Below are 53,460 nucleotides of genomic sequence, written 5' to 3' on the forward strand. Positions count from 1 at the left end.
GGCAGGTCCGGCGCGCGCGGGCGGCGCGGGCGTCACCGGCCGAGCCGGTACCCCAGCCCCGCCGCCGCGACGCCGACGACCACGCTGAGCGCGACGTTCGCCAGCGCCCGCCCCGCGCGGCCCTCCTCGACCAGCGCCACGGTCTCCCAGCTGAACGTGCTGAACGTGGTCAACCCGCCGCAGAAGCCGGTGCCGACCAGCGCCGCCACCGCGGGGGCGGACCCGGCCACCAGGCCCAGCACGAACGACCCCACCACGTTCACCAGCAGCGTCGCCCACGGGAACGAGCGCCGCAGCGCGCGACCGACCAGGTACCGCAGCACCGCCCCGACCGCCGCGCCGGCGAACACCAGCACCGGCGTCACGGCACGACCCGGCGGGTGAGCGCGGCGGCCGCGGCGGTCGCGGACAGGCCCAGCAGGACCGACGCCACGAGGTACGCCGCGGCCCGCCGGTCCCCCAGCTCCACGGCGTCGAGCGCGTAGGCCGAGAACGTCGTGAAGCCGCCCAGCACGCCCACGCCGAGGAACGGCCGGGCCAGCGGGTGCAGCCGGGGCGCCACCACCAGCAGCACCCCGATCAGCGCGCACCCGACCACGTTGACCAGGAGCACGCCCGCGACCCCCGGCACCGCCAGCCCCACGCCGTAGCGCGCCGCGCCGCCCAGCCCGCCGCCCAGGGCCACGGCGGCGACCACGCGGTTCTCAGTGGTCACGCAGGTGGTCCACCAGCCGGTCCAGGGCGGCCAGGGCGCGCACCACGTCGGCCCGCTCCCCCGGTTCGAGCTTGTCCAGCGCCGAGCCGATGCGCTTCTCGTGCGCGGCCTGCCACACGGCCAGCTGCTCGTGCCCCCGGGGCGTGACCGACAGGCGCGCGACGCGGCGGTCCGCCGGGTCGCCGCCCCGCTCGACGAGGCCGCTCTCGATGAGCTGGCCGACCAGCCCGCTGACCGTGTTGGGCGCGAGGCGCAGCTCCGAGGCCAGGTCGCCCACGCGCATCGGGGGCCGCTCGGCGAGGGTCTGGAGGAGTTCGACCCGGGCCATCGGCAGCGCGTCCCACGGCCATTCGGAGCGGATGCTGGTGCGCAGCGCCCGGCGGAGCCTGGTGACCACGTCGGTGAGCGTGCGGGCCTCGTCTGACATGGGCGAAGGGTACTGGCCGGCGACCCCCCGGCGGGTGGTCGCGACGCTCGCGGCGCCCCGGTGCCCGGCATGTGGGACGGCTCGCCGGGCGGCACGTCTTCCGGGCACCGGTCGTGGTCCTCGTCACTCCGATGGCCACACCGACGAGTGGTGTCTAGGCCGATCGGGGACAAGCGGTCTCACCCCCTGCCGACGCACGGATCATGTCAGTACTGTCGCCCCGCGGGGGCGAGGCGGATGGGTGAGGTGCGGTGGCTGATCGGCTGAGCTGGGTCCCTGACGACGTCGACACGGGGCTGCCCAGCGCCGCCCGGCTCTACGACTACCTGCTGGGCGGCGGCCACAACTTCGCCGCCGACCGGGCGTTGGCGGAGAGGTTCATCCTGGCCCAGCCCAACGCGCGCACGATCGCCCGGCTCAACCGGTCCTTCCTCCGGCGCGCGGTGCTGCACCTGGTCGACGCCGGCGTGCGGCAGTTCCTGGACCTGGGGTCCGGCATCCCGACCGTCGGCAACGTGCACGAGGTCGCCGGCCGGGCCGCGCCCGGGTCGCGCGTGGTCTACGTGGACTTCGAGGACGTCGCCGTCGCGCACAGCCGGATGATCCTGGAGCGCGAGGAGTCGGCCACGATCCTCCAGGAGGACATGACCGACCCGGAGGCGGTGCTGGCCGCCGCCCGCGGCACCGGCCTGCTGGACTTCGCCGAGCCGGTCGGAGTGCTGGCCGTGGGCGTGTTCCACTTCGTGCCGCCGGAGGCGGACCCGGCCGCCGTGGTCGCCGCCTACCGCGACGCGGTGGCGCCCGGCAGCCACCTGGCGCTCTCCCAGTTCACCTCGGACCTCCAGCCGGAGGAGATGGCCGGGGTGGTCGAGGTGATGAAGAAGAGCGCGAACCCGATGTACCCGCGCACCCACGCCGAGATCACCGCGCTGTTCGCGGGCTTCGACCTGGTCGAGCCCGGGGTGGTGCCGCTGCCGCGGTGGCGCCCGGAGGAGGGCGCCGCCGAGGAGGACGCCGAGCGGGCCGGGATCTTCGCCGGGGTGGGCCGCAAGGGGTGAGCGCCCGTGCCACCACCCCCTAGGACCCGCCGCAGGGAACTGGCCCGCGCGTGGATGCGCGCGATCTACCCGACCGCGTACGTGCCCCGGTCGCCGGTCGAGATCGAGCTGTACCTGCTCGACCTGGTGGACGTGGTCGTGGACGCGGTGCGGGCCGGGCCGTTCACGCCCGAACCGGTCGTCGCCGTCGGCCGCGGGCTGGTCGAGGCGCACTTCACCGGGCCGGACACGTTGCGGCGGACCACGGAGGTGCTCGGGCACGCCCTGCTGTTCAGCCCGGAGTTCGACGACGTGCCGGGGCTGGTGGAGCGGGCGGTCGCGATCCTGGGCGCGGTGGGCGCCGGCTTCGCCACCGCGATGCGGCTGGACGCGTTCGACCAGCAGGAGGAGGTCAAGCAGGCGCTGCTGCTGGCCAAGCGCCGGGCGGAGCGCGGGCTGCGGGTCAGCGAGGCGCGGTTCCGCGAGGTGTTCGACTCGTCCGGGTTCGGCATGGTGATCACCGACGCGCGCGGCACGTGCGTGGAGGTCAACGAGTCGATGGCCGAGATGGTCGACCGGGACCCGGACTGGTTCGCCGGGCGGCGGCTGGCCGAGCTGTTCCACCCCCGGGACGCGGAGCACCTGACCGTCGCGTACCGGTCGGTGGGCGAGGGCCGGGTGGAGCGGTTCCGGGAGCAGCGGCGGCTGCTGCGGGCGGACGGCGAGCCGGTGTGGGCGCACCTGGCCGTGTCGCTGCTGCGCGACGACGCCGGCGCGCCCGCCTACCAGGTGACGATGGTGGAGGACGTCAGCGAGCTGCACCTGCTCCAGAAGAACCTGGACTTCCAGCTGGTGCACGACTCGCTGACCGGCCTGGCGAACCGGCCGAGCTTCATCAGCCGGTTGGAGGCGCTGCACTCGCGCGGCGGGATCACCCTCTACCACCTGGACCTGGACGGTTTCTCGGTGGTCAACAACGGCCTGGGCCACGAGGTGGGCGACCGGCTGCTCAAGGAGGTGGCCCACCGGTTGGAGGCGGTGGTCGTCGGCGAGGAGGCGCTGGTCGCGCGGATGGGCGGCGACGAGTTCGCCGTGGTGGTGGTCGACTCGCCCACCACGCCGACCGTGCCCGACCTGGTGGAGCGGATCAACGAGGCGCTGGAGCGGCCGATGGACGGCGGCGTGGCGCTGTCGTGCGGCATCGGCGTGGTGGACCGGCCCCCGGCCGGCTGGGACGTGGCCGAGCTGCTGCGCGCCGCGAACGCCACGCTGCGCCGGGCCAAGGAGGCGGGCAAGCGGCAGTGGCTGCCCTACGACCGGCACGAGGACCAGCGGTCGCGGACCCGGATGGCGCGGGCGGCGCGGATGCCCGGCGCGCTGGCCGACGGTGAGCTGGAGGTCGAGCACCAGCCGGTGGTGGACCTGGCGACCGGGCGGGCGCTCGGGCACGTGGCGCGGCTGCGGTGGGACGACCTGGACCACGACGAGTGCGTGGAGCTGGCCGAGGCCAACGGGTTGTCGCTCGCGCTCGGCCAGTGGGCGCTGCGCGAGGCGGCGGGCGAGGTGACCGGCGTGCTGTTCTTCGAGCTGTCGCCCATGCAGTCGCGCGACGAGGACCTGGTCCGCGCGGTGAAGCGGACCCTGGACGAGACCGGCCTGCCCGCGTCGCGGCTGCGGATCTTCCTGGACACCAGGTCGATGTTCACCGAGACGGGGCAGGACAACGCGCGGGTGCTGCGCGACAGCGGCATCACCACCGGCCTGAGCCGCTTCAACGGCGGGCAGGCCGAGCTGTCGCTGCTGGCCGAGGTGCCGGTGGGCTCGCTGGTGCTCGACCCGTCGGTGGTGACCAGGCTGGCGGACCTGCCGCGGGGCTTCCTGCACGACGCGATCACCCGCATGGTGGAGCTGGTGCGGCGGTCCGGCGTGGCCGTGCTCGTGCCGGACGTGCGCGACCGGGAGCGGGCCGACTGGTGGGCGCGGGTCGAGGCGGACGCCGCGTTCGGCGACCACTTCGGACCGGCCGTGCCGGGCTACGAGCTGTAGCGCGGTCGGTTCCCGGCCCGGAACCGACCCGGCCGGGAACCGACCGCGCTACACCTGCTTCACCGCCGCCAGCAGCTTGGTCAGCGAGTCCTTCGCGTCACCGAACAGCAGGGTCGTCTTCGGGTTGTAGAGCAGGGTGTTGTCCACCCCGGCGAAGCCCGGCCGCATCGACCGCTTCATGAACACCACGGCCTTGGCCCGGTCCACGTCGAAGATGGGCATCCCGTAGATCGGGCTGCTCGGCTCGTCCCGCGCGCCGGGGTTGACCACGTCGTTCGCCCCCACCACCAGCACCACGTCGACGCTGCCGATGCCGGGGTTGACGTCGTCGAGCTCCTTGAGGTGCTCGTAGGGCACGTCGGCCTCGGCGAGCAGCACGTTCATGTGCCCCGGCATCCGGCCCGCGACGGGGTGGATGCCGTACGCCACGTCGATGCCGCGCTGCTCCAGCAGCTGCGCCAGCTCCCGCGCGGCGTGCTGGGCCTGGGCCACGGCCAGGCCGTAGCCGGGGACCACCAGCACCGAGTGGGCGTAGCCGAGCAGGATCGCGACGTCCTCGACGGTGCCCGACCGGACGGTGCGCTGCTCGCCGGTCGCCGCCGCGGTGGCGGTGGTCTTGAAGGCGCCGAACAGGATGTTGGTCAGCGGGCGGCCCATGGCCTGCGCCATCAGCCGGGTCAGGATCGTGCCGGACGCGCCGACGAGCGTGCCGGCGACGATCAGCAGGGTGTTGGCCAGCACATAGCCCGACGCGGCCACGGCCAGGCCGGTGAACGCGTTGAGCAGCGAGATCGCGATCGGCACGTCCGCGCCGCCGACCGGCAGCACGAACAGCACGCCCAGCGCCAGCCCGGCCACCGCGAGCAGCACCAGGAGCGTGCCGCTGCCGGTGAGCACGACGCCCAGCGCCAGCAGCGCGCTCGCCACCGCCGCCGCGACGCCGACCACCTGGCCGGCGGGCAGCAGCACGGGCCGCGTGGTCATGACCTCCTGGAGCTTGAGGAAGGTGACCACGCTGCCGGAGAAGCTGACCGAGCCGATCAGCACGGTGAGCACGGTGGCGACCTGGAACAGCACCGAGCCCTCGGCGACCTCCAGGAACTCGGTCAGCGCCACCAGCGCCGCCGCCGCGCCGCCGACGCCGTTGAACAGCGCCACCATCTGCGGGATGGCGGTCATCTTCACCGACCGCGCCGCCGGGATGCCGACCGCGACGCCGGCGGCGATCGCGACCAGGATGAGCAGTCCGTTGTGGACCGCGCCGTGGACGTAGGCGGTGACCACGGCCAGCGCCATGCCCGCCGCGCCGACCAGGTTGCCCGCGCGGGCGTACCTCGGCGTGCTCAGGCCCTTGAGCGCCAGCACGAAGCACAGGGCGGCGGCCAGGTAGGCGAGCTGGACCCAGGTCGGGCTCACCGCCGGTGCCCCTTGAACATCTCCAGCATCCGGTCGGTGACCACGAACCCGCCCACCACGTTGACCGTGGCCAGGAAGACCGCCGCCAGGCCGAGGGCGACCTCCAGGGCGTGCTCGGCGCGGCCGGTGATGAGGATCGCGCCGACCAGGATCACGCCGTGGATGGCGTTCGCGCCGGACATCAACGGGGTGTGCAGGATGGTGGACACCTTCGACACGACCTCGAAGCCCACGAACACGGCGAGCACGAAGATCGTCAGCAGGTCGATCACGACAGCTCCCTCCTCAGCTCGCCCCGGTGGGTCAGGCAGCAGCCGGCCAGCACCTCGTCGTCGAGGTCCGGCGCCACCCGGCCGTCGGCGGTCATCATCACCAGGAGGTTGGTGACGTTGCGGGCGTAGAGGCGGCTGGCGTGCACCGGCATGGTGCTGGGCATGTTCCGGGCGCCGACGACGAGCACCTCGCCGAGCCAGGTGTCCTCGCCCGGCTGGGACGCGGCGACGTTGCCGCCGGACTCGGCCGCCAGGTCGACCACCACCGAGCCGGGGGTCATCGCCTTGAGCATGTCGTTGGTGACCAGCACCGGGGCCGTCCGGCCGGGCACGGCGGCGGTGGTGATGACGATGTCGGAGGCCGCGACGCGCTCGGCGATCAGCTGCCGCTGGCGTTCCAGGAACTCCTCGGACTGGGCCTGCGCGTAGACGCCGCCCTGGGTCTCCAGGTCCAGTTCGAGGAACTTCGCGCCGAGGCTGCGGACCTCCTCCTTGGCCGCGGCGCGCACGTCGTACGCCTCGACCACCGCGCCGAGGCGGCGGGCGGTGGCGATGGCCTGGAGGCCGGCCACGCCCGCGCCGAGGATGAGCACCTTGGCGGGCGGGACCGTGCCCGCGGCGGTGGTGAACATGGGCAGGAACTTCGGCAGCCGCCGGGTCGCCTCGACCACGGCGCGGTAGCCCGCCACCAGGGCCTGCGACGACAGGGCGTCGGCCGACTGGGCCCTGGTCACCCGGGGCAGCAGGTCGAGGCTGAAGGAGGTGACCCCGTTGGCCCGGAGGACCTCGACCAGCTCCGGCTCGGCGTTGGGCTGGAGGAAGCTGATCGTGATGTCGCCCTCGCGCAGGCAGGCGGCCTGCTCGGGGGTCGGTGGTTGGACGGAGACCAGGACCTCGCACCGCCCGGCGGGGTGGTCTGGGACGACGTTCGCACCGGCTGCGCGGTAGGCGGCGTCCGAGGCGTGGGCGTGTCTGCCCGCTCCGGCTTGCACGTCCACCGTGAGTCCGGCACCGATCAGCGTGGTCACCGTTTCCGGCAAACCGGCTACGCGGCGCTCGGCGGGCCGCGACTCCGCGGGTACACCCACTCTCACGGTGATCACCGTAGACCGCCCGAGGTGATCTACGCCACAGTTGACCCTTCACTTCAACCGTATGTACGTCTTGTTGCGCCGAACGGTCAGTGGATGACCGGGCAGACGCCCCTGGTGTCGCCGGGGAAGAAGTTCGGCACCAGCTCGCGCCGGTCGTAGTAGCGGTGGAAGACGCCGGTGATGCCGCTGGACATGGGCGGCACGATCCAGGTCCAGTCGGCCGGGCACGACCGGCCCGCCGCCTCCTCCTTCTCCAGGTGCGCGAGGAACCGGTCGGACTCGGTGTGGTGGTCGGTGATGGTGACGCCCGCCCGCGCGAACGAGTGCAGCACCGCCCGGTTCAGCTCGACCAGGACCCGGTCCTTCCACAGCGTCCGCACGCTGGAGGTGTCCAGCCCCATCCGCCTGCCCAGGTACGGCAGCAGGTCGTACCGGTCGGCGTCGGCGAGGTTGCGCGCGCCGATCTCGGTGCCCATGTACCAGCCGTTGAACGGCGCGGCCGGGTAGTCGACCCCGCCGATGCGCAGGCGCATGTCGCTGATCACGGGCACCGCGTGCCAGCGCAGCCCCAGCCGGGCCAGCCACGGCAGCTCGGGGTGCTCGATCGGCACCTCCAGCACGGCCTCGCCGGGCAGCTCGACCAGGCAGGGGTCGGCGCCCTCGCGCGCCACGACCAGCGGCAGCACGTCGAACGGGCCGCGCCGGGCCGGCGGCCGCCACCCCAGCTCCAGCGCCTCCTCCGTCAGTCCCAGGTTGCGCCGGTCGCCCAGCACGCCGCCGTCCGAGCCGAGGTAGCCGGCGTAGCGGATCAGCTGCTCGTTGCGGATGCGCGGTCCCGGCCGGCCAGGCTCGTCCGGGGCGAAGACGCTGATCACCGGGCGCACCTTGCCGCCGTTGCCGGCGAGCTTGAGGTGCTCGACGCACTCGTCGGCCACCTCCTTGGGGTCGCGCAGGTCCCTCAGGTCGCGGACCCTCAGGCTGCGCCAGTACAGCCGGCCGATGCAGCGGGCGCTGTTGCGCCACGCGACGCGCGCGCCGAACACCAGCTCGTCCGCCGTGTGGCGGTACGTGCCGGTGGCGGCGACCTCGGCGTGCACCTCCGCGAGGCGGTGCTCGACGGGGCCGAGCTCCGGGTGCTCGCCGTGGTGCAGGCGGACGAAGTCCTCCGCCTCGGCCAGGTCGACGGACGGGGCGGCGGACGGGGCGTGCGGGGACATGGCTTCAGCCGGGCACGAGGGGACGGGGGCCATGGCGGGACACCGTAGTTGCCCCTGCACGCACCGTGCACCGCGGTGTTGGGCACCGGGGGTGGGCACCTCCCGCGTCGAGGGACACACGGTGCGTGCTTGATCGCGCGAAAGAGTGACCCATCCTGGGAAAACGAGTGATATTTGATTGTTATCCGAGCGAGGCTCAGCAGTTATTTGTGATGTAGGTCACCAGCGACGTGCCCCCTATCGGGTGACAGCTCGGGCGGGGTCCAGCCGGTGAACCGGGTCATGCCCCGCAGCCCGACCCCGGCGGGCACGGCGCGCATGACCGCGTTCCGCGCCTTCACCACCAACGGGTGACGAACCCGGTGCCCCACCCGGCCCACCAGGCGGGAGGCCCGAACGACGGCCTGCGTGCGCGGCCGGCGCTGCCGGTCGTACTCGGCCAGCGCGGTCGGCAGGTCGTGCCGCGCGCACATCGCGGCCAGCACCACCCCGTCCTCCACCGCGGTGCACGCGCCCTGGCCCAGGTAGGGCGTCATCGCGTGCGCGGCGTCGCCCAGCAGCGCCACCCGCCCGCGCACGTAGGTCGGGAGCGGCGTGGCCAGCTCGTGGATGTCGTGCCGCAGCACGGTCCCGGGCGGGGTCGCGTCCAGCAGCGCCGCGACCGGGTCGTGCCACCCGCCGACCAGCCGCCGGACCTCCGCCAGCTCGTCGGCGGCGCGGGCGCCCTCCGGCGCGGTGGTCGCCGCGTACCAGCACACCCGGCCGTCACCCAGCGGCAGCACGCCGAACTCCGCGCCCGGCCCCAGCGTCTGCCCGATCTCCAGGTCGCGCGGGAACCCCGCCCCGGTCACGCCGCGCCACCCCGTCGTGCCCGCGTAGACCGGTCCCGGGTGGTCGGGGAACAGCTCGCGCCGAATTCCGCTGCGCAGGCCGTCGGCGGCCACCACCAGGTCCGCGTCCACCTCCTCGACCGACCGCACCTCGGTCGCGGTGACCAGGCACTTCTCCGGCAGCGCGGAGCGCAGCACCCGGTGCAGGTCGGCCCGGTGCACGGCCACCACGCGGTCGGACCCGGCCCCGGCGACGCGCACCAGCGCCCGCCCCCCCGGGTCGCGGACCAGGCCCGCCACGCGCGGGGTGCCGATCCGCCGCACCTCGTCGGCCAGCCCCAGCCGCGCCAGGGCGCGCAGGGCGTTCGGCATCACCCCCACCCCCGCGCCGACCTCGCCGAACTCGGGCGCCCGCTCCAGCACGGTCACCTCCCACCCGACCGCGCGCAACGCCACCGCGGCGGTGATCCCACCGAGACCGCCACCCACCACGACCGCCTTCATCGCCCACCCCTTTCTACACCTGTAGATACCGGTACTCTACAGGTGTAGAAAGGGGACGCACCGTGACGGACCGCACGGCGGCACTGGCCGACGCCGCCATCCACCTCGTGGCGACCCGGGGGATGCGCGGCCTGACCCACCGCGCGGTGGACGCGGAGGCCGGCGTGCCGCTCGGCTCGACGTCCGCGTACTTCCGCACGCGGAAAGCCCTGGTGGAGGGCGTGGTGCGGCGGCTGGCGGAGCTGGAGGCGGCGGAGGTGGAGGCGGCGGGCCTGACCGCGCCCCGGGACCCCGACGAGCTGGCCGAGGGCGCCGCGCACGTCCTGGACCGGTGGATGAGCGCCACCCGTGAACGCACCCTGGCCCGCTACGCCTGCCTGCTGGAGGCCACCCACCACCCCGAGCTGCGCGACGTGCTGGCCCACGGCGAGGTGTCGCGCGCCCGGGCGCGGGCGGTGCTCACCGCGTGGGGCGCGCCCGAGCCCGAGCGGCAGAGCCGGGAGCTGGTGGCCTTCCTCGACGGCCTGCTGTTCGACCGGTTGGTGGGCGCGGGCGCCCTGCACGCGCCCGAGCCGGGGACGCCGGAGAGCCGGGCCGAGCTGACGCGGGCGGTGCGCTCGGCGCTGCGGGCCGTCCTCGGGCGCTGAAGCCCGGGCGCCCAAGCCCGGGCGTTGAAGCCCGGGGTGGGGGTGGCGCGCGTCGCCACCCCCGCCTACGCGGACCGCTCCGAGCTGCCCAGCCGGGGGAACGGGTCGGTGGAGAACACCACCTCGACCGGCACCTCGAAGTACTGGGCGAGGCGCAGCGCCAGGTACAGGCTCGGGCTGTACTCGCCGCGCTCCAGGTAACCCACCGTCTGGTAGTGGATGCCGAGGGCCTCGGAGAGCTGCCGGCGTGACACCCCGCGTTCCGCGCGCAGCATCGCGATCCGGTTGTAGACGCTCTCGCTCACACCAAAACCCCCCGGCTCAGGAGCCCCTCTGCAACGCCGCCTGGCGGCGCTGCTCCATGTCCGTGCCCGACTCCCGGCGGGCCATCCGCCGCAGGATCGTAGGCGCAAGCAGGAACCCGACCACCGCCCACGTCGCCAGCACCAGCGCCATCAGCGGCAGCCGCCAGGTCCCGCCCACCTCCGCGGCCGCGACGGCGTCGGGCAGCAGCGCCCACCTCGTGCCGTGCCCCACCCAGTACACGGGGAACACCTGCGCGACCCCCTGGAGCCACCCGGGCAGGGCGGTGATCGGGTAGAAGATGCCCGAGATCGCCGTGATGCCCATGATCGGCAGCATGGTGATCCCCATGGCGCCGCCGGGGCTCTTGGCGATCGAGCCGGCGACCGCGCCCCACGGCAGCGTGGCGGCCATGCCCAGCGCCAGCACCCCCGCCATGGCCAGCAGGCCGCCGATCCCCGCGTCGGCGATCACGTCCACCAGGAACAGCGCCGGCAGGACGACCACCGTCAGGCTGAACACGGTGTCCAGCGAGGTCTGCACGACCCGGCCCACCAGGTAGCCGACCATCCCGTTGGGCACGGCCTTGGCGCGCAGCAGCGTGCCGTCCTCGCGGTTCATCGACAGCGAGCCCGCGGGTCCCACGAGCCCGCTGAACGCCACCGACATGCCGATCATGCCCGGCAGCGTGAGCGAGGCGAGCGACATGCCCGTGCCCTCCACCTGCGAGTTCCGCTGGAACCACAGCACGGTCAGGAAGGCGATCGCGGAGAAGAGGTTGAACCCCTGGTCGGAGCTGCGCAGGCTGTGCTTGAACTCGCGCCACCCCCGGTCCAGGCCCAGTCGGGCCCCGTACAGCGTGGCGTTCACAGCGCGGCCACCTCCTCCTGCTCCGCCCGGCCGCCCTCGTGCCGCTGCACCAGGGCCATGTAGGTGTCCTCCAGGGTGCTGCGCCGCACCTCCAGCTCGGAGACGCCGCTCTCGTGCCGGCGGAACAGGTCGCGGACGAACGCGGTCGCGTCGTCGGTGGTGTGCACGTGCCGGCGGCCGTCGTGGGTCCAGATCACCTCGGACTTGCCCGCGACGTGGCGGCTGAGCTGGTCGGGGCTGCCGTTGGCGATGATCCGGCCGCCCGCGAGCACGAGGATGCGGTCCGCGAGCCGCTCCGCCTCGGCCAGGTCGTGCGTGGTGAGCAGGATCGTCATGCCCTCCAGGTCCGACAGCCGGTGCACCAGGTCGTGGAAGTCGCGGCGCGCGTGCGGGTCGAAGCCCGCGGTCGGCTCGTCGAGGAACAGCAGCTCGGGCCGGCCGACGATGCCGATCGCCACGTCCAGCCTGCGACGCTGGCCGCCGGACAGCTTGGCGACCTTCTTGTGCGCGTGCTCGGCCAGGCCGACGGTCCCGATCAGCTCGTCGGTGTCGAACGGGCGCGGCCGGTCGGGCGTGCCGTAGGGCCGGTAGTAGCGGCCGACGTGGTCCAACAGCTCGCGGACGCGCCAGCGCGAGTGGTCGCGCCACGACTGGAGCACCACGCCGAGCTTGGCGCGCCACATCTCGTCGCCCCGGCCGGGCTCCTCCCCCAGGACCCGGACGTGCCCCGTCGACGGCAGCCGGAAGCCCTCCAGGATCTCGATCGTGGTGGTCTTGCCCGCCCCGTTGGGCCCGAGCAGGGCCACCACCTCGCCGGGCGCCGCGCTGAAGGCGACGCCGCGCAGCACGTCCGTCGTGCCGTAGCGCATCCGCAGATCACGCACCTCGATGACCAAGGACCCTCACCTCCCCCTTGTCAGAGTTCTCCCGCGCTTTGTAGCACACCTGCTATCACTCGTACTACGGATATCTCCTTATGGCTTATTTACTTCACGAGTTCGTGAATTTTCTGTAGCTTGCGAAGGAGGTTCCTGAACGCACTGGGAGGTGTGCGGAATGACCGAAACCCTGACGACCGGCCTGCCCGTCGAGAGGCCCGACCCGTTCAACCCGCCCGCGGAGCTGGGCATCCTCCGCGAGGCGGAGCCGATCAGCAGGCTCCGGTTCCCGGACGGCCACCTCGGGTGGCTCGTGACGAACTACGCGCTGGCCCGGGAGGTGCACGCGGACCCGCGGTTCAGCAGCCGCAGCGAGCTGCACCACATCCTGCGGGAGGTGGGCGGCCAGGCCGTGCCGCAGCAGCCGCCCGCCCAGCCGGGCATGTTCATCGGGCAGGACGCGCCCGACCACACCCGCTACCGCAAGCTGCTGACCGGCCAGTTCACCGTGCGGCGGATGAACCAGCTGATGCCGCGCGTCGAGCAGATCGTGGCCGAGCACCTGGCGGGGCTGCGGGCGCACGGCTCGCCGGTGGACCTGGTGGAGCACTTCGCGCTGCCCGTGCCGTCGATGGTGATCTGCGAGCTGCTGGGGGTGCCCTACGAGGAGCGGGAGGGGTTCCAGCGCGACACGGGCGCGGCGCTGAGCCTGAACAGGCCGTTCGAGGAGATCAGGGCGGCGTTCGACCGGGTGCTGGAGTTCGTCGCGGACCTGGTGGCGCGCAAGCGCGCCGAGCCCGGTGACGACATGCTCAGCGGCCTGATCGCCACCGGCGAGCTCGACGACGAGGAGGTGGCCAACATGGGCCTGCTCCTCCTCATCGCCGGGCACGAGACGACCGCGAACATGCTGGGCCTGGGCACGTTCCTGCTGCTGACCAGGCCCGACCAGCTCCGGCTGCTGCGCGACGACCCGGCGTTGGTGGACAACGCGGTCGAGGAGCTGATGAGGTACCTGTCGATCATCCACTTCGGCACCACGCGCACGGCGCTGGAGGACGTGGGGATCGGCGGCGTGGTGGTCCGCGCGGGTGAGACGGTGTCGATCTCGGTGACCGCCGCGAACCGCGACCCCGAGCGCTTCGAGCGGCCCGACGAGTTCGACGTGACGCGGTCCGCCTCGGGGCACCTCGGGTTCGGGCACGGGGCGCACCAGTGCCTCGGGCAGCAGTTGGCGCGGATCGAGATGAGGGTGGGGTACGCGGCCCTGTTCCGGGAGTTCCCGGACCTGCGGCTGGCGGTGCCCGCGGCGGAGGTGAGGATGCGGACGGACATGGCGATCTACGGTGTGCACGAGCTGCCGGTGGCGTTCTCGTGAGGGTCGAGGTCGATCAGGAGCGGTGCGTGGGGTCGGGCATGTGCGCGCTGACCGACCCGGTCGTGTTCGACCAGGACGAGACCGACGGGACGGTGCTGCTGCTGGAGCCGTCGCCGACCGGCGCGCACGCGAAGGCGGCGCGGGAGGCCGAGCACCTGTGCCCGGCGGGGGCGATCAGGGTCGTCGGGTGACGGTTCGCCGCCGGGGCCAAGTGCCCCGGCGGCACGGCTCTGCACGCCGTGGCCCCCCTCAGAGCGCGAGGTGCAGCCGCAGCGCCTCGTCCAGCTGCTTGAGCACGGTGGGCGGCAGACCGCCGATGCGGGCGCGGAGCCTGGCCGCGGCGACCGTGCGCACCTGCTCGGCCTGCGCCTTGGAGTCCGTGCCCAGCCCGCAGTCCCTGGCGGGCAGCAGGACCTGGAACGGGTACACCTTCGCGGTGTTCGAGGTGATCGGCACGATCGTCACGACCCCTCGGCCGCCCCTCCCGGCGGCCCGGTTCGCCGCGTCGTTGCTCACGACCACGGCCGGGCGGATCTTGTTGGCCTCGGCGCCCCGCACGGGCTCCAGGTCCACCCAGTAGATGTCACCTCGCCGCATCGAGGACACCGTCCGGCGCGGTCACGTCCCACATGTCGGCTTCACCCTCCGCTTCCCACTCTTCCCACGCGCCGGCGTAGGCGTTCTCCAGCCCGGCCTCGCGCAACAGGGTGATCGCCTGGTGGATCACCGAGGACCGCGAGGCGCTGCGGTGTTGCCGCAGGTAGCGATCAACGAACTCTACGTCCTCCTCGGGGAGGCTCACACTGATTTTCACACCCCTGATGCTACCCACGTTCCTACCGCCCGAACACGGCCCCGACCGGACGCGGGTGCCGGCGGCGGGCGGCGGTGTGGAGTAGTACGAGAGGTGTCGAGGTGAAGGCAGCCACCGGGAGGACCCACGTGAAGCTCCGCTCAACCGCCCTGTTAGCCGGCGCGGCCCTGCTCGTCTCGTGCTCGCCCCAGCCCGGCAACGACAACGCCCTGACCACACCCGAACCGATCCCGGCCCCAGCCCCGGCCCCAACCGCCGCGCCCCTGACCGCCACGCCCCCGCCACTGCCGCCCGCCACCACAGCGGAAGCAGCACCGGCCACCCCGAAGACGTGCACCGTGCCGAACGTGGTCGGCCTGGTCCACCAGACCGCCCAGGACACCATGCAGGCCGCCGGCCTCTTCTTCCTCCACGAGGAGGACGCCACGGGCCAGGGCCGCCTGCTCGTGGTGGACCGCAACTGGACCACCACGGCCCAGAGCATCTCGGCGGGCGAGGTGGTCGACTGCGCCACCCGGATCGTCCTGTCGGCGAAGAAGATCGGCGAGTAGACCTGCGCCTCGGCATCCGCGAACGACCGCTGTGGATCATGCTTCGCGGCGGTCGAAGTCCACGATCATGAGCCTTCCCTCGCATCCTCCGTACAAACGCCGTACGCTGGACTCGTCGGCGGGGAAGACCGACGGAGAGGTGGGGACATGTCGATCAAGCAAGCTCGCTTGGACTTTCGGCTCGACCAGGCCCAGAAGGGACGGATCGAGAGAGCCGCGGAACTGAGCAAGAAGTCGACCAGTTCATTCGTCGTGGAGGCGGCCGTAGACGCCGCGGACAAGGTACTCGCCCGTGCGGATGTAACGATCATGCCAGCGGAGCAGTTCGACGCACTCATGTCCGCCCTTGACGCGGCAGACGAAGCTCCCGGCTTGGCAAAGCTCAAATCAGCTCATCGGGGGTATGTGCGCAAGTGACGGACTGGGCCTCTTCCGCGCTGGACGAACAGCACGAACTCGCCAATTTTGATTGCGGCGTGCCCGTACTGGACGATTGGCTGAGGAATCAAGCGGTCAACGCCGCCAAGCGCGGAACCGCGAAAACATATGTTTGGACGTCGATCGGAGGTGATCGCGTTGTCGCGTACTACGCGATCACACCCCACCAGGTCGCGAGAGAAGAGGTGTCGTCCAGCCTCGCAGGAGGACTGACCGGCCCGGTACCCGCATATCTCTTGGGGAAGCTGGCACTGGATCGCTCCCTACACGGCGGGGGACACGGCGCGGAGTTGCTCCACGATGCCCTCACCAGACTGGTCGAGGCAGCAGAAGTCGCATCCGGACGACTGATCGTGGTGGATGCCATCGACGACAAGGCCGCCGCCTTCTACCGCAAATATGATTTCAAGCCGGTAATCGGAAACTCACGACGACTGGTCATCAAGGTCGCAACGGTGCGAAAAGCCTTGGGACTTTAACACCACCTCGCAGACGAACGAACCGCCCACCCCTTACCACAACCACAGCGAAACCGTCCTGACTCATGGCGCAGAGCACGGGCGGCCTTCCCCTGCCGTCAACCGGGCAGCGGGAAGCTGAAGATCCATTAGACGCGACCGGTCACGCGGACGCCGTACGCGAACTCGATCGGCTGTCGTGCTCGCGAACACCGCCACGCTTGCGGCGCTCCGCCGCCGTGCCGTTGACGAGCAGGAGCATGTACAGATGACCCTCAGTGGATCTTGTTAAGCTCTGTTCCGCCTGGTAGAGCGAGTAGGGCGGGTGGGGTTCGAACCCACGACCTGACGGATTGTTGGCCGTCTCCCCCGTCGTCTGTCGACACCTGCCAGCAGACACCACCACCAGCGCGCTTAACGTCCGCGAATGACCACTGTGGATCGTGCTTCGTGGTCATCTGCCGTTGTTTTGTGGGGCAAAAGTGGGGCGTTGATCTTGTCTTGGATCACCAAGTTGAGGTGCCCTAGCGCCATCCCGTCGACCTGGCGCAGCCCGATCACGCTGCCGCCAGGGGGCAACCTGCCGCCGGTCGCGAGGGTACGCGCGAAAGCTTGCCCCCTGGCGGCAGCGTGATAGCCCTTCGGGAGGTCGTCGGGATGGCGCTCCGGCACCGAACGGACCGGCGGCCAACGACGCTCCCCCGCCATCCCGGAGACCTGCCCGTCCGGCGAGGACGCTTTGGCTGACCAGAGTCATACCTACGACTGACTCTTTCCACGATCGTCAATTTTTCTCTCAATCTCGCCGGTCGTGAATTTGACCATAGATTCCTCCCATTCCGGAGAGCTATCCGGCATTGCCCGCCTGCCTCGATCACGTCGCGGGATTCCGACATCACGGATAGCAGCATTGCGGAATTCGCGAGCTATTCTAGCCCCCAACGCAACCCCCCTATTCCATTCTTCTCGAACCCATCCTTCGTCAATCGCTTTCACCTGAACCCCCGTAATCACCACGATATAGTGATAGAATTTATGAGCAGCGTCTACAACCGCCTGAGAGGCCACCAGGTCGATCCGCGTTATCAGTCCGATCATTAGTGCATGCATCTCATGCTGGACATTTATGTACTCTCGATACTTCACGGTTTCGTCTTGACGGAAGGCCAGCGCGCCCACATTCCCGTAATGATGGTTAAATTTAGCCAGTGCATTGAGGTACTCGGAATACAGCTCTCGGCGTTCTTTATGCAGGGCTACGACGCGATCGGACCGATCCTTGAGAAACGCCCCTACCGCGACTCCTAGAAAACCCATGAAAGGAGCTAGGGCGATGGCCACTACTTGCAACCAAAACGGCACTGATGGTGCGGCGGCAGGCTGTGCAAGCAGATGGTGTTCAATTCCGTGACTCATCGGCCCATCTTAGTGGTGTCGCGAACGATCGAGCGAATAGCCGGGTTTGCCGGGGTCGGTCGCGTCTTCGGCCGCCGGCGGGCCTGGGTGGCGGAGCCGGGCCCCGGGCCCTTGCCGAGCGGCCTCAAGCAGAGCGGCGCGAGCGGCCCCGGCAGGGGCCGCCTTGATGAAGAAAAGAAACTCTGAACACGCCGGTGTGACCCTGTCGGGGGTGTTGCATGGACGCACACCGGACGGGGTAGCTTGGAGCTGTACAGAACTACCGTCAGTAGTGGAGGTGGCCCATGGGCAACGGTGCGACCCGCATGGGCTACCGGGAGATCGCTGACGAACTGCGCCAGGAGATCGACTCCGGTCAGCTCAAACCAGGCGAGAAGGTGCCGGGCGAGAACGACCTGATGACCAAGTACGGGGTGGAACAGCCGACCGCGCGTCGCGCGCTGGACGTCCTCAAGAACGAAGGGCTCGTGATCGCCAAGCGCGGCTCGGGTACCTACGTCCGGGAGTTCCGCCCCATCCGGCGAGTCTCCCCCGATCGCCTCAAGACCGTGGTGTGGGGTACCGGCCGCTCCATCTGGAGTGCAGACCTCGGCATCCGCCCCCTGGCGCAAGGCACCGAGGTGACCACAGAACCGGCGCCCTCGATCGTCGCGCATGTCCTCGGACTGGAAGAGGGAACTGCGGTCATTGTCCGCCGACGCACCTTCGCGGTGGAGGACAAGCCGGTCCAGATCGCCACGTCCTACTATCCGGCCTACCTTGTGGAGGGCTCGGCCATCACGCAGGCGAACACCGGGGAAGGCGGCTCGTACGCCCGGCTTGCTGAGCTGGGGCACAAGCCCATGCGCTTCCGGGAAGAGCTGCGGACCCGGATGCCCCGCGAGCACGAACGGCAGACGCTCGACCTCGCCCAGGGAACGCCGGTGGTCGAGATCGTTCGAACCGCTTACACCAACGAGGATCTGCCGGTTGAGGTCAACCTGATGGTGCTGGACGGCGCGTCCTACGTCTTGGAGTACAAGTTCTCGGCTGACGACTGAGGTCCGGCCTAGTTCAAGCATGTAGCCGCTCACCAGCATCGTTCGCCTTTGCAACCTCTGTACAGATAAGCCTTGCAGTTCGGTACAGAACTGTGGTTATCTGTAGTCAACAAGTTCTGTACAGAGGAGGTAATCATGCGCGACATCCCGGTGGTGCTGAGCGGGTGGCGGTTGATGGTGACGGAGGAGCCCGCGCTCAAGACGCGCGAGGTGGACGGCACCTCGGAGATCGTGACGGACCGGGACGGCGTGTCCCAGTTCGTGGTGTCGGTCTTCGCGAAGTCCAAGGGCCAGAAGGGCGAGGAGATCCGGGTGACGCTGTCGGCGGACCCGGGCGAGGGCTTCGACGAGGGCGCGCTCGTGGAGCTGATCGGCGCGACGGTGTCGCCGTACAGCTTCAAGAACGGCAGGGGTGAGACGGTCTCCGGTCTGGCGTGGCGTGCGGCCGGTCTGAAGCCGCTGGGCTGATCGACCCTTCTCGCTGTCCGGTTTCGAGAATCGGGCTCCTGTGGCCACGTGAACCGCTCCGGCAAGTCGGGGTAGGCGGTGATGCCGCACAGCAGAAGCATCCGTTTGTTCTTTGACAATTCCACAGTGGGCCGATCCATGCCTTTTTCCGGTGCCTTGACGCACCGGGGAATGACGTTGATCCCCGATCGTGAGTGCGTTCGGGGATCTTCGTGGTTCCCTCCGGAGAAGGGGTGGTCATGTGACGGGAATGGTCAGCGACTGGTTGAACTCACGTGCGATCAAGAAGTACGGGGAGTTCATCGGTGCGATGGACATGGTGGAGGAGGCGTTCCGCGCGGTCGACGCGGTGATCGAGCTGGTGGACGACGGCGCGGCCGAGGGCGGTGGTTGGACGACGCCGTCCCGGGACGAGCTGAAGGCGTTGCGGCGCAAGGCGTTCGAGGCGTTGGACGCTGTGCGGGTGAAGGCGAAGAAGCACGAGGGCGACCTGGTGTCGCGGGAGTGGGCGGTGTGATCGTGAGCTACCGCGTGGAGAGCGCCACGGACGAGTTGGAAGCCGCGATGTTGCACCTGCGGAAGACGTTGCGCGGGGTTCCGGTGGACGTTCCGGGGTTCAAGGCATCGTACGAGAAGGCGCGTAAGGCGACGGGTGAGTTGTTGGTGGCGCTCACCGACTCGAAGTCGAAGGTCCGCGCCGACTGAGGCGAATTCCCATTATTGGCGGGGCCGGTTCCGATGTGGTGTCGGGACCGGCCTTCGTCGTCTGCGAGGAGAGGAGGGGTGGTGTTGAGCTATTCGAACAGGAGGATGGGCGCGGAGTGGCGGGCGGCGTTGTGGGCGGCTCGTCACCCGGGCTTGGTGTTGACGCCGGGTGTGTTGTCGGCCTCGGCGGTGGAGTTCGGGCCGGTGCCGACCGGGGTGTTCCTGGGTGCGGCGGCTGCGGGTGTGGGGGCGTGGTACCGGGCGCACCCGGACAGCTTCGACGTGGTGGCCGCGCCGAGGTTGCGGGCGTTGCGGCGGCGTTGGTTGTCCCGCTACGCCGGGCGCCGGTGGCGGGACGTGCTGTTGGACTGCGAGTTGGCTCCGATGCACCGCAAGACGGGCCTGCCGAGGGTGCCGCGCGTGGTGCGGGTGCGGTCGTTCTCGCCCTCGGTGGACACGGTGTTCGTGCGGCTGGTGTCGGGGCAGACGGTGCGCCAGTGGGAGGCCAAGGCCGAGGAGTTGGCGGTCGCGCTCAACGCGGAGCGGGTCGGGGTGGAGAAGGTCAAGCCCCAGGTGCTCGGCGTGATCGTGCAGCGGCGCGAGTCGTTCACCGAGGTGATCGACGCCCCGGAGATGCCGTGGGATGCCGACGCGGTGGACCTGGGCGCGGTGTACCTGGGTGAGACCGAGTACGGGCAGGACTGGTGTGAGCCGCTGGCGGGTCAGCACTGGTTCGGCTCGGGTGCCACGGGCGCGGGCAAGGGCTCGTTGGTGTGGTCGGCGCTGCGGTCGGTCGCGCCGTTGATCCGTGACGGCCTGGTGCGGCTGTGGGTGCTGGACCCCAAGCGGATGGAGCTGGTCAAGTCCGAGCGGATCGCGCACCGTTACGCGGCCGAGCCTGATGACTGCCTGGCGGTGGTTGAGGAGTTCGTGGCCGATCTGGAGGCCACGGAGCGGCGGTTGGCGGCTGAGGGGCGGCGCAAGTTCGCGGTGTCGCGGGAGACCCCGTTGAACCTGCTGGTGCTCGACGAACTGGGCTCGCTGCTCGGGTGGGGTGATCACGCCCGTGCGATGCGCAAGCTGCTCTCGTACGTCGGCACCCAGGGGCGGGCGACCGGGCATTCGATGCTGGGGTTCGTCCAGGAGCCGACCAAGGACGTGGTGCCGGTCCGGGACCTGTTCACGGTGCGGATGTGCCTGCGGGTGACCTCGGCCGGTCACGTGGACATGACCTTGGGGGACGGGGCGCGGTTGCGCGGTGCGCTGGCCGACGAGATCCCCAACGACCCGGCGACGGCGGGCATCGGGTACGTGCTGCGGCAGAAGTCCCGTCTGCCGATGCGCGTGCGTGCGTCCTATGTGGACGACTCGGAGATCGATGAGCTGGTCGAGTTCGTGAGCACCGGCCGCTTGGGCGGCCTGAGGGTGGTGGCCTGAGGTGTGGCGCTTCGGATTCGTGATGTGGGCCGGGTGGCAGATGGTCCGGTGGGGCGCGGTGTGCGCGCTGGTGCTGTGGCTGGTCTACCTGTGGCAGGGCTTCAACGGCGCGTTCGTGCTCGCCGTGTTGACGGCGATCGGGGGCCTGGCGGGGCTGCGGGTGACGCTGCGCAGCCTGTACCAGCGCGAGTCGGCCGAGCGGCGGTGACCCTATGGCGCGCCGACAAATCTCCGGACAGCTCGACCTGTTCGCGGCCTCTGCCGACAAGCCTGAAACCGCCCCGCCGATGGAGCGGGGCAGGCCCTCCGGGTTCGGTGGCACCCCGGACCTGGTGGTGGAGGTGCTCGACGACATCCACGACGGCCGGATCGGTCGTCTGGACAGCAACGACCGGGTGGTGCGCCTGGACGGTGACGGCCACTGCCGCCACGCCGAGGACGACGTGACCGCCGTGGTGGAGTCGCTGGTCGACCAGCGCTACGCCGCCGATGGCGAGTTCACCACCCAACTGCACGGCGCGATCCGCAAGAACGTCAACACGGTCAAGCTGACCAACTCCGGCCACAAGATCCGCACCCGCTGGTTCCACCTGCGCGGGCTGCGGTGAGCCGCCTCGACCGCTTCACCTTCGAACTGCCGATAGGGAAGGAGGCATCACCGATGCCGGAGAACGAGAACCAGCCGAGGTTGCCGGACTGGACGAAGACCGATCCGCCGAACTGGATCAAGGCGGACGTGGACAAGATGCTGCGCATGGCCATCGCGGACCGGCTCTACACCCGTGGCGGTGACGGAACCGGCACGTGGGGATGGTTCCTGGACCACGGGGACCAGGCGCGGCCCGCCACCGGTGACCAGTCGGAGGCGATCTGGCTGTTGGAGGAGCACGGCTGCCTGAGCGCGGGACAGACGCGCGCGTTGAAGGACGAGTCCGGCGAACCGTTCAACGCCGAGCACATGGAGATCACGCCTGCCGGACGTGAGCTGTTCAACCGGCTCAGCCCGAAGAGGTAGAGCCGTGCAGGCTGACGACTCCGACGAGATCGACGTTCAGACTGGGGTCACCAGGCGGGTCGTGGGCCTGCGGCACCGGCTTGCCGAGTCCAAGCAGCTCCGGGGACTGGTGGACGATCCCGACCTGGTGGCGGTGCGGATCGAGTCGCAGCGGCGGCTGATCACGCGCGGCATGTGGTTCTTCCTCGCCCTCGGGCTCGGGTTCACCACCGCCGGGGTCCAGGACTTCCTGGCCGGTCACCGGCCGATCTCCGACCCGCTGTGGTGGGCGGCGTGGCTGGCCGAACCGATGCTGGCAGGGGTTCTGATCATGCTGCTGGTCTTCGAGTCCGAGGTCCTGCACCGGGGCGTACCGGTGGACAGCAAGTGGGTGGACTGGCTCAAGCGCATCCTGCTCGGCTCGACGCTGTTCATGAACGTCTACCCCACGGTCGCGGTGCGCCCCGGTGAGCGGTTCGAGGTCGGCAACCTGGCCATTCACGTGATGGTGCCGGTCGTGGTGTTCGGCGTGGCCGAGGTCATGCCGGTGATCCAGCAGCGGATGAACCAGGCGATCACCGACGCCTACCGGGCCGCCACCTCCGCCGCGCCGCAGACCTCGGCACCCGCCCCGGCGACTCCTCGGCCGGTCCAGGCCGCACTGGCCACCGGCACCCGGCTCAAGCTGCCGGACCCGATCCGCGAGGCGGTCAGGGCCAAAGCCGACCAGGTCGCCGCCGAGGGGCGTGCGCTGACCGCCGACGACGTGCGCCAGGCGGTGCGCGTGCCTGCCGACCTGGCCGACCGCATCGCCGCCGAACACGCGACCCACAACGGGCACGCCTTCGCCTGATCCACGGCAGGCATCCCTGACCTGCCCTCATGAGCGGGACACGGCTTCCTCCTCGGAGCCGTGTCCCCCTCCTCGTCCTGCTCGAAAGGAGGTACCGCGTGGTCTCCACGCTCGAAGAACGCATCGCCCACCGACTGCGGCGGGCCGACTACCGCGACTGGCGCGACAAGGTCACCGCCACCGGCGGCTGTGCCCAGCCCATCCGGATGACCGGTGGCTGGCAGGTACAGGACGCCGCGACGGGTGGCCTGCTGGACTGGCACGGCGGGGACGTGTTCATCCCCTGCGGCAACCGCCGCGAGTCGGTGTGCCCCTCGTGCTCGGACCGGTACGCGGCCGATGCCTACCACCTGATGCACGCGGGCCTGGCGGGCGGCTCCAAGGGCGTCCCGACCTCGGTCACGGAGAAGCCCCGGGTGTTCGCCACGCTGACCGCGCCGTCGTTCGGGCCGGTGCACAACCGACGCACCACCCACCGCGGCAAGGTTCTGCCGTGCGCGTGCGGCACCTGGCACCACCCGGCCGACCCCGCCATCGGCACCCCGCTCGACCCCGACGCCTACGACTACGTCGGGGCGGTGCTGTGGCAGGCCAACGCGGGCAAGCTGTGGCACCGGTTCGTGACCGCGCTCAAGCGCGAGCTGATGAAGGCGGTCGGGCTGCCGGTCCGCACGTTCAAGGACCACGCCCGGCTGTCCTACGCCAAGGTCGCGGAGTACCAGCGGCGCGGCCTGGTCCACTTCCACGCCGTGGTGCGTCTCGACGGACCCGAGGGACCCGCCGATCCCACCCCGGCGTGGGCCTCGGTGGAGCTGATCGAAGCCGCCATCACCGGCGCCGCTCGCACGGTCGCCCTGGACCAGGCGCTCCCGGACGGCACGGTGACCACGCTGCGGTGGGGCTCCCAGGTCGACGTGCGCCACATCCGTCCGGCCAGCGCCGCCGAGGTGGAGGAGGACGGCGAGATCAGCGAGACCCGGCTGGCCGGGTACGTCGCCAAGTACGCCACCAAGGGAACCGGCAAGAGCGAAGCCTCCGACCGGCCGATCCGCTCGCAACTCGACATCGATTACCTGCGGGTGCACGACCACCACCGACGCATGATCCAGACCGCGTGGGACCTCGGGGACCTGGAACACCTGGCCAGGCTCAACCTGCGCCGCTGGGCGCACATGCTGGCCTTCCGGGGCCACTTCCTGTCCAAGTCCCGGGCCTACTCGACCACCTTCAAGGCCATCCGGGGCGAACGGCGCGCGTTCCGCACGGCCGAGATGCTCGACCACCTCGGCCACGACCCCGGCGCGGTCCTGCTGGTCAACCACTGGGAGTACACGGGTACCGGCTACGCCGACGACGCGGAACGCGAACTGGCCCTGGCCATCGCGGAACGAACCCGTGAGCAGCGCAAACGCAAGTACGAACAGGAGGTAGCGGTATGAACAAGCTCTGGGGGATGCAGGAGGTGGCCGACTTCCTGGACGTCCCGATCAACACCCTCTACCAGTGGCGGACCAGGAAGTACGGTCCGCCGGGTAAGCGCGTCGGCAAGTACGTGCGGTTCGTGCCGGATCAGGTCAAGGCGTGGGTGGAGTCCCTGCCGGACGGGACGGCCTGATGCCCCGGCCCCCGCTGCCGCTGGGCACACACGGGAAGATCAGGACCTATCGCACCTCGACGGGGTGGCGGGCGACGGCGAAGTTCCGCGACTTCGACGGGGTCACGCGTCCTGTGGAGCGGTGGGGCAGGACCAAGACGGCGGCGGTCCAGGCGCTCAAGGAGGCGCTGAGGGACCGAACGCCTCCCACCGGGTCGGACGGCATCACGCCGGACATGCGGTTCGGGGAGGCTGCCGCGCTGTGGCTGGAAGAGTTCCAACGGGCCATCGACGCCGGTCGCCGCTCCCCTACCTCGAAGGAGACCTACGAGAACCGGCTGAACGGCCTGGTGCTCCCGGCCATCGGGGAACTGCGGGTGCGGGAGCTGACCGTGCCGCGACTGGGTCGGGTGGTGGCGGCGGCGCAGGACCGGCACAGCTCGTCGACGGCCAAGACGGTGCGGACGATCCTGTCCGGCGTCTGCGGCCTGGCGGTGCGGCACGGTGCGCTGGCGTCCAACCCGGTGCGGGACGTGGCTCCGCTGGAAGGGCGCAAGAGGCGGGCCCGCGCGCTCTCGTTGGAGGAGCTGACCGACCTGTTGGCCAAGCTCGACAGCGACGACGTGGCGGTGCGTCACGACCTGCCGGACCTGGCCCGCTGGTACGCGGGCACCGGGGAACGGACCGGTGAGGGCCTGGCGGTGCACTGGCACCACCTCGACCTCAACGCCGGGACGGTCGACTGGGGCGGCGGGCTGATCCGGGTCAGGGGGCAGGGACAGCGGATCAACTTCGGCAAGACGGACGTGTCCGAGCGGGCGTTGCCGTTGTCGGCCTGGCTGGTCGACGTGCTCCGGGAGCGGCGGGCCACGCTGGCGGAACGCTTCGGCGTCGATCAGGCGGACCTGCGGGGGCCGGTGTTCCCGAACTCGCTCGGCGGGCTGCGGGACAAGCACAACACCCTGGCCCGGTGGCGCGAGTTCCGGGAGCGGGCGGGCTACCCGTGGGTGACCTTCCGGACGTTCCGGCGGTCGGTGGCGACCATCCTCGACGAGGCCGGGTTGAGCGCTCGGCAGATCGCGGACCAGCTCGGCCACTCCAAGGTGTCGACCACCCAGGACGTCTACATGGCGCGCGGGGTCACCAGCCGGAGGGCGGCCGACGCCCTGGAGGCGGTTAAGGGGTTCCGGCGCGAAAAGTGAGGGTTTGGTGTGGTAACGATCATGAGCGGCCTGTCCGTCACCGCACCTGACCAGCCGAGATGGTAGGGCGGGTGGGGTTCGAACCCACGACCTGACGGATTATGAGTCCGCTGCTCTGACCGGCTGAGCTACCGCCCCCTGACGTGCGGTTCTGGAGGGTACAGATCAGCTTCCGGCGCGTCTCGGCAACCCGGCACGGCGTGACCAAGCTGTGCACTCCGGCCTACGGGGCCCCGATGTCGGACGGTCGGTAGCCGGTCGGGTAGTTCGGGTACGTGCGGTTCGGGCGGCTGGTCAGGCTGGGTTCCCGGCGTGGCGGGAGGAGGCGGACGGCGTGTGCCCGCAGGCGCAGGGCCTGACGCGCGGAGGCGGCCAGCCAGGGCGGTTGGCGCGGGAAGCCGAAGGCCGACAGCATCCGGTCGTCCAGCATGGCCAGGACCGCGCGGGTCGTCAGGGAACTCGGGATCGGGTGGTACCAGGAGCAGAACAGGTCGAGCGTGTACCGGCCGATGCGGCGGTTGCTGTCGCTGTAGGCGAAGTGCTCGGCCTCGTAGTCCCGCTTGAACTCCCGGAACGCCTCGTAGGTCCCCGGCACCTCCCCGATCCCCATCCGCGCCCCCACGGCCCGGTAGAAGTGGAACGCGGCCAGGCGCTCGTGGTCGGTCAGCGGCCGCCAGCCGTAGCGGGTGATCCACTCGATCGGGTCGAACACGAACGTGGACAGCACGTACCTCATGTCGTCGTCGGCGATCGGGTGGCGCCCGTGCAGGCGGTTGACCACGCGCAGCGCCTCCCGGCCCCGCGGCGAGTCGTACCCGTGCTCGACCAGCTCCGCCATGAGCAGCGCGGTGTCGTCGTAGCGCTGCTGGGGCCGCCGCTCGAACTCGCCGGTGCGGGCGAGCAGCGCCGAGATCGACGGCACGCAGTAGGTCCGGAACAGGGCGAACTCCAGCGCCCGCACGTAGTCCCACGGGAACTCCTGGCCCGACGAGATGCGCAGGATCTCCACGTGGTCCCGCTCGGGGTCCAGCGACGTGATGCGGCGGCGGAGGGCGAAGCGGTCCCAGCGGTCCGGGCGGTACGTCCTGTCCGGGGGCGAGGCGGGGGGCATGGGATCAGCTTGCCGGAAGAAACCTGCCCCGAAGGGGTGACGAACGGGCCGATCGGGGGTACCCCGGCCCCATGAGACGACAAAGCCCCAGGTCCGCCGGACCTGGGGCTGCCATCGCGCTCCCCCAACTGGATTCGAACCAGTAACCCTTCGATTAACAGTCGAATGCTCTGCCGTTGAGCTATGGGGGATTGTTCTGTTGTGCGCCTGGCCTCTGCGGCCTGACGGGACACAACTCTAGCGCATCCGGAACAGTGCTGGAGCACACCCCCCTCCCAACGGGATCAAGAGGGGCGTGACCAGGCACGATGGGAGGAGAAGACCTGATGAAGGGCATCCTGTTCGGCGCGGCGGTCGGCTACGTGCTCGGCGCGCGCGCCGGCCGTCACCGGTACGACCAGATCGCGCGGGTCTACCGCTCCCTGGCCGAGCACCCGGCGGTGCAGGGCGCGGCCGGGGTGGTGCGGGCCAAGGTGGGTGAGAAGACCGGTTTCGGTCGTCGGGTGACACGGACGACGTCGACGACGAACCCGAGCGCCAACGGTTACCACCGCGACCCGGTCATCCCGCGCACCAACTGAGGCCGCGCACCAACTGAGGCACCGACCGGAAGCCGGGAGAACGCCGCGGCCGCCCCCTCGGATCGACAGCGAGTCGACCGCGAGGGGGCGGCCGCGGCGTTCGGCGACGGTTGCGGCAGCCGGGAACGGCAGTCGGCGGGCGGGAACCGTCGCGGCGGACGGGGAGGTCACGGCGGACGGGGACGGCCGCGGCGGTCGGCGGCGCCCACCGCGGGCCGCCGGGCAGCACCGCTCAGAGCACCCGCGCCACCGCGAACACCCGGCGGAACGGGAACCACGTCGTGCCGTCCGCCCGCGGCGGGTAGACCTCCCGCAGGCGGGGCGCCAGCAGCGCCCGGAACTCCGCCCACCCCTCATCGTCCAGCGCGGCCCGGACGGGGCGCAGCGCCGTCCCGGTGATCCACTCCAGCACGGCGTCCTCCCCCTCCAACCGCTGGAGGTACGTCGTCTCCCACGCGTCCACCGCCGCCCCGGACAGCACCTCCGCGTACCCGGCGGGGTCCAGCACCGGCGACTCCCGCAGCAGCCCCCTCAGCGCGGGCCAGCGCCGCTCCACCAGGTCCCGGACGAGCCGGTGCGACGGCGCGGCGAAGTTCCCCGGCACCTGCACCGCCAGCCACGCGCCCGACGGCAGCGCGCGCACCCACCCGCGCAGCAGCTCCTCGTGCCCCGGCACCCACTGGAGCACCGCGTTGGTCACCACCACGTCGACGTCGGGCCCCGGCTCCCACGAGGCGACGTCGGCCACCCGCGCGTCCACGCCGCGCGCCCGCGCCTCCGCGACCATCTCCGGCGACGAGTCCAGCGCCTCCACCACCGCCGACGGCCAGCGCTCGGCCAGCTCCAGGGTCAGGTTGCCGGGCCCGCAGCCCAGGTCGACCACCCGGCGCGGCGAGGTCGCGCCCACGCGCGCCACCAGCTCGCGGAACGGTCGCGACCGGTGGTCGGCGAACGCCAGGTACCGGGCCGGGTCCCACATGCGCACCCCCGAGCAGTACGGACGTACTGCCAACGTACGCGGCTAGGGCTCTTCGCGCAGCGCGGCGATCTTGGCCGCCACCGACGCCGCGATCCCCCGCAGCTCCTCCACGTCCGAGTCCGGGTCCGGCCGCACCTGGAGCACCACGCCGTCGCGCCCGGCGACCTTGCGCTGGAGGAACCAGGCCCCCGGCGACTCGTGCCGGTGCCTCGACCTGATCGACCCCGTCACCCGCTCGTGCACGACCTGCGGCACCTTGCCCGGCGACGCCAGCGGGAACCGCTGCGGCACGAGGTCGCGCAGCACGACCGCCTCCCCCGCCGCGCCGTCCTCGACCGACTCCACCACCGACAGCACGTTCCCGCTCCAGGTCGCCTTGCTGACCAGGTGCCACCCGACCCGCCGCGGGCCGGCACCCTCCGCGCCCGGCAGCCACAGCCCGTGCGAGGTCGCGACCAGCCACGACGACCCCAGCGCCGCGGACGCCAGCACGTGCTCGTCCGCCACCAGCTCGCCGGTGAACCCCTCGGGCGCGCCCGAGCCGAACAATTTCCGCAGCAGTGCCCTCACAGTCCGCCCACCGCCTGTTCGCCCAACGCCTTGTGGTACTCCTCCAGTGCGACGAGGTCACCGAACAGGTGCCGGTACTCGTCGGGCTCCTCCAGCGGCGAGACCCGCCGCAACCGCGACTTGATGTCCGCGATCTGCTTGGCCACCAGCGACTTCTGCAGGCCCGCGAGCACGCCCTGCACGTACCGGTACTCGTCGTTGGTCTTCACCCGCAGCGGCTCGACGGACAGCTCCGTCAGCAGCGACCGCACCGCCTGGTGCGGGCAGCCCTGCGCCACCGCCTCGTAGTACTGCGGACCGGCCAGCCCCGCGGCCGCGCCGCCCGCCTTGCGGATGCCCTGGTGGACCTCCAGGTACGCCGGGTTGGTGAACGCCTCGTCGGGCACCGAGTCGTAGTACGGGCCGGCCATCTCCGGCAGCTGGAGGGCCGCCTTCACCGCCTCCCGCTCCATCAGCAGCGCCGGGTCGCGCGGGTTGGGCCGGACCGGGCCGTCCACGTCCACCGCCAGCGCGCCCTGGTCCGGGTCGACCGGGCGGCGGCGCGCGGGCGCGGGGGCCTTGCCGCCGGCGGTCTCCCGGACCCGCCGGACCACGGCGGCCTCGTCGTCCCAGCCCACCCACCACGCCAGGCGCGTGGCGTAGCCGTCGCGCTTGGCCCGGTCCTTGATCTGGGCCACGAACGGGACCATGGTCCTGAGCGCCTCGGCCCGGCCGTCCACCGAGTCCAGGTCGTAGTCCTTGAGCCGGGTGCGGATGGCGAACTCGAACAGCGGCGTGCGCCGGGCCACCAGGTCGCGCACCGCCACGTCGCCCTTGGCCTGCCGCAGCTCGCACGGGTCCATGCCGTCCGGCGCGACGGCGATGTAGGTCTGCGCGGTGAACTGCTGCTCGCCCTCGAACGCCTTGAGCGCCGCCTTCTGCCCCGCCGAGTCGCCGTCGAAGGTGAAGATCACCTCGCCGTTGAGCGAGTCGTCGATGAGCAGCCGCCGCAGCACGTTCATGTGGTCGGCGCCGAACGCCGTGCCGCAGGACGCGACCGCGGTGGGCACGCCCGCCAGGTGCATGGCCATCACGTCGGTGTAGCCCTCGACCACCACGGCCTGCCGCCGCTTGGCGATCTCCCGCTTGGCCTGGTCCAGCCCGAACAGCACGTGCGACTTCTTGTAGATCATGCTCTCGCTGGTGTTCAGGTACTTGGCCTGGATCTGGTCGTCCTCGAAGATCCGGCGCGCGCCGAACCCGACCACGTCGCCGCCGAGGTCCCGGATCGGCCACAGCAGCCGCCGGTGGAACCGGTCGATCGGCCCCTGGCGGCCCTCCTTGCTCAGCTGGGCCTTGATCAGCTCGGTCAGCTCGAACCCGCGGCCGAGCAGGTGCTTGGTGAGGCGGTCCCAGCCGGCGGGCGCGAAGCCGCAGCCGAACTGGCGGGCGGCGTTCTCGTCGAAGCCGCGCTGCGCCAGGAACTCGCGCGCGGGCATGGCGTCCGGCGTGGCGAGCTGCTCGGCGTAGAACTCGGCGGCGGCCCGGTGGGCCTCGATGAGCCTGCTGCGGGTGCCGCGGTCGCGCTGGACCGTCGCGCCGCCGCCCTCGTAGGTGAGCTGGATGCCCGCCCGGTCGGCCAGCCGCTCGACCGCCTCGACGAACCCGAGGTGCTCGATCTTCATCACGAACGCGATGACGTCGCCGCCCTCGCCGCACCCGAAGCAGTGGAAGGTGCCGTGCGAGGGGCGGACGTTGAACGACGGCGACTTCTCGTCGTGGAACGGGCACAGGCCCTTCAGCGCGCCGCCGCCGGCCCCGCGCAGCGACACGTGGTCGCCCACGACGTCGTCGATCCGGCTCCGGTCACGGACCAGCGCGATGTCGCTCTCCCGGATGCGTCCTGCCACAGCAGCCGAGTCTAGTGCTGGTTGACTGGGGACCATGACCGCCGCCGAGCAGACCCTGGCCGCCACGTTCACCGGTCACCGCTCGCACCTGGTCGGGGTCGCCTACCGGCTCACCGGCAGCGTCGCGGACGCCGAGGACGCGGTGCAGGAGGCGTGGCTGCGGCTGGCCGGGCTCGACGAGGGGGCCCGCGCCGGGATCCGGGACCTGCGGGCCTGGCTGACCACGGTGGTGGGCCGGATCTGCCTGGACCGGCTGCGGTCGGCGGCCGTGCGGCGCGAGCGGTACGTGGGGCAGTGGCTGCCCGAGCCGCTGGTCACCTCCGGCCCGGACGACCCGCTGGACGCGGTGGTGCGCGACGACGGCGTGCGGATGGCGGCGCTGGTGGTGCTGGACCGGCTCACGCCCGAGCAGCGGGTGGCGCTGGTGCTGCACGACGCGTTCGGCGTGCCGTTCGCGGAGATCGGCGAGGTGCTCGGCGTCACGGTCGACGCGGCCCGCCAGCACGCCTCGCGCGGCAGGCGGGCGGCGGCCGCGGCCGAGCCGCCGCCCCGGGTGGCCCTGGAGGAGCAGCGCGAGGTGCTGGAGCGGTTCCTCGCGGCGCTGGCCGCCGGCGACGTGAACGCGGTCGTCGGCCTGCTGCACCCGGACGCGGTGGTCGTGGGCGACGGCGGCGGCAAGGCGCGGACCGTGCTCAACGTCGTCGGCGGCCGCGAGAAGGTGGCGCGCCTCCTGCTCGGCCTGCTGCGCAAGTACGGCGGGCACCTGCCGTGGGGCCGGCCGGTGCTGGTGAACGGCGACCCCGGGCTGCTGATCACCGCGCCGCCGGACGCGGAGGCGGACCTGGGGCCGCACGTGGCGGCGTTCGCGGTGCGCGACGGGCTGGTCGTCGGGGTCTACGACATCGCCAACCCCGACAAGCTGCGCCACGTGCCCCTCGGCCTCGGCTAGGTCGGCTCGACCACCCCGCCGCGGGGGAACGTGCCGGCTACGGCCTGGCCACCTGGGCGAGGAAGTAGACCGCGCCGGTCACCGCGTGCCGGACCAGCAGCAGGTACGGGCGGTCGACGCGGACCACGCGGGCGGGCTCGTCCGGGATGAACGAGGTCATCCGCATGACCACGGCGGTCGCCGCGGCGCCCTCGAAGCCCTGCTCGTCCAGCCGCAGCACGGCCTCGTGGACCACGTCGTCCACCCGCAGCCGCGGGTCGGGGCTCAGGCCGCTCAGGTCGGCCTCGCGGGTGAACACGGTGCGCACGCCCACCGCGCGCAGCGCGTCGGCCAGGGAGGTGTTCACGTCCAGGTCGAGCCTGGGCAGGTGCAGCTCGACGCGGTCGTGGTCCAGGGCCTCCAGCACCTCGGGCACGCCGTCCGTGGCGCCCAGCTCGTCGTCGGGCAGCAGCACGACCGCCTCCACGCCGCCGCGCGCGGGCACGCCCACGGCCTCCCACCCGGCGCGCCGGGCGTAGCGCATCGCGCCCGTGCGGCGCATGGTCGGCACCTCGCCCGCGCCCCGGAACGGCTGGTCGGAGGTGTCGTGCCCGGGGAACTCCTCGGTCCAGGCGCACCTCAGGTACAGCGCGTTGACCAGGGTGGCCGCGGTGTCGGGCTTGATCGTGCCGGGGGCGAGCAGCTCGGGGATCAGCCGGTGGGTCGTGTCGGCCACGTCGGCGTTGATCAGCTCGCGCGCGCCCTCCGGGTCGCGGCTGAACGGCGCGGAGCGGGCCTTGGCGCCGGGCCAGTCCGCCAGCCCGGCCAGGAAACCGTCCTCCAGCGGCAGCTCGTCGGCGGCCCACAGGGTGTTGGCCACGGCGAACTCGGCCTCGCCGTCGACCAGCGAGGTCCTCACCAGCTCGGCGTGGTCCTCGCCGAGCAGGTCCAGCAGCTCGGCCCGGGTGTCGCCGCGGGCGGCCCGCGCGGTCAGGCCGAGGGCACTGGCCACCGAGTACGGGGACCAGCAGGCGTTCCGCGCGCGATCGGGCGCTACGGCGTCGTGCAGGGTGAGGGCGAACGTCAGGTGCGCTCGATCCGGCACTGGGTCTCCTCGATCGGGGTCGGGTCCTGCGGGAGCGGTCGCTCCCCCGCGCCGCCGTCCGGTCCGAGCGGTCGGGGCCGGCGTGGTTCGCGCACCCCGGCGGAGCGGTCGTCGGGGCCGTCGTCCGGCCCTGGCCCTGGCGACGCGCACCGCTGTGCGCGACCGTCGTCCGCTCATGGGTCCGAGTGTGCCACCGATCAGCGCGGTCCGGGGTTCGCCAGCGCCCGGCGCCACGCCACCGCCTGGGCGTCGGTCAGGGTGGCGACCTGGTCGATCACCACCCGCAGCCGCCGCGCGTCGTCGGCCGCGGCGGCCCACGCGGGGTGGAACGCGGGGTCGAGCGAGTCCGGCGCGCGGCGCAGCAGCAGGTCCACCAGCTCGGCGACCAGCTCGCGCTGGCGGGCCTGCACGGCCAGCCGGGCCGGGTCGCTCATCACGTACCGCACCGCGACCGCCTTGAGCAGCGCCACCTCGGCCTGCGCGCGCGGCGGCACCACCAGGTCGGCCCGGTAGCGGGACAGCGGGCCGTCGCCGTGCTCGCGGCGGGTGCCGCCGACCGCGGCCGAGGCGAACCGGCCGACCAGCTCGCTGGTCAGGCGCTTGAGGGCGACCTGGGCGCGCAGCGAGCCGTCGTACTCGGCCAGCTCGGCGATGACCGGCAGCCGGATCAGCTCGGTCGCGGCGGCCTCCAGGGTGGAGACCGGCTCGGCGCAGAAGTGCTTGGCGGCCAGCCCGGCGATCGCGGCCCGCTCGGTCGGGTCGCCCAGCGCGGCCAGCCGGATGCGGTGGGCCAGCACGCCGTCCTCCACGTCGTGCACGGAGTAGGCCACGTCGTCGGCCCAGTCCATGACCTGGGCCTCCAGGCACCGCCGGTGGTCGGGCGCGCCCTCGCGGAGCCAGCCGAACACCGGCAGGTCGTCCGCGTAGGCGCCGAACTTCGCCACGCCGGGGCGCCGCGGCCACGGGTACTTGGTGGCGGCGTCCAGGCACGCGCGGGTCAGGTTGAGGCCGTGCTCGGTCTTGGGCTCCAGGCGGGTCAGGATGCGCAGGGTCTGGGCGTTGCCCTCGAAACCGCCGCACGGGCCGGCCAGCTCGTTGAGCGCGCGTTCCCCGTTGTGCCCGAAGGGCGGGTGGCCGATGTCGTGCGCGAGGCCCGCGGTGTCCACCACGTCGGGGTCGCAGCCCAGCTCCTCGCCGATGCCGCGCCCGATCTGGGCCACCTCCAGCGAGTGGGTGAGCCGGGTGCGCGGCACCCCGGTCACCTCGGCGCCCTCGCCGGGGCCGACGACCTGCGTCTTGCCCGCCAGCCGCCGCAGGGCCGCCGAGTGCAGCACCCGCGCCCGGTCCCGGGAGAACGGCGAGCGGCGCTCCGGGCGGGCACCCGGCAGCACGGCCTGCTTGGGCTCCTCCTCGACCAGCCTCGCCGCGTCGTGTCCGGTGTAGCCCTGGCGCATCCGTCCAGCCTAGGCGAGCGGCCGGCGGGAGGGCCGCCGGGCGAGCGGGTGCCCGGGTGCGCCGGGCCGGGTGGGCGGAGCGGTCGGAGCCGTCGGAGCGGTCAGAGCGAGATGCCGTCGAACGCGCCCGCCGGCGCCTTCATCAGGTGGTAGTACAGCAGGCCGCCGGTCTCGCGGCGGATGTAGTAGAGCTGGGTGGCGCGGGTCTGCACGTTCGGGCCGCTGCGGGTGGGCGAGGTCCAGGCGTCCAGCCCCTCGTCCTCGGCCATGGTGCGGGCGCGCAGCGAGTGCCACGGGTCGCTCACGATCACGGCGGTGCGCAGCGACTTCTCCCGCGCGGCGGCGGCCACGGCGCGGATGCTGCCCAGCGTGTCCGTGCCCTCCCCGACCTCCAGGATGCGGTCGGTCGGGACGTCGTGGGCCTCCAGCCAGAGCCGGCCCGCCTCGCCCTCGGTGTAGTTGTCGCCCGGCTGCCGCCCGCCCGTGGTGGCGATGTAGCCGACCACGCCCTGGGCGTACAGGCGCCGGGCGTGCTCCAGGCGCGCCTCCAGGACGTCGGAGGGCACCCCGTTGTACTGGGCGGCGCCGAGCACCACGGCCATGTCGGCGTGGGTGCGGTCGTCGTCGCGGGCCACCTGCCACACGCGGAAGGCGGTGCCGCCGACGACGAGGAACCCGACGACCAGGGTGCCGAGGACGATGCGGGTCGCCAGCCGGCGGAGCCACGGCAGGAACGTCACGTGGTCGATGATTCCACACGCGCTCCCCGGCCCCCGCTGCCAGGATCGCGCCCATGGCAGCAGACCAGCCCACGATCGTGGCCACGTCCGGCGGTTTCCGCGCGGGCCGCCGCACGCACCTGGAGTTCCACCGGCTCGTCCACCACGCCGTCGACCTGTCCGGCGCGCACGGCCGCAAGCCCCGGCTCTGCTACGTCGGCACCGCGTCGGGCGACCAGCGGTGGTGGCACGCGGACGTCGACGAGGCCGGCCGGCTGGCCGGGTGGGAGGTGTCGCAGCTCAACCTGTTCACCATGCCGCCGACCGACGACCTCGCGGGCTGGGTCGGCGAGCACGACGTGGTGTGGGTGGGCGGCGGCTCGGTGGCGAACCTGCTGGCCGTGTGGGAGGTGCACGACCTGGGTGGCGCGTTGCGGGCGGCGTGGCGCGACGGGGTCGTGCTGGGCGGGGTGTCGGCGGGGTCGATCTGCTGGTTCGTCGGCGGCGCCACGGACTCGTTCGGCCCGGAGCTGCGCGTGGTGACCAACGGCCTGGCGTTCCTGCCCTACGGCAACGGCGTGCACTACGACAGCGAGGCCCTGCGGCGGCCGACGATCCACGCGGCGGTCGCGTCGGGCGTGCTGCCGGAGACGCACTGCACCGACGACGGCGCGGGGCTCGTCTACCTCGGGACGGAGTTGGCGGAGGCGGTGTCCGAGCGGGCCTCGGGCGGGGCCTACGTGGTGGTGCGCGACGAGTCTTCAGGAACCCCACAGGAGGAACCGCTCGACATCAGGCGGTTGTGAAACGGACCTTGGACGTGTGGGAAGACGTCGGTGGGTGGTCGTGTCGGCGCTGGTGGGCGTGGTGGTGGGCTGCGGCACGGGGACGCCGGCCACCTCGCCGCCGTCGACCCCCTCGGCGGTCGAGACCCCGCACCCGGCCGCGCCCCGGGCCACCGCCCCGGACCCGCCGGACCTCCCGGACCTCCCGGGGGCGGTGGCGCGGGCGGTCGAGGCCGCGGGCGGGATCGACCTCGGGCTGACCGTGGTGGACCTCGACACCGGGGCGGGCCACGACGCCGACGTGCCGTTCCGCTCGGCGTCGCTGAGCAAGCTGCTGGTGGCCGTCGACCTGCTGCTGTCGGGCGAGGTGCCGCAGGAGGACGTGCGGCGGCTGGAGCGCGCGCTCGGCCTCAGCGACGACGAGGCCATGAACGCCCTGTGGACCCTGCACGACGGCATGGGCGCGATCCGGCGGGTGGTCGAGCGGGTCGGCCTGACCGCCGCGGGCGCGCCCGCGGACGCCACCCAGTGGGGCGACGTGGAGATGTCGGCCGCCGACGTCGCGCGGCTCTACCGGTTCGTGCTGACCGAACTGCCCGAGGACGACCGGGACTTCGTCGTGGACGCGCTGTCCGGGGCGGGGGAGATCGCCGCGGACGGCTTCGACCAGGCGTACGGCCTGATGGCGCCGGGTACGAACGCCTACGCCAAGCAGGGCTGGATGTGGTACCCGCCGGCGGACCTGTACCTGCACACCGCGGGGGTGGCGGGGGGCCGGTACGTGGTGGTGGCGCTGTCGCGCCAGTCCGGGGTGGCCGAGCGGGAGGCGAAGGACCGGCTGACCGGGGTGACGGGCGCGCTGCTGTCGGCGCTGTCGCGGGCGGGGTGAGGCGTCAGCAGCGGCACGCGCCGCTCTCGGTGACCGCCATGTCGCAGGAGTCGCAGTAGCGCGGCCTCGGGCGCTCGACCGCGGTCCCGGGCACGTACGACCAGGTGCTCACCGACGTGGTGACCGGGCGGTGGGGCTCCGGAAGCGCCGGCCTCGGCGGCAGGGGCGTCCTGACGGGTCGGGCGGCGGAGCGCCTGCCCGCCCGCCGGCGCCCGGTCCGGGGAGCCTGCGGGTTCGGCCGGTTCATCACCTCCGCCACGTGGGCCCGCGTCACGCCCTGGTGGCCGTTCCGGGCGAGGGCCAGGGCGCAGTCCCTGTAGCTGCGGCCGGAGTTGGCGCGCAGCCACGCCCGGACGGCGTCCTCCACCGAACGACCGCCGCCGCGCCGGGGCCCGGCCTCGGTCTTGCCCGCGCTGGTCTTGGCCTTGCCCGTCCCGCTCTTGGTCTTGCCCGCGCCGGTCGACGCCTTCTTGCCCGTGCGGGCCGCCGGACGCGGGGACTTGGGCGACTGGGGCACCCACTCCCGTTGCGGCTCCTCCCCGAACCCGTTGGGGGCGCGCGTGTCGTCGTCGCGCCAGTGGTGGCCGGGAACCACCCCGTCCCACGACGCGTGGTTGAGGTACCAGTCATCGATTCCGGTCACGGGACCTCCCGGGGTGCCGCTCGGCGTTGCCGTTGGGAGTTCCATCGCGGCCGGGGCGCTGTGCGCTACACCACTCCCCGGCGCGAGGGGCGGGCCCGCGCCGGGAGGGTGGTCAAAGCGGAAAACGGTCAAAGCGGAAAAGCGGTCAAGGCCGGAAAAGCGGTCAGGCCGGGAAGGCGGCCACTCAGTCCGCGGCCACCGGTTGGATCAGCTCCACGCCGTCGCGCCGGGCCGCCCACTGGTCGATCGCCTGACCGCACGCCTGGTCGAGGTGGCGGACACCGCTGAGGTCCACGCGCACGTGCCGCCCCTCCCCGTCCGGCAGGGCCTCCAGGGTCTCCAGCAGCCTGGGCAGCTTGAGGAACGTGGCGTTGCCGCGCACCGCGACGTGGTGGTGGTCCTCGCCGTGCTGGGTGACGGTGACCGACAGGCGGGACATGTCCCACGCCGTCTTCACCACCGCCGCCAGCAGGCCGACGAGCGTGCCGGTCAGCAGGTCCGTGAGCACGATCAGGCCCGCGGTGAGCACCAGCACGGCGGCCTCCGCGCGGTCGGTGCGGGCCAGCGCCAGCACCCGGTCGGGCGCGAGGAGCTTCCAGCCCGCCTGCACCAGCAGCGCCGCCAGCACGGCCAGCGGCACGTAGGCCAGCACCCCCGGCAGCAGCACGACGAACAGCAGCAGCCACGCGCCGTGCAGGACGCGGGACAGGCGGGTGCGGGCACCCGCCTCCACGTTGGCCGAGCTGCGCACGATCACCGCCGTCATCGGCAGCGCGCCGAGCGCGCCGCACAGGGTGTTGCCGACGCCCTGCGCCACCAGCTCGGTGTCGTACCTGGTCCGCGGCCCGTCGTGCATCCGGTCCACCGCCGCCGCGCTGAACAGGCTCTCCGCCGACGCCACGAGGGCGAACGTCAGCATCGCGCCCAGCACACCGGCGTCGAACAGCGAGAAGTCCACCAGCGCGACCACGTCGCCCAGGGAGCCGACCGAGATGCGCGGCAACGGGAACAGCAGCCCGACCGCGCTGGCGACCACGGCGGCCACCAGCATCCCGGGCACCGCCCTGAACCGGGTCCGCTTCCACAGCGAGGCGACGACGAGCGTGAGCACGCCGACGGCCACGCCGCCCAGGCCGGCCGGGGTGGTCAGCGCGGCCACCAGCAGGTCGGGCAGGCCGGAGATCTTCTCGCCGGTGGTCGCGGGCTGGTCCTGCCCGGCGAACGGGTAGAGCTGGCCGAGCACCAGCACCAGGCCGATGCCGGCGAGCATCCCCTGCACCACGGCGGGCGAGATGGCGCGGAACCAACGGCCCAGGCGCAGCAGGCCCAGGGCGACCTGGAGCAGGCCGGCACCCAGGACGATGAGGCCCAGCGCGCGCGGGCCGTGCGCCGCGACGGTGTCGGCGACCAGCACGGTCAGGCCCGCCGCCGGGCCGCTGACCTGCATGGTGCTGCCGGGCAGCAGGCCGACCACGAGGCCGCCCACCACGCCGGTGATGATGCCCAGCTCGGCGGGGACCCCGGAGGCGACGGCGATGCCCACGCACAGCGGGAGCGCCACCAGGAACACCACCAGCGAGGCGCCGACGTCGGGCCAGAAGGTCGTTCTCCACCCCGGTGGGGCGGATCGTGCGATGTGGGTGCTCACGCGAAGACTCCGAAGTCGTTCGGGCCGCTCACAGCGGCTGGAAGAGGTCGGCGCGGTGGGTGAGGACCTCGCCGGTCTCGATGTCGTAGAACCAGCCGTGCAGGCGCAGGGCCCCGGACTCGACGCGTTCGCGCACGAACGGGTAGTCGCGCAGCGCGGCCAGCTGGGCCAGGACGTGCCCCTGCCCCTCGGCGCGCAGGGCCGCGTCGGGCTCGGCGTACGGGCGGAAGCGGGCGTGGGAGCTCAGCCAGCGCCTCAGGTTGGGCAGGTGGTCGAGCGCGGCGCGGTCCGAGTTCAGGGCCCGGACGGCGCCGCAGTGCGAGTGGCCGCAGACCACGACCTCCGCCACGCCCAGCTGGACGACCGCGAACTCGATGGTCGCGATCTCGCCGGAGGCGGAGCCCTGGTCGTAGGCGGGGATGACGTTGCCCGCGGTGCGCAGCTCGAAGAGGCTGCCGGGCTCGGCGCCCGTGATGGCGGTGGTCACGATGCGTGAGTCGGCGCACGTGATGAACAGCGCGGTCGGCGATTGACCGCCGGCGAGCCTGCGACCCGTTTCCGGGGGCCTGCGCAGTGAATGCGTGCGTGCTTGCTGTTCCAGGTGTCGGAATTCCACGGGATTTCCCCACTCGTCGGTCGACGGAACTGCGATCGGCGGCGGAAAGCCGCCGATCAGTTCCGGAACACCTGGAGCGCGGCGGGTCTGGTCCAACTCCTGAGGTGCTCGGCGCGGCCGCGCTCGACGCGCGGGGAGCCGGGCGGGGCGGGCCGGCGGGCGATCGGTGAACCACCCCTACATGAAGGCGGTTTCATGTTCCTGGCCGGCGCAAACCGGGTCGACCAAGATCGCGTCTCGACCGACTGGCGCTGTTCGCGCGGGGGCTCCTCCTCGGTGACCGCGACCGTGCCGTGACCGACCGGGACCGCGGCGACCAGGGGGGCGGAACCGGTCGGCGAGGGGGTGAAGACGGCGACGAGCAGCAATGCGACCAGTGCGGTGACAACGCGCGCCATGACACCCCCTTGATGAAGTCGGCCCTGGATCAAGTGTCACAAAACGGGGTGACGCACCGGTTAATGATGAACCTTCTTGGGAAAGTTTTAAGACACGTTCACCCGAACGTCTGTGATCCAGGTCATCCAAAGGGTGATATATAACCGAGGGTAATCACCAGCGGAGGGCTGACAGGAGGAACGCCGCGCTCGCGGCGAGCGAGGCCAGGGCGCGGACGTGGTTCGCGGGCGCCCACTCGCGCAGGTACCGGGCCCAGTAGTCCGGCGTGGCCACCCGCGCCAGCTCGTCGTTGCGCGGGACGTGGAAGGCGATCGTGAGCCCGAGGCCGCCCAGGAGGTACAGCGCCGCGCCCGCCCACGCCCACGGGCCGCCCCCGACGGCGGCGACCCCCGAGAGGAGCGCGGTGCCGAGGAAGACGCCGAGGAACGCGGGGGTGAGCGCGGCGGCGTTGACGGCGCGCATGGCGGCGACGCCCTCGGCCGGGGTGGTCCGGCGCAGGCCGGGCAGGACCAGGGCGGAGAACGCGAAGAAGACGCCCGCCACCACGCCGCAGCCCAGGGCCGCGAGGATCGTCACCGTGGGGAACATGGCCACAGTCAAGCCACCCGGCGGGGCGTTCTCCATGGCTCGCGCGCTCGGGCGCATACGCGGCCGTCCACGCAGTCCGTCCCGGCAGGCCCGTCCCGGCAGGCCCGTCCCGGCAGGCCCTTCCCGGTGGGCCCTTCCCGGTGGGCCCTTCCCGGTGCCGGGTCGACCGCGGCGGTGAGCGCGGTCGCGCACCGCCGTGCCGCCTACGCTGGACCGCGTGGACGAGTTGGCGGCGCTGCTGGACGGCCCGCGGGCGCGCGGCGCGTTCGTCATCCGCTCCGTGCTCGACCCGCCGTGGTCGGTGCGGGTGGAGGACCGGGCCCCGCTGTCGGTCGTCGTGATGGTGCGCGGCGACGGCTGGGTGGTGCCCGACTCCGGCGCGCCGGTCCCCTTCCACGAGGGCGACGTCGTGGTGGTGCGCGGCCCCGGGCACTACACCGTCGCGGACGACCCGGGCACCGCGCCGCTGGCCGTGATCCACCCCGAGGAGCGCTCGACCACGCCGGAGGGCGACGAGCTGTGCGAGGTGTGGGACCAGGGCGTGCGCACGTGGGGCGCGAACCCCGACGGCGCCGTGGTGATGATCAGCGGCACGTACCGGTTCGACGGCGAGGTGGGCGGCCGGCTGCTGAGCGCGTTGCCGCACGTGGCCGTGGTGTCCGGGGACGCGCTGGTGCCGCTGCTGGCCGCGGAGGTCGCCAAGGACCTGCCGGGCCAGCAGGCGGTGCTCGACCGGCTGCTGGACCTGCTGCTGATCTCCGCGCTGCGCGCCCTCCTGGCGCGGGAGACCTCCTGGTACCGGGCGCACCTGGACCCCGCGGTCGGGCGGGCGCTGCGGCTGCTGCACGAGGCGCCCGCGCGGCCCTGGACCATCGCGGCCCTGGCCGGGGAGGTGGGCATGTCCCGGGCGGCGCTGGCCAGGCGGTTCACCGAACTCGTCGGCGAACCGCCGATGGCCCACCTGACCTCGTGGCGGCTGTCGCTGGCCGCCGACCTGCTGCGCGAGCCCGGCACCACGCTGGAGGCGGTGGCCCGCCGGGTCGGCTACGGCAGCGCCTTCGCGCTCAGCTCGGCGTTCAAGCGGGTCCGGGGCGAGCGCCCCAGCGCGTTCAGGCGCCGATGAGGCGGGCGGCCAGGTAGGACTCCAGCTGGTCCATGGCCACGCGTTCCTGGGACATGGTGTCGCGCTCCCGGACCGTCACGGCGTGGTCGGTCAGGGTGTCGAAGTCCACCGTCACGCAGAACGGCGTGCCGATCTCGTCCTGGCGCCGGTAGCGGCGGCCGATCGCGCCCGCGTCGTCGAACTCGACGTTCCAGTTCCGGCGCAGCGCGGTGGCCAGGTCGCGCGCCTTGGGCGAGAGGTCGGCGTTGCGCGACAGCGGCAGCACGGCCGCCTTCACCGGGGCCAGCCGGCGGTCCAGGCGCAGCACGACGCGCTTGTCCACGCCGCCCTTGGCGTTGGGCGCCTCGTCCTCGGTGTACGCCTCCAGCAGGAACGCCATCATCGGCCGGCCGACACCGGCCGCGGGCTCGATCACGAACGGGCGGTAGCGCGAGTTGGTGGCCTGGTCGAAGTAGGACAGGTCCACGCCCGAGTGGTTGGAGTGCGTGGTCAGGTCGAAGTCGGCGCGGTTGGCGATGCCCTCCAGCTCGCCCCACTCCTGCCCGCCGAACCGGAAGCGGTACTCGATGTCGACGGTGCGCTTCGAGTAGTGCGACAGCTTCTCCGCCGGGTGCTCGTACTGCCGCAGGTTCTCCTTGGACACGCCCAGGTCGGTGTACCAGCGGGTGCGCTCGTCGATCCAGTACTGGTGCCACTCCTCGTCGGTGCCCGGCTCGACGAAGAACTCCATCTCCATCTGCTCGAACTCGCGGGTCCGGAAGATGAAGTTGCCCGGCGTGATCTCGTTGCGGAAGCTCTTGCCGATCTGGCCGATGCCGAACGGCGGCTTGCGGCGCGAGGTGGTCTGCACGTTCAGGAAGTTGGTGAAGATGCCCTGCGCGGTCTCCGGGCGCAGGTAGTGCAGGCCCTCGTCGGTCTCCACCGGGCCGAGGTGGGTCTTGAGCAGGCCGTTGAACATCTTCGGCTCGGTGTACTGGCCGCGGGTGCCGCAGTTCGGGCACGGGACGTCGCCGACGTCGCCCTCGGCGACCTGCTTGCCGGTGCGCTCGGCGTACTCCTCGACGAGGGTGTCCTGGCGGAACCGCTTGTGGCAGGAGTTGCACTCGACCAGCGGGTCGACGAACGCCTCGACGTGGCCGGACGCGACCCACACCTCGCGCGGCAGGATCACCGACGAGTCCAGGCCGACGACGTCGTCACGACCGCGCACCACGGCGTTCCACCACTGGCGCTTGATGTTGTCCTTCAGCTCCACGCCGAGCGGGCCGTAGTCCCACGCCGACCTGGTGCCGCCGTAGATCTCGCCGCACGGGTAGACGAACCCCCGGCGCTTGCAGAGGCTGACGACGGTCTCGATGCGATCGGCTGCCACGGACACTCCATCGGGAATGCAGGAAGGGATGCGGGTACGGGGTCGTCAGGGTAGCCCTCGTCACCTCGCCCCCATCGGGGGACCGGGGCGGGGATCGCCTCGGCGCGGGGCGGTTCGGCGCGGGGTCGGTGCGGGCGGTTCGGCGCGGGGTCGGTGCGGCGCGCTGGTCCGCCGGGGCGGGTCCAGCACCGCGCGGGTTAACGCGGGTCCAGCGCCGCACCGGCTCAGCGCGGGGTGGCGGGACCGGCGGCCTCGCCCAGGCGCACGGTGCCCGCGTCCCGGGCCAGCAGGCTGGTCTCCCGGCGCACCGCGCCGCCGTCCGCGACCAGCAGCGGCTCGTAGGCGGCCGGCTCGTCGGCGATCGCCTCCGACAGCAGCGGCACCACGTGCTCGCGCACCTCGAACGGCGACAGGGCGCGGCGGTAGGCCACCACGGAGTCGAACTCGGCGGTCAGCACGTACCGGTCGGCCTCGTCGGTCGAGCGGGACAGCTGGGCCCGCCGGCAGCCGGGCTGGGCGGTCAGCAGCGCCAGCGCCCGGTCGACGCGCCCGGTGAACGCCTCGGCGGAGGCTTCGGGGACGGTGAAGCGGCACACGAGCAGCACGGTGCAAGGATGCCACGGTGGCTGGTGACTCCAAGCGGACCCTGATCCCCGGCTCCGGGCCGCTCGCCCGGGTGCCCGCCCCGGCGGTGTTCCTGCTGGTCCTCCTGCTGTTCGGGCTCGGTGTGTGGCTCCGGGGCGCGGTCGGCGCCGCGCTGCTGGGCGTGCTGGCGCTGGGCGGAGGGGTCCTGCTGGCGACGACCTGGCGGTTCCTGGACCCGCGCGGCCGCGTGCTGAGGGTCCTGGTCCTCGGGGTCGTGGTGTTCATCGCGGTGTCCGTGCTCTAGCGCCGTACTATTGGTGCTGAAAATCCATACCACCGGGAGGCACCGTGACCGTCGGAGTGCGGGGCGAGCACGTGCACTCCCCGGAGCGCGTCGTCCCGGCCCCCGCCCCGGCCCTGCCCGCGCGCACCCTGGCCGCCGCGGGCGAGCTGCTGCGCGCGCTGGCCGCGCCGGTGCGCATCGCGATCGTGCTCCAGCTGCGGGAGGCCGACCGGTGCGTCCACGAGCTGGTGGAGGCGCTGGGCGTGGCCCAACCGTTGATCAGCCAGCACCTGCGGGTGCTCAAGGCGGCGGGCGTGGTGCACGGCGAGCGGCACGGGCGCGAGGTCGTCTACCGGCTCGTCGACGAGCACCTCGCGCACATAGTGGTGGACGCGGTGACCCATGTCGACGAGGGTCCGCGTGGTATCAACGAGACCGACCGGACCACCCGGACGGAGGAGATGTGACCACTAGCGAGCGCCCGACCTCGGTGCCGGGGCTGCGTTCCACCAAGCAGCGGACCGCCGTGTCCAAGCTGCTGGACTCGCTCGGCGAGTTCCGCTCGGCCCAGGAGCTGCACGAAGAGCTGCGCAAGCGCGGCGAGGGCATCGGTCTGACCACGGTCTACCGCACGCTCCAGTCGCTGGCCGACGCCGGCGAGGTGGACGTGCTGCGCACCGACTCGGGCGAGGCGATCTACCGCCGCTGCTCGGCCCACCACCACCATCACCTGGTGTGCCGCAACTGCGGCCGCACCGTCGAGGTGGAGGGCCCGGCCGTGGAGAAGTGGGCCGACCGGGTCGCCGCCGAGAACGGGTTCGTCGAGGTCAGCCACACCGTGGAGATCTTCGGCACCTGCCGGGGGTGCAAGGAGAAGGCCGACCGGTCCTCCTAGGCGTCCCCCGGCTCAGCCCTCGTAGGGGTCCTCCGGCGCGGCGATCGGCACGACCCGCGTCACGGTGAACGTGGGCACGAACCGGCTCTCCTGGTTCGCCGAGCCGGGCACCACGCGCCCGACGGCCTCGATCCACTGGTCGTCGGGCAGCGTGCGGAGGTCGAGGCCCGCCATCCGCGCCTTGACCGGGCGGGCGTCCGCGGCGCAGCAGCCGATCATCAGCCGGGCGATGAACACGTCCGGGTCCTGGCGGACCACGAACCCGGTCAGCCGGACCGTGCGGTCGTCCAGCGAGCCGGAGTCGTCCCACGCGGTGCGGGTGACGAACTCGCCGATGGTCAGCGGGACGACCTCGTCGGGGGGCAGCGGGGCGAACCCGTCGGACGCCGCGGCCTCCTGCGCCGCGTTGACGCTGGAGCGGTTCACCGTGTCCGCGCCCAGCGCGGGCGGGCTGATCAGGAACACCGCGAGCACGGGCAGCAGCAGCATCCAGGGGCTGCGCGACGAGCCGTGGTCGTGCCCCACGTGCTCCTCGTGCGTCTCGTGCCCCTCGTGCTCCTCGTCCGGTTGCCGCGCGCCGCGGATGTCCCGGACGATCGAGACCGCCGCCAACCCGACCATGACCGTGCCGGTGGCGACCAGCCACGGCTGGAGCGACTCCTTGACGTAGCGCAGGTAGGTGCCGGTCAGCGCGAGCTTGAGCAGCGCGCCGCCGAGCAGCACCAGCAGGATGTTCTGGGTCTCGCGCCTCACAGGAACACCGCTCCCGCCGCCAGGGCGCACACGATCGCCACCACGAACGTGGCGGGGGCGAAGCGCGCCGCGAAGGACTTGCCGAACGCGCCCGCCTGGAGCGCGATGAGCTTGACGTCGACCGCCGGGCCGACCACCAGGAACACCAGCCGCGGCAGCAGCGGCAGCGCGGTCATCGAGACCGCCACGAACGCGTCGGCCTCGCTGCACAGCGCCAGCACGACCGCCAGCAGCGCCATCACCAGCACGGCCAGCACCAACTGCCCGCCCAGCGCCTCCAGCCAGGACTGCGGCACCAGCACGTTGAACGCCGCCGCGAACACGCCGCCGAGCACCAGGAACCCGCCCGCGTCGACCAGGTCGTGCCGCGCGGTCTCGGCGAACACCGCCCACCGGGACCTGCCGTCGCGGTCGGGCAGGCGGCGCAGCGCGCGTTCGGCGATCCACCCGGCCTTGCCGAACCGCGTCCAGAGCCAGCCCATGACCACCGCGGTCAGCAGGGACCCGGCGAACCGGGCGGGCACCATCGCCGGCGCGTCCCGGAACGCCACCGCCGTGGACACCAGCACGATCGGGTTCACCGCGGGCGCGGCCAGCAGGAACGTCAGCGCCACGGCCGGCGGCACGCCCTGCTGCATCAACCGCCGCGAGACCGGCACCGAGGCGCACTCGCAGCCCGGCAGCGCCACGCCCGCGACGCCCGCGACGGGCACGGCCAGCGCCGTGCGGCGGGGCAGCAGCCGCCGCAGCGCGCTCGCCGGCACGAACGCCGCGATCACGCCGCTGATCAGCACCCCGAGCACCAGGAACGGCATGGCCTGCACGCAGACCGCGACGAACACGGTGGAGGCGGTCCGCAGCACCGGCACGTCGAGCACGCCGACCAGCCAGTCCTGGAGCAGCAGCGCCAGGACCAGCAGCCCGCACAGCACCTCCAGGGAGGTGACCCGCCACCGGGGCGGGGTGCGGCGCGGGCGCGGCCCCCGGATTTCGCCAGTGATTGTCACTTTCGAAATGATGCCAGAACACCCCCTCGGCGCATCACCGCCTCCGCCCGGCCGGAGGGGAACCGCGCCGCCCCGGTCACGCCGCCCACCACGAGTGGAGGTGAGCGGGCCCGGTTCCCGTCGTGAGTTCCCCGGCCGGGCGGATCAGGTCGGGAACGGCCCGAACGCGGACGCCTGGGACACGCCGCCCACCAGCACGTTCGCCACGACGGTGGCGACCGAGCCGGCCATGAAGCAGCGCTGCCCGAGCAGCATGGGCGGGGGCGGGGAGCAGGTCCCGATGGCCGGCTGGTCCAGCTGCGCGGACCAGTGGGCGGGCTGGGCGGCGCACGAGATGGTGGTGCTACCCCAGCCGTTGGCGTGGTGGAGCACGAGCTGGAAGGCGGAGACGTCGATGGTGGCCGTGCCGGTGGTGGTGGCGCAGGTCGCGGTGCCGAAGACCTGGAGCTCGCCGTAGGGGTAGCCGGCGGTCTGGACGCCGGAGACGGTGATGCTCGCCGCCGCCAGGGCCGTGGGGGTGACGACGAAGGTGGCGGCGGCGATCATGGTCGCGCACAGGGCGGCGCGGGCTCCGGCTCTCACGACGGGCTCCTCTCGACGGCGGTCCGGGCACCGTAGCCCCGCGCCGCGCCGGACCGTCAGTTCCGATCGGGGGAACCGCCCCGATCAGTCCTCCGAGCGCAGCTCCTCGATGGTGGCCAGCACGTCCGCCGCCTCCTCCACCGGCAGCAGCGGCTCCACCACGGCCGTCACGCCGCGGCTGCCCGCCAGCACCTCCTCGGCCAGCTTCACCGCTTCCTCGCGCTCGTACGGCCCGCACACGAACGAGGCCCAGTCCTCACCCGCGGACGCCTCGAACGTCACCGCCCACGGCAGGCCGTCGACCTCGTCCTCGTCGTCCGGCTCGTACACCACCACACCGGCCATCAGGCACCCTCCCCAGCGCTCGCCAGCAGCTCGTTGCGCAGCTGCGAGGCGGTGGACACGACCAACATCAACAGCGTGCTCAGGGGCTCGGGCTTCAACCCCTCGGCGGGGAACGCGTACCGCAGCGTCACGTCCATCCCCCGCTCGGTGTGGACCACGCCCAGCGTGCCGAACAGGCCCTGGCCGGCGCGCTCGGCCGCCGACACCGCCAGGCTCGGGTCGCTGGGCAGGTCCCACGCCACCACGCAGGTCAGGCTCAGCACGGTCAGGCCCTCGGCCAGCCTCATCGCCTGCACCGCGCACGGCACCTCGCCGTGCCGGAAGCTCAGCGCGCCGTCGTCGTCCACGTGCACCTCGTGGAACATCTCCAGCGCCTCGCGGGCCGCGGTCAGCAGCCCGCCGGTCACCTCGGCGTCGTCGCTCACCGCGTTGTCGCCCACCGCGTCGTCACCCACCGCGTCGTCACTCACCGCGCACCCTCCACGTCGACACCCTCCACCTCGGGACCCTCCACATCCGGCCTGTCCACGGCGCCGCCGAAGCGGCGGTCCCGCCTGGCGTACGCCTCGCAGGCGCGCCACAGGTCCAGCCGGTCGAAGTCGGGCCACAGGATGTCCTGGAACACCAGCTCCGCGTACGCCGACTGCCACAGCAGGAAGTTCGACGTGCGCTGCTCCCCCGACGGCCGGATGAACAGGTCCACGTCCGGCATGTCCGGCTGGTACATGTGCCGGGACAGCGTGCGCTCGTCGACCTTCTCCGGGTTGATCTTGCCGGCCGCGGCCAACCGGGCGATCTCCCGGGCCGCGTCGCCGACCTCGGCGCGCCCGCCGTAGTTGATGCACATCGCCAGGTTCAGCACGTCGTTGCCCTTCGTGCGCTCCTCGGCGACCTCCAGCTCCTTGATCACGCTGCGCCACAACCTCGGCCGGCGGCCCGCCCAGCGCACCCGCACGCCCAGCTCGTCCAGCTCGTCGGTGCGGTGGTGGATCACGTCGCGGCTGAAGCCCATGAGGAAGCGCACCTCCTCGGGGCTGCGCCGCCAGTTCTCGGTGGAGAACGCGTACAGCGATATCCACTTCACGCCCAGCGCGATGGCGCCCTTGGCCACCTCGACCACCACGGCCTCGCCGCGCTTGTGCCCCTCGATCCGGGACAGCCCGCGCTGGTTGGCCCAGCGGCCGTTGCCGTCCATCACGATCGCGATGTGCCGGGGCACCAGGTCGGCCGGGATGTCGGGCGGCGTCGCGCCGGTGGGGTGCGGTTCCGGGGGTCGGGCGACGCGCTCGACGCGATCCGCCCGCCGTCGGCGAAGCATGGCTGTCCTCTCGGGGTGCTCAGGTGGGGACGGGCGAGCCTAACCCTCCACCGGCCGGGCCTTGCGCTCGACCAGGGGCAACGAGCGCAACTGCCGCTCCAGGTGCCACTGGAGGTGCGCGGCGACCAGACCGCCCGCGTCGCGGCGGGCGACGGCCGGGATCTCGTCCACCGCGTCCCAGCGGCCGTGCAGGAGCGCCGAGAGCAGGCGCAGCGTGTCACCCGACGGGGTGGCGCTGCCCGGTGGGCGGCACCGAGCGCACACCATGCCGCCGGCGTGCACGTTGAACGCCTTGTGCGGACCGGGGTCGCCGCAGCGGGCGCACTCGTCCACCGCGGGCGCCCAGCCCGCGAACGCCATCGCCCGCAGCAGGAACGCGTCGAGCACCAGCGCGGCGTCCCGCTCCCTCGCCGCCAGCGCCCGCAGCGCGCCCGTGACCAGCAGGTACAGCCGCAGGGCCGGTTCGCCCTCCTCGGCGGTGAGCCGGTCCGCGGTCTCCAGCACCGCGCACCCCGCCGTGTAGCGCGGGTAGTCGTCCACCAGGACGACGCCGAACGCGTCCACCGTCTGCACCTGGGTCACCACGTCCAGCGACCGGCCGGGGTAGAACTGCGCGTCCACGTGCGCGAACGGCTCCAGCCGCGCGCCGAACCGGGACGAGGTGCGCCGCACGCCCTTGGCGACCGCGCGCACCTTGCCGTGCCGCTGGGTGAGCAGGGTGATGATGCGGTCGGCCTCGCCGAGCTTCTGCACCCGCAGCACCACGCCGGTGTCCCGGTAGAGGTTGGCCACCTAGAACCCCAGTCGGCGCAACTGCTTCGGGTCGCGCTGCCAGTCCTTGGCGATCTTGATGTGCAGGTCCAGGTAGACGCGCGTGCCGAGCAGCTTCTCGATCTGGCGGCGGGAGTTGATGCCGACCTGCTTGAGCCGCTCGCCCCGGTGCCCCAGGATGATCGCCTTCTGGCTGGGGCGCTCCACGAACACGTTGGCGTGGATGTCCACCAGGTCGTCGCGGCCCTCGCGCGGCAGCATCTCCTCCACCACGACCGCGATCGAGTGCGGCAGCTCGTCGCGCACGCCCTCCAGCGCGGCCTCCCGGATCAGCTCCGCGACCAGGGTCTGCTCCGGCTCGTCGGTCAGCTCGCCGTCCGGGTACAGCGCGGGCCCCTCGGGCAGCTTGCCCACCAGCAGCTCCGCCAGGGTGTCCACCTGGTAGCCGTCCACCGCCGACACCGGGATCAGCTCGGCGAAACCCATCACGGCCTGGAGCGCGAGCAGCTGCTCGGCCACCTGCTGCGGGCCCACCAGGTCCGTCTTGGTGACGATGCCGAACACCGGGGTGCGCTTGGCGATCTTCTCCAGCTCGGCGGCGATGAACCGGTCGCCGGGACCGACCTTCTGGTCCGCCGGCACGCAGAACCCGACCACGTCCACCTCCGACCAGGTCTCCCGGACCAGGTCGTTGAGGCGCTGGCCGAGCAGGGTGCGCGGGCGGTGCAGGCCGGGCGTGTCCACGAGGATCAGCTGGCCGTCCTCGCGGTGCACGATGCCCCGGATGGTGTGCCGGGTGGTCTGCGGCTTGCTGGACGTGATCGCGACCTTGGTGCCGACCAGCGCGTTGGTCAACGTCGACTTGCCTGCGTTGGGGCGGCCGACGAAGCACGCGAACCCGGAGCGGTAACCATCCATCCCCCCATTGTCCCCGGTCCCGCCGACAGCGCCGTGCCCGCCCTCCCGCTCCCGCGCGCTTCGCCACCACGAAGCGTCCCGGCGGGCCGGGAACCGCTCCCCGCCCCGCCGACTCCGAGGTGGTGAACCACCCACCACCCCGGAGGCATCCCCGTGAAACGCCTGCTCCGCTCGCTGCTGTTACCCGTGCTCGTCACCTCCGCCCTGCTCGGCGGCGCGACCACGGCCACCGCCGCGCCCGCCACCGTCGGCAACACCGACGGCGACGGCCTCACCGTCCGCTCCCGCCCCACCAGCGCGAGCACCTCGCTCGGCCTGGTGTTCGACGGGCGGCGCGTCGACATCTCCTGCCAGGTCCGCGGCCAGTCGGTGACCAACACCCGCGGCTTCACCAGCGACCTGTGGGACCACGTGCCCGCCCTCGGCGGCTACCTCGCCGACGCCTACATGTCCACCGGCCACGACTACCGCATCCCCGGCGTGCCCGACTGCGGCGGCCAGGGCGGCTCGCCGGTGCCCGTCTCCCAGTTCCACGGCCAGCCCAACCAGGGCGAGGACTGCGGCCCCGCCAGCGTGGTGTCCGCCCTGCTCGCCGCGGGGGTGACCCCGCGCGGCTGGAACGCCTCCCGCCCCGTGACCGCGATCAACCAGGCCCGCGCCGACATGGGCTACGACCCGTCGTGGAACGACCCGAACAAGTTCGGCACCAACGAGGGCGACGTCAAGCGCGCCCTCGCCCGCAACGGCGTCACCGCCACCGTGGTCTTCAACGACCTCAACCGGACCCTCGCCCACGTGCGCGGCGGCCGGCCCGTCGTCCTCGCCGGCAACATGGTCAGCCTGCCCTGGTCCGGGCGCAACGTGCCGCACTTCCTGACCGTGGCCGGCTACGACGGCGCCTACCTCGTGCTCGACCCGGCGTCCCAGGCGATCGTCTACCGCGCCTCAGCCGCCACCCTCTCGGCCTACTACGACCACAACCTCGGCCGGGCCGGGGTGCTGCTCTAGACGGTCTCCACCAGCGCGCCGGAGGCGTCCGCCCGCAGGACGGGCGCACCGGCCGCCAGGTCCCGCACCGCCGCCACCGAGTCCGCGTCCACCGCGCCCGCCTCCGTCACCACGGCCGCCGCCTCCAGGCCCTCGGCGCCGCTGGACACCGCCGCCGCCACCGCCGCCTGCAACGCGGTCAGCGCCAGCGACGGCAGCGCCACCGTGGTCGCCGCGTACGTCCGCCCGTCGGTGTCGCGCACCGCCGCGCCCTCGGCCGCGCCCGTCCGCGCCCGCGCCGACCGCGCGAGCGTGATGATCTTCAGGTCCTCGGGGTCGAGCTCACTCACCGGGGGTCTCCTCGTCGCCTTCGTCCTCGCGCCCCTGCCGCACCAGCACCGTGGTGATGCGCATCCGCCCGCGCTCGTCCTTGCCGCCCTCGGCCCGCATCCGCAGGCCCGCGATCTCCGCCTCCGTGCCCGGCAGCGGCACCCGCCCCAGCCGCTGCGCCAGCAGCCCGCCGACCGTCTCCACCTCGTGGTCGTCCAGCTCCGTGCCGAACAGCGAGTCCAGGTCGTCCACCGGCAACCGCGCGCTCACCCGCACCGACCCGTCCGCCAGGTGCTCCACCGGCGGCCGGTCCTCCGTGTCGGACTCGTCGGTGATCTCCCCGACGATCTCCTCCAGGATGTCCTCGATCGTCAGCAGGCCCGCCGTGCCGCCGTACTCGTCCACCACCACCGCCAGGTGGTTGCGCGACAGCTGCATCTCCCGCAGCAGGTCCGCGATCGGCTTCGAGTCCGGGATGAACGAGGCGGGCTTCATCACGTCCGACACCAGCGTGCCGTTCGGGTTCTCCGCCAACGTCAGCCGCACCAGGTCCTTGAGGTTCACCACGCCCACGATGTCGTCGACGCTCTCCCCGATCACCGGCACCCGCGTGTACCCCGTGCGCAGCGACAGCGCCAGCGCCTGCCGGATCGACTTGACCGACTCGATCCACACGATCTCCGTGCGCGGCACCATCACCTCGCGCGCGATCGTGTCGCCCAGCTCGAAGACCGAGTGGATCATCTCCCGCTCGCCCTCGTCCACGACCCCGCGCTCCTGGGCCATGTCGACCAGCTCGCGCAGCTCCACCTCCGAGGAGAACGGACCCTCCCGGAAGCCCTTGCCCGGCGTGATCGCGTTGCCGACCAGGATCAGCAGCCTGCTCAGCGGCCCCAGCACCCGGCCCAGCACCCGGATCGGCCCCGCCGCGACCAGGCTCACCGCGTACGGGTGCTGCCGGCCGATCGTGCGCGGACCCACGCCCACCAGCACGTACGACACCACCAGCATGCTCAGCCCGGCCACCAGCACCGCCACCCAGCCGGTGTCCACCAGCCGGAAGCACACCACGGTCACCAGCACCGTCGCCGCCAGCTCGCAGCCCAGCCGCAGCAACAGCAGCAGGTTGACGTGCCGCGGCCGGTCGGCCAGCAGCGCGATCAGGGACCCGGTGCCCGACCGGCCCTGCCGCTGCAACGCCTCCACCCGCGCCCTCGACACCGTGCCCAGCGCCGCGTCCGCCGCGGCGAACACACCCGCGCCCAGCACCAGCACCACGGCCAGCACCAGCAGGCTGGTCGATCCCGCCATCCCCATCCCGGACCCGCCTCAGGCCGTCGGGCCGGGCCGGTCCGAGTCCTCCAGCCCCACCGCCCCGAGCAGCTTCGAGTCCGCTTCCCGCTGGGCCGACTGGCGCGCCGCCTCGGCCGTCGCGGTGCGGAAGTCACCCAGGATGCGGTTCTGCAACGTGAACATCTCCCGCTCCTCGGCGGGCTCGGCGTGGTCGTAGCCGAGCAGGTGCAGCACGCCGTGCACGGTCAGCAGGTGCAGCTCGTCCAGCAGGCTGTGCCCGGCCTTCTTGGCCTGGTCGTGGGCGAAGTCCGGGCACAGCACGATGTCGCCCAGCAGCGCCGGACCCAACCCCGCCGCGTCCGGCCGCCGGGCCGAGTCCAGCTCGTCCAT

The 53,460-nt window shown here is 72.4% G+C and carries 68 protein-coding genes and 2 tRNA genes (1 of these 70 only partly in view); 29 read left to right on the forward strand and 41 right to left on the reverse strand.

Annotated elements, in window-relative coordinates; genetic code table 11:
- Positions 1-32: 32 nt before the first annotated feature.
- From crcB to ACFP3R_RS14745, 3 genes are read right to left on the reverse strand one after another with little or no spacing between them, the layout of a single operon-like run.
- A complete protein-coding gene (gene crcB, locus ACFP3R_RS14735) occupies positions 33-365 on the reverse strand; it encodes a fluoride efflux transporter CrcB (protein WP_380636482.1) in 333 nt (110 codons plus the stop codon).
- Positions 362-715: a fluoride efflux transporter FluC gene (locus ACFP3R_RS14740; protein ID WP_380636484.1), complete on the reverse strand. Its 354-nt coding sequence runs from the start codon at positions 713-715 to the stop codon at positions 362-364. Before ACFP3R_RS14740 ends, crcB begins: the two co-directional genes overlap by 4 nt.
- Positions 705-1,142, reverse strand: a complete 438-nt coding sequence (locus ACFP3R_RS14745) for a MarR family winged helix-turn-helix transcriptional regulator (protein ID WP_380636487.1) — start codon at positions 1,140-1,142, stop codon at positions 705-707. The genes ACFP3R_RS14740 and ACFP3R_RS14745 overlap by 11 nt, the downstream gene beginning before the upstream one ends.
- Before the next feature lie 251 nt (positions 1,143-1,393).
- On the opposite strand from ACFP3R_RS14745, the gene ACFP3R_RS14750 reads away from it, so the two are divergent.
- The gene (locus ACFP3R_RS14750) at positions 1,394-2,200 is read left to right on the forward strand and encodes an SAM-dependent methyltransferase (RefSeq protein ID WP_380636490.1); all 807 of its coding nucleotides are present in this window, start codon (positions 1,394-1,396) and stop codon (positions 2,198-2,200) included.
- Between the two features lie 6 nt (positions 2,201-2,206).
- Positions 2,207-4,225 carry a diguanylate cyclase domain-containing protein gene (locus ACFP3R_RS14755; protein WP_380636493.1) on the forward strand — a complete coding sequence of 673 codons (2,019 nt, stop codon included), beginning with the start codon at positions 2,207-2,209 and terminating at the stop codon, positions 4,223-4,225.
- Between the two features lie 48 nt (positions 4,226-4,273).
- On the opposite strand, the gene ACFP3R_RS14760 is transcribed toward ACFP3R_RS14755, so the two are convergent.
- The 5 genes from ACFP3R_RS14760 to ACFP3R_RS14780 all read right to left on the reverse strand — a co-directional run bounded on the left by ACFP3R_RS14760 (position 4,274) and on the right by ACFP3R_RS14780 (position 9,558).
- A complete protein-coding gene (locus ACFP3R_RS14760) occupies positions 4,274-5,641 on the reverse strand; it encodes an NAD(P)(+) transhydrogenase (Re/Si-specific) subunit beta (RefSeq protein WP_380636497.1) in 1,368 nt (455 codons plus the stop codon).
- Entirely contained in the window at positions 5,638-5,913 is a 276-nt protein-coding gene (locus ACFP3R_RS14765) for an NAD(P) transhydrogenase subunit alpha part 2 (protein WP_380636500.1), read from the reverse strand. Before ACFP3R_RS14765 ends, ACFP3R_RS14760 begins: the two co-directional genes overlap by 4 nt.
- Positions 5,910-7,016 (reverse strand): Re/Si-specific NAD(P)(+) transhydrogenase subunit alpha, encoded by a 1,107-nt coding sequence (locus ACFP3R_RS14770; RefSeq protein ID WP_380636502.1) that lies wholly within the window; start codon positions 7,014-7,016, stop codon positions 5,910-5,912. Before ACFP3R_RS14770 ends, ACFP3R_RS14765 begins: the two co-directional genes overlap by 4 nt.
- A 77-nt stretch (positions 7,017-7,093) precedes the next feature.
- Complete coding sequence (locus ACFP3R_RS14775) at positions 7,094-8,257, reverse strand: nitric oxide synthase oxygenase (protein ID WP_380636504.1); 1,164 nt, start codon at positions 8,255-8,257, stop codon at positions 7,094-7,096.
- Positions 8,258-8,427: 170 nt separating this feature from the next.
- The gene (locus tag ACFP3R_RS14780; protein WP_380636506.1) at positions 8,428-9,558 is read right to left on the reverse strand and encodes an FAD-dependent monooxygenase; all 1,131 of its coding nucleotides are present in this window, start codon (positions 9,556-9,558) and stop codon (positions 8,428-8,430) included.
- A 62-nt stretch (positions 9,559-9,620) separates the two neighbouring features.
- Between ACFP3R_RS14780 and ACFP3R_RS14785 the strand changes: the two genes are divergently transcribed.
- Positions 9,621-10,205 (forward strand): TetR/AcrR family transcriptional regulator, encoded by a 585-nt coding sequence (locus ACFP3R_RS14785; protein WP_380636508.1) that lies wholly within the window; start codon positions 9,621-9,623, stop codon positions 10,203-10,205.
- 65 nt (positions 10,206-10,270) lie between these two features.
- On the opposite strand, the gene ACFP3R_RS14790 is transcribed toward ACFP3R_RS14785, so the two are convergent.
- The 3 genes from ACFP3R_RS14790 to ACFP3R_RS14800 are packed head-to-tail and all read right to left on the reverse strand — an operon-like array spanning position 10,271 to position 12,247.
- Positions 10,271-10,510 (reverse strand): helix-turn-helix transcriptional regulator, encoded by a 240-nt coding sequence (locus ACFP3R_RS14790; RefSeq protein ID WP_380636509.1) that lies wholly within the window; start codon positions 10,508-10,510, stop codon positions 10,271-10,273.
- Between the two features lie 16 nt (positions 10,511-10,526).
- Complete coding sequence (locus ACFP3R_RS14795) at positions 10,527-11,378, reverse strand: ABC transporter permease (protein ID WP_380636511.1); 852 nt, start codon at positions 11,376-11,378, stop codon at positions 10,527-10,529.
- Positions 11,375-12,247: an ABC transporter ATP-binding protein gene (locus ACFP3R_RS14800; RefSeq protein ID WP_380636937.1), complete on the reverse strand. Its 873-nt coding sequence runs from the start codon at positions 12,245-12,247 to the stop codon at positions 11,375-11,377. The genes ACFP3R_RS14795 and ACFP3R_RS14800 overlap by 4 nt, the downstream gene beginning before the upstream one ends.
- 187 nt (positions 12,248-12,434) lie before the next feature.
- Here ACFP3R_RS14800 and ACFP3R_RS14805 point away from each other — a divergent pair, with 187 nt between their 5' ends.
- A complete protein-coding gene (locus ACFP3R_RS14805) occupies positions 12,435-13,634 on the forward strand; it encodes a cytochrome P450 (protein ID WP_380636513.1) in 1,200 nt (399 codons plus the stop codon).
- On the forward strand, positions 13,631-13,825 hold the full coding sequence (locus tag ACFP3R_RS14810; protein WP_380636514.1) for a ferredoxin: 195 nt from the start codon (positions 13,631-13,633) through the stop codon (positions 13,823-13,825). The genes ACFP3R_RS14805 and ACFP3R_RS14810 overlap by 4 nt, the downstream gene beginning before the upstream one ends.
- A 58-nt stretch (positions 13,826-13,883) precedes the next feature.
- On the opposite strand, the gene ACFP3R_RS14815 is transcribed toward ACFP3R_RS14810, so the two are convergent.
- Entirely contained in the window at positions 13,884-14,231 is a 348-nt protein-coding gene (locus tag ACFP3R_RS14815; protein ID WP_380636515.1) for a type II toxin-antitoxin system PemK/MazF family toxin, read from the reverse strand.
- Positions 14,218-14,448 carry a ribbon-helix-helix domain-containing protein gene (locus ACFP3R_RS14820; protein ID WP_380636516.1) on the reverse strand — a complete coding sequence of 77 codons (231 nt, stop codon included), beginning with the start codon at positions 14,446-14,448 and terminating at the stop codon, positions 14,218-14,220. The genes ACFP3R_RS14815 and ACFP3R_RS14820 overlap by 14 nt, the downstream gene beginning before the upstream one ends.
- A gap of 128 nt (positions 14,449-14,576) precedes the next feature.
- Here ACFP3R_RS14820 and ACFP3R_RS14825 point away from each other — a divergent pair, with 128 nt between their 5' ends.
- From ACFP3R_RS14825 to ACFP3R_RS14835, 3 genes are all read left to right on the forward strand, one after another.
- Positions 14,577-14,999, forward strand: a complete 423-nt coding sequence (locus ACFP3R_RS14825; protein ID WP_380636518.1) for a serine/threonine kinase — start codon at positions 14,577-14,579, stop codon at positions 14,997-14,999.
- 147 nt (positions 15,000-15,146) lie between these two features.
- Positions 15,147-15,416 (forward strand): type II toxin-antitoxin system TacA family antitoxin, encoded by a 270-nt coding sequence (locus ACFP3R_RS14830; protein ID WP_380636519.1) that lies wholly within the window; start codon positions 15,147-15,149, stop codon positions 15,414-15,416.
- Positions 15,413-15,916, forward strand: a complete 504-nt coding sequence (locus ACFP3R_RS14835; protein WP_380636520.1) for a hypothetical protein — start codon at positions 15,413-15,415, stop codon at positions 15,914-15,916. Before ACFP3R_RS14830 ends, ACFP3R_RS14835 begins: the two co-directional genes overlap by 4 nt.
- A gap of 738 nt (positions 15,917-16,654) precedes the next feature.
- Here the strand turns inward: ACFP3R_RS14835 and ACFP3R_RS14840 are convergent.
- Positions 16,655-17,311 carry a hypothetical protein gene (locus ACFP3R_RS14840; protein WP_380636521.1) on the reverse strand — a complete coding sequence of 219 codons (657 nt, stop codon included), beginning with the start codon at positions 17,309-17,311 and terminating at the stop codon, positions 16,655-16,657.
- 284 nt (positions 17,312-17,595) lie between these two features.
- Here ACFP3R_RS14840 and ACFP3R_RS14845 point away from each other — a divergent pair, with 284 nt between their 5' ends.
- From ACFP3R_RS14845 to ACFP3R_RS14900, 12 genes are all read left to right on the forward strand, one after another.
- Entirely contained in the window at positions 17,596-18,351 is a 756-nt protein-coding gene (locus ACFP3R_RS14845) for a GntR family transcriptional regulator (protein ID WP_380636522.1), read from the forward strand.
- Between the two features lie 135 nt (positions 18,352-18,486).
- Positions 18,487-18,819, forward strand: coding sequence for a hypothetical protein (locus ACFP3R_RS14850; RefSeq protein ID WP_380636524.1), 333 nt, complete (start codon positions 18,487-18,489; stop codon positions 18,817-18,819).
- A gap of 265 nt (positions 18,820-19,084) precedes the next feature.
- Positions 19,085-19,336, forward strand: coding sequence for a hypothetical protein (locus ACFP3R_RS14855; protein ID WP_380636527.1), 252 nt, complete (start codon positions 19,085-19,087; stop codon positions 19,334-19,336).
- Between the two features lie 2 nt (positions 19,337-19,338).
- Positions 19,339-19,524, forward strand: coding sequence for a hypothetical protein (locus ACFP3R_RS14860; RefSeq protein WP_380636529.1), 186 nt, complete (start codon positions 19,339-19,341; stop codon positions 19,522-19,524).
- An 81-nt stretch (positions 19,525-19,605) separates the two neighbouring features.
- A complete protein-coding gene (locus ACFP3R_RS14865; protein ID WP_380636532.1) occupies positions 19,606-20,961 on the forward strand; it encodes an FtsK/SpoIIIE domain-containing protein in 1,356 nt (451 codons plus the stop codon).
- Position 20,962: 1 nt separating this feature from the next.
- Positions 20,963-21,169, forward strand: a complete 207-nt coding sequence (locus ACFP3R_RS14870) for a hypothetical protein (protein WP_380636534.1) — start codon at positions 20,963-20,965, stop codon at positions 21,167-21,169.
- Positions 21,170-21,173: 4 nt separating this feature from the next.
- The gene (locus tag ACFP3R_RS14875) at positions 21,174-21,569 is read left to right on the forward strand and encodes a hypothetical protein (RefSeq protein WP_380636537.1); all 396 of its coding nucleotides are present in this window, start codon (positions 21,174-21,176) and stop codon (positions 21,567-21,569) included.
- Between the two features lie 53 nt (positions 21,570-21,622).
- Positions 21,623-21,976 carry a hypothetical protein gene (locus tag ACFP3R_RS14880; protein ID WP_380636538.1) on the forward strand — a complete coding sequence of 118 codons (354 nt, stop codon included), beginning with the start codon at positions 21,623-21,625 and terminating at the stop codon, positions 21,974-21,976.
- A gap of 4 nt (positions 21,977-21,980) precedes the next feature.
- Complete coding sequence (locus tag ACFP3R_RS14885; protein ID WP_380636541.1) at positions 21,981-22,808, forward strand: hypothetical protein; 828 nt, start codon at positions 21,981-21,983, stop codon at positions 22,806-22,808.
- A 98-nt stretch (positions 22,809-22,906) separates the two neighbouring features.
- The gene (locus ACFP3R_RS14890) at positions 22,907-24,247 is read left to right on the forward strand and encodes a replication initiator (protein ID WP_380636544.1); all 1,341 of its coding nucleotides are present in this window, start codon (positions 22,907-22,909) and stop codon (positions 24,245-24,247) included.
- A complete protein-coding gene (locus ACFP3R_RS14895) occupies positions 24,244-24,423 on the forward strand; it encodes a helix-turn-helix transcriptional regulator (RefSeq protein ID WP_380636546.1) in 180 nt (59 codons plus the stop codon). The genes ACFP3R_RS14890 and ACFP3R_RS14895 overlap by 4 nt, the downstream gene beginning before the upstream one ends.
- Complete coding sequence (locus tag ACFP3R_RS14900) at positions 24,423-25,604, forward strand: site-specific integrase (RefSeq protein ID WP_380636549.1); 1,182 nt, start codon at positions 24,423-24,425, stop codon at positions 25,602-25,604. The genes ACFP3R_RS14895 and ACFP3R_RS14900 overlap by 1 nt, the downstream gene beginning before the upstream one ends.
- Before the next feature lie 60 nt (positions 25,605-25,664).
- Here ACFP3R_RS14900 and ACFP3R_RS14905 read toward each other — a convergent pair.
- From ACFP3R_RS14905 to ACFP3R_RS14915, 3 genes are all read right to left on the reverse strand, one after another.
- Positions 25,665-25,742, reverse strand: a tRNA-Ile gene (locus tag ACFP3R_RS14905).
- Between the two features lie 85 nt (positions 25,743-25,827).
- On the reverse strand, positions 25,828-26,715 hold the full coding sequence (locus ACFP3R_RS14910) for an oxygenase MpaB family protein (protein WP_380636552.1): 888 nt from the start codon (positions 26,713-26,715) through the stop codon (positions 25,828-25,830).
- Between the two features lie 119 nt (positions 26,716-26,834).
- Positions 26,835-26,906, reverse strand: a tRNA-Asn gene (locus tag ACFP3R_RS14915).
- Between the two features lie 135 nt (positions 26,907-27,041).
- On the opposite strand from ACFP3R_RS14915, the gene ACFP3R_RS14920 reads away from it, so the two are divergent.
- Entirely contained in the window at positions 27,042-27,296 is a 255-nt protein-coding gene (locus ACFP3R_RS14920) for a hypothetical protein (RefSeq protein WP_380636555.1), read from the forward strand.
- A gap of 232 nt (positions 27,297-27,528) precedes the next feature.
- Here the strand turns inward: ACFP3R_RS14920 and ACFP3R_RS14925 are convergent, their stop codons facing one another.
- The 3 genes from ACFP3R_RS14925 to dnaG are packed head-to-tail and all read right to left on the reverse strand — an operon-like array spanning position 27,529 to position 30,734.
- On the reverse strand, positions 27,529-28,275 hold the full coding sequence (locus ACFP3R_RS14925) for a trans-aconitate 2-methyltransferase (protein WP_380636939.1): 747 nt from the start codon (positions 28,273-28,275) through the stop codon (positions 27,529-27,531).
- A gap of 42 nt (positions 28,276-28,317) precedes the next feature.
- Positions 28,318-28,845, reverse strand: a complete 528-nt coding sequence (locus ACFP3R_RS14930; protein ID WP_380636558.1) for a hypothetical protein — start codon at positions 28,843-28,845, stop codon at positions 28,318-28,320.
- Positions 28,842-30,734, reverse strand: coding sequence for a DNA primase (dnaG, locus tag ACFP3R_RS14935; protein WP_380636561.1), 1,893 nt, complete (start codon positions 30,732-30,734; stop codon positions 28,842-28,844). Before dnaG ends, ACFP3R_RS14930 begins: the two co-directional genes overlap by 4 nt.
- Before the next feature lie 34 nt (positions 30,735-30,768).
- Between dnaG and ACFP3R_RS14940 the strand changes: the two genes are divergently transcribed.
- Positions 30,769-31,683 (forward strand): sigma-70 family RNA polymerase sigma factor, encoded by a 915-nt coding sequence (locus tag ACFP3R_RS14940; protein ID WP_380636564.1) that lies wholly within the window; start codon positions 30,769-30,771, stop codon positions 31,681-31,683.
- A 37-nt stretch (positions 31,684-31,720) separates the two neighbouring features.
- Here the strand turns inward: ACFP3R_RS14940 and ACFP3R_RS14945 are convergent, their stop codons facing one another.
- The 3 genes from ACFP3R_RS14945 to ACFP3R_RS14955 form a co-directional block, all read right to left on the reverse strand.
- Positions 31,721-32,767, reverse strand: coding sequence for a serpin family protein (locus tag ACFP3R_RS14945; RefSeq protein WP_380636569.1), 1,047 nt, complete (start codon positions 32,765-32,767; stop codon positions 31,721-31,723).
- Positions 32,768-32,964: 197 nt separating this feature from the next.
- Entirely contained in the window at positions 32,965-34,221 is a 1,257-nt protein-coding gene (locus tag ACFP3R_RS14950) for a deoxyguanosinetriphosphate triphosphohydrolase (RefSeq protein ID WP_380636574.1), read from the reverse strand.
- Positions 34,222-34,322: 101 nt separating this feature from the next.
- Positions 34,323-34,961, reverse strand: coding sequence for a YdcF family protein (locus ACFP3R_RS14955; protein WP_380636580.1), 639 nt, complete (start codon positions 34,959-34,961; stop codon positions 34,323-34,325).
- Between the two features lie 53 nt (positions 34,962-35,014).
- On the opposite strand from ACFP3R_RS14955, the gene ACFP3R_RS14960 reads away from it, so the two are divergent.
- On the forward strand, positions 35,015-35,746 hold the full coding sequence (locus tag ACFP3R_RS14960; RefSeq protein WP_380636585.1) for a Type 1 glutamine amidotransferase-like domain-containing protein: 732 nt from the start codon (positions 35,015-35,017) through the stop codon (positions 35,744-35,746).
- Between the two features lie 16 nt (positions 35,747-35,762).
- Entirely contained in the window at positions 35,763-36,614 is an 852-nt protein-coding gene (locus tag ACFP3R_RS14965; protein WP_380636590.1) for a serine hydrolase, read from the forward strand.
- Positions 36,615-36,618: 4 nt separating this feature from the next.
- Here the strand turns inward: ACFP3R_RS14965 and ACFP3R_RS14970 are convergent, their stop codons facing one another.
- The 5 genes from ACFP3R_RS14970 to ACFP3R_RS14990 all read right to left on the reverse strand — a co-directional run bounded on the left by ACFP3R_RS14970 (position 36,619) and on the right by ACFP3R_RS14990 (position 40,496).
- The gene (locus ACFP3R_RS14970) at positions 36,619-37,257 is read right to left on the reverse strand and encodes a hypothetical protein (protein WP_380636593.1); all 639 of its coding nucleotides are present in this window, start codon (positions 37,255-37,257) and stop codon (positions 36,619-36,621) included.
- Positions 37,258-37,441: 184 nt separating this feature from the next.
- The gene (locus tag ACFP3R_RS14975; protein WP_380636596.1) at positions 37,442-38,905 is read right to left on the reverse strand and encodes a SulP family inorganic anion transporter; all 1,464 of its coding nucleotides are present in this window, start codon (positions 38,903-38,905) and stop codon (positions 37,442-37,444) included.
- 28 nt (positions 38,906-38,933) lie between these two features.
- Positions 38,934-39,521 carry a carbonic anhydrase gene (locus ACFP3R_RS14980; RefSeq protein ID WP_380636598.1) on the reverse strand — a complete coding sequence of 196 codons (588 nt, stop codon included), beginning with the start codon at positions 39,519-39,521 and terminating at the stop codon, positions 38,934-38,936.
- A 56-nt stretch (positions 39,522-39,577) separates the two neighbouring features.
- Positions 39,578-39,919 (reverse strand): hypothetical protein, encoded by a 342-nt coding sequence (locus tag ACFP3R_RS14985; protein WP_380636600.1) that lies wholly within the window; start codon positions 39,917-39,919, stop codon positions 39,578-39,580.
- A 154-nt stretch (positions 39,920-40,073) separates the two neighbouring features.
- Positions 40,074-40,496 (reverse strand): anthrone oxygenase family protein, encoded by a 423-nt coding sequence (locus tag ACFP3R_RS14990; protein WP_380636603.1) that lies wholly within the window; start codon positions 40,494-40,496, stop codon positions 40,074-40,076.
- Positions 40,497-40,725: 229 nt separating this feature from the next.
- Between ACFP3R_RS14990 and ACFP3R_RS14995 the strand changes: the two genes are divergently transcribed.
- Entirely contained in the window at positions 40,726-41,631 is a 906-nt protein-coding gene (locus ACFP3R_RS14995) for an AraC family transcriptional regulator (protein WP_380636606.1), read from the forward strand.
- On the opposite strand, the gene ACFP3R_RS15000 is transcribed toward ACFP3R_RS14995, so the two are convergent.
- Complete coding sequence (locus ACFP3R_RS15000; protein ID WP_380636608.1) at positions 41,618-43,003, reverse strand: glycine--tRNA ligase; 1,386 nt, start codon at positions 43,001-43,003, stop codon at positions 41,618-41,620. The genes ACFP3R_RS14995 and ACFP3R_RS15000 overlap by 14 nt on opposite strands.
- Before the next feature lie 224 nt (positions 43,004-43,227).
- Positions 43,228-43,608 (reverse strand): antibiotic biosynthesis monooxygenase family protein, encoded by a 381-nt coding sequence (locus tag ACFP3R_RS15005; RefSeq protein WP_380636609.1) that lies wholly within the window; start codon positions 43,606-43,608, stop codon positions 43,228-43,230.
- Positions 43,609-43,625: 17 nt separating this feature from the next.
- Between ACFP3R_RS15005 and ACFP3R_RS15010 the strand changes: the two genes are divergently transcribed.
- Genes ACFP3R_RS15010 through ACFP3R_RS15020 form a run of 3 tightly spaced genes read left to right on the forward strand, consistent with a single transcriptional unit; the run spans position 43,626 to position 44,766 of the window.
- Positions 43,626-43,892: a hypothetical protein gene (locus tag ACFP3R_RS15010; protein ID WP_380636611.1), complete on the forward strand. Its 267-nt coding sequence runs from the start codon at positions 43,626-43,628 to the stop codon at positions 43,890-43,892.
- Between the two features lie 44 nt (positions 43,893-43,936).
- Complete coding sequence (locus ACFP3R_RS15015) at positions 43,937-44,338, forward strand: ArsR/SmtB family transcription factor (protein WP_380636614.1); 402 nt, start codon at positions 43,937-43,939, stop codon at positions 44,336-44,338.
- Positions 44,335-44,766, forward strand: a complete 432-nt coding sequence (locus ACFP3R_RS15020; protein WP_380636616.1) for a Fur family transcriptional regulator — start codon at positions 44,335-44,337, stop codon at positions 44,764-44,766. Before ACFP3R_RS15015 ends, ACFP3R_RS15020 begins: the two co-directional genes overlap by 4 nt.
- Before the next feature lie 12 nt (positions 44,767-44,778).
- On the opposite strand, the gene ACFP3R_RS15025 is transcribed toward ACFP3R_RS15020, so the two are convergent.
- From ACFP3R_RS15025 to era, 8 genes are all read right to left on the reverse strand, one after another.
- Positions 44,779-45,519, reverse strand: coding sequence for a TIGR03943 family putative permease subunit (locus ACFP3R_RS15025; protein WP_380636618.1), 741 nt, complete (start codon positions 45,517-45,519; stop codon positions 44,779-44,781).
- Positions 45,516-46,526 (reverse strand): permease, encoded by a 1,011-nt coding sequence (locus ACFP3R_RS15030; protein WP_380636621.1) that lies wholly within the window; start codon positions 46,524-46,526, stop codon positions 45,516-45,518. The genes ACFP3R_RS15025 and ACFP3R_RS15030 overlap by 4 nt, the downstream gene beginning before the upstream one ends.
- A 144-nt stretch (positions 46,527-46,670) precedes the next feature.
- Positions 46,671-47,108: a hypothetical protein gene (locus tag ACFP3R_RS15035; RefSeq protein ID WP_380636623.1), complete on the reverse strand. Its 438-nt coding sequence runs from the start codon at positions 47,106-47,108 to the stop codon at positions 46,671-46,673.
- 84 nt (positions 47,109-47,192) lie between these two features.
- A complete protein-coding gene (locus ACFP3R_RS15040; RefSeq protein WP_380636625.1) occupies positions 47,193-47,453 on the reverse strand; it encodes a hypothetical protein in 261 nt (86 codons plus the stop codon).
- A complete protein-coding gene (locus ACFP3R_RS15045; RefSeq protein ID WP_380636941.1) occupies positions 47,453-47,818 on the reverse strand; it encodes a hypothetical protein in 366 nt (121 codons plus the stop codon). Before ACFP3R_RS15045 ends, ACFP3R_RS15040 begins: the two co-directional genes overlap by 1 nt.
- 101 nt (positions 47,819-47,919) lie before the next feature.
- Positions 47,920-48,771, reverse strand: a complete 852-nt coding sequence (locus tag ACFP3R_RS15050; protein ID WP_380636626.1) for an isoprenyl transferase — start codon at positions 48,769-48,771, stop codon at positions 47,920-47,922.
- 39 nt (positions 48,772-48,810) lie between these two features.
- On the reverse strand, positions 48,811-49,563 hold the full coding sequence (gene recO / locus ACFP3R_RS15055; protein WP_380636628.1) for a DNA repair protein RecO: 753 nt from the start codon (positions 49,561-49,563) through the stop codon (positions 48,811-48,813).
- Positions 49,564-50,460 (reverse strand): GTPase Era, encoded by an 897-nt coding sequence (gene era, locus ACFP3R_RS15060; protein WP_380636629.1) that lies wholly within the window; start codon positions 50,458-50,460, stop codon positions 49,564-49,566.
- Between the two features lie 153 nt (positions 50,461-50,613).
- Here era and ACFP3R_RS15065 point away from each other — a divergent pair, with 153 nt between their 5' ends.
- Entirely contained in the window at positions 50,614-51,468 is an 855-nt protein-coding gene (locus tag ACFP3R_RS15065) for a C39 family peptidase (protein WP_380636631.1), read from the forward strand.
- On the opposite strand, the gene ACFP3R_RS15070 is transcribed toward ACFP3R_RS15065, so the two are convergent.
- The 3 genes in view from ACFP3R_RS15070 to ybeY are tightly spaced (at most 18 nt apart) and all read right to left on the reverse strand, a layout consistent with a single transcriptional unit that may run on beyond the window.
- Entirely contained in the window at positions 51,465-51,797 is a 333-nt protein-coding gene (locus ACFP3R_RS15070) for a cytidine deaminase (protein WP_380636632.1), read from the reverse strand. The two genes, ACFP3R_RS15065 and ACFP3R_RS15070, sit on opposite strands and share 4 nt — an antisense overlap.
- Complete coding sequence (locus ACFP3R_RS15075) at positions 51,790-53,088, reverse strand: hemolysin family protein (RefSeq protein ID WP_380636635.1); 1,299 nt, start codon at positions 53,086-53,088, stop codon at positions 51,790-51,792. The genes ACFP3R_RS15070 and ACFP3R_RS15075 overlap by 8 nt, the downstream gene beginning before the upstream one ends.
- 18 nt (positions 53,089-53,106) lie before the next feature.
- Positions 53,107-53,460 carry the 3' portion of an rRNA maturation RNase YbeY gene (gene ybeY / locus ACFP3R_RS15080; RefSeq protein WP_380636637.1) on the reverse strand. Its footprint extends 201 nt past the window's final position, so 354 of the gene's 555 nt are visible here — the last part of the coding sequence; its start codon lies off the right edge, out of view; it ends in the stop codon at positions 53,107-53,109.

Source organism: Saccharothrix lopnurensis (assembly GCF_042658445.1).
GTDB classification, from domain to species: Bacteria; Actinomycetota; Actinomycetes; order Mycobacteriales; family Pseudonocardiaceae; genus Actinosynnema; species Actinosynnema lopnurensis.

What these genes read in the sequence shown, in the direction of transcription:
- ACFP3R_RS14745 (WP_380636487.1), bottom strand. Translation starts at nt 1,142, where the DNA reads ATGTCAGACGAGGCCCGCACGCTCACCGACGTGGTCACCAGGCTCCGC.
- ACFP3R_RS14775 (WP_380636504.1), bottom strand. Translation starts at nt 8,257, where the DNA reads ATGGCCCCCGTCCCCTCGTGCCCGGCTGAAGCCATGTCCCCGCACGCC.
- ACFP3R_RS14780 (WP_380636506.1), bottom strand. Translation starts at nt 9,558, where the DNA reads ATGAAGGCGGTCGTGGTGGGTGGCGGTCTCGGTGGGATCACCGCCGCG.
- ACFP3R_RS14800 (WP_380636937.1), bottom strand. Translation starts at nt 12,247, where the DNA reads ATGCGCTACGGCACGACGGACGTGCTGCGCGGCGTCGCCTTCAGCGCG.
- ACFP3R_RS14805 (WP_380636513.1), top strand. Translation starts at nt 12,435, where the DNA reads ATGACCGAAACCCTGACGACCGGCCTGCCCGTCGAGAGGCCCGACCCG.
- ACFP3R_RS14815 (WP_380636515.1), bottom strand. Translation starts at nt 14,231, where the DNA reads ATGCGGCGAGGTGACATCTACTGGGTGGACCTGGAGCCCGTGCGGGGC.
- ACFP3R_RS14830 (WP_380636519.1), top strand. Translation starts at nt 15,147, where the DNA reads ATGTCGATCAAGCAAGCTCGCTTGGACTTTCGGCTCGACCAGGCCCAG.
- ACFP3R_RS14840 (WP_380636521.1), bottom strand. Translation starts at nt 17,311, where the DNA reads ATGAGTCACGGAATTGAACACCATCTGCTTGCACAGCCTGCCGCCGCA.
- ACFP3R_RS14845 (WP_380636522.1), top strand. Translation starts at nt 17,596, where the DNA reads ATGGGCAACGGTGCGACCCGCATGGGCTACCGGGAGATCGCTGACGAA.
- ACFP3R_RS14850 (WP_380636524.1), top strand. Translation starts at nt 18,487, where the DNA reads ATGCGCGACATCCCGGTGGTGCTGAGCGGGTGGCGGTTGATGGTGACG.
- ACFP3R_RS14875 (WP_380636537.1), top strand. Translation starts at nt 21,174, where the DNA reads ATGGCGCGCCGACAAATCTCCGGACAGCTCGACCTGTTCGCGGCCTCT.
- ACFP3R_RS14880 (WP_380636538.1), top strand. Translation starts at nt 21,623, where the DNA reads ATGCCGGAGAACGAGAACCAGCCGAGGTTGCCGGACTGGACGAAGACC.
- ACFP3R_RS14895 (WP_380636546.1), top strand. Translation starts at nt 24,244, where the DNA reads ATGAACAAGCTCTGGGGGATGCAGGAGGTGGCCGACTTCCTGGACGTC.
- ACFP3R_RS14900 (WP_380636549.1), top strand. Translation starts at nt 24,423, where the DNA reads ATGCCCCGGCCCCCGCTGCCGCTGGGCACACACGGGAAGATCAGGACC.
- ACFP3R_RS14910 (WP_380636552.1), bottom strand. Translation starts at nt 26,715, where the DNA reads ATGCCCCCCGCCTCGCCCCCGGACAGGACGTACCGCCCGGACCGCTGG.
- ACFP3R_RS14920 (WP_380636555.1), top strand. Translation starts at nt 27,042, where the DNA reads ATGAAGGGCATCCTGTTCGGCGCGGCGGTCGGCTACGTGCTCGGCGCG.
- ACFP3R_RS14925 (WP_380636939.1), bottom strand. Translation starts at nt 28,275, where the DNA reads ATGTGGGACCCGGCCCGGTACCTGGCGTTCGCCGACCACCGGTCGCGA.
- ACFP3R_RS14940 (WP_380636564.1), top strand. Translation starts at nt 30,769, where the DNA reads ATGACCGCCGCCGAGCAGACCCTGGCCGCCACGTTCACCGGTCACCGC.
- ACFP3R_RS14950 (WP_380636574.1), bottom strand. Translation starts at nt 34,221, where the DNA reads ATGCGCCAGGGCTACACCGGACACGACGCGGCGAGGCTGGTCGAGGAG.
- ACFP3R_RS14960 (WP_380636585.1), top strand. Translation starts at nt 35,015, where the DNA reads ATGGCAGCAGACCAGCCCACGATCGTGGCCACGTCCGGCGGTTTCCGC.
- ACFP3R_RS14985 (WP_380636600.1), bottom strand. Translation starts at nt 39,919, where the DNA reads ATGGCGCGCGTTGTCACCGCACTGGTCGCATTGCTGCTCGTCGCCGTC.
- ACFP3R_RS15040 (WP_380636625.1), bottom strand. Translation starts at nt 47,453, where the DNA reads ATGGCCGGTGTGGTGGTGTACGAGCCGGACGACGAGGACGAGGTCGAC.
- ACFP3R_RS15045 (WP_380636941.1), bottom strand. Translation starts at nt 47,818, where the DNA reads ATGTTCCACGAGGTGCACGTGGACGACGACGGCGCGCTGAGCTTCCGG.
- ACFP3R_RS15050 (WP_380636626.1), bottom strand. Translation starts at nt 48,771, where the DNA reads ATGCTTCGCCGACGGCGGGCGGATCGCGTCGAGCGCGTCGCCCGACCC.
- era (WP_380636629.1), bottom strand. Translation starts at nt 50,460, where the DNA reads ATGGATGGTTACCGCTCCGGGTTCGCGTGCTTCGTCGGCCGCCCCAAC.
- ACFP3R_RS15075 (WP_380636635.1), bottom strand. Translation starts at nt 53,088, where the DNA reads ATGGCGGGATCGACCAGCCTGCTGGTGCTGGCCGTGGTGCTGGTGCTG.